The sequence below is a fragment of the Aquidulcibacter sp. genome (assembly GCF_020253525.1).
Lineage (GTDB): Bacteria > Pseudomonadota > Alphaproteobacteria > Caulobacterales > Aquidulcibacteraceae > Aquidulcibacter.
In genome coordinates this window covers 1-54,124 of the sequence record NZ_JADCBK010000035.1, presented here as the reverse complement: position 1 = coordinate 54,124, position 54,124 = coordinate 1, and the positions used below count along the sequence as shown (strand labels likewise).

Below are 54,124 nucleotides of genomic sequence, written 5' to 3'. Positions count from 1 at the left end.
TGCAAATTGCGGGCAATGGGTGGCTGGAACTTGTCGCCTTAGAGGGAGAGCCGCGCGAGATTTGTGCGCTGCGGCCAGATCGGGTTCGCATCATTCCGGGTGCTTCAGGCTGGCCTGCGGGTTGGGAACATGAGGCCAATGGGATCAAGAGACGATTGTGGCGCGACCCGGCAACCGGACGCTCGCCCATGTGCCACCTCAAGCTCTTTAATCCTGCCGACGACCTCTATGGCCAGTCGCCCTTGGAGGCGGCAGCGATTGCCGTGGACATTCACAATGCGGGTGGGGCTTGGAACAAGGCCTTGATCGACAATGCTGCCCGCCCATCTGGGGCCTTGGTTTACCGCGGCATTCCCGGCGCAGAACGCTTAAGCGAGGAACAATTTGAGCGTCTGAAGGCCGAACTCAGCCAAGCCCATACCGGTGCTGCCAATGCGGGCCGCCCCCTTCTTCTGGAAGGCGGACTTGAATGGACAAGCATGAGCTTAACGCCTGCCGAGATGGACTTTGTCGAGGCCCGGCGCGCGGCAGCCCGCGATATTGCTTTAGCTTTTGGTGTGCCGCCCATGTTGTTGGGCATTCCAGGTGATGCCACTTATTCCAATTACAAAGAGGCCAATACTGCCTTTTGGCGACAGACGATTGTGCCCCTCGTGACCAAGGCAGCAGCCGCGCTGACAGCTTGGCTGGGACCTTGGAGTGACGAGCCCCTCTTGATCCGGCCCGACTTGGATCATGTGCCCGCACTTTCGGCAGAACGCGAGGCATATTGGGCCCGACTTGAGGCGACTTCCTTCCTAACCGCGACCGAAAAACGCGCGCTGGCCGGACTTGGAGCCTTGGATATGCCATTGGCGGAAGGGCAGACGTCATGAGCGACGTGGCAGCACCCTCTAATCCGCGCCAAGCCCCAGACCTCCGGCTGACTTTGGCCATCCTCATCACTTTGGTGCTGCAGGCTGTGGCGGCTCTTCTCTGGGTCGGTGCGGCGGCCCAACGCCTCGATAATCTCGAGGCAGAGGTCAAATTGCAGCAGCCAATCGTGGAGCGCATGGCCCGGATTGAGGCGCAAGTCGCAGCCGTCCGCTCCAGCCTCGATCGAATTGAAAACCATATTGATCAGGAGGCAAACTGATGCAGCCTTTGATCATCTCGGGCTATGCTAGCCTGTTTGGTCTGCCCGATTTGGCAGGCGATGTGGTTGAGCGTGGGGCCTTTGAAACCTCGCTCCGCCGCTTACCAGCCGCCTCAATCCGTATGCTCTATCAGCATGATCCAGATCGGCCCATTGGCCGTTGGGTTGAGGCTGTAGAGGATCAGGCGGGTCTGTGGATGCGCGGCTTGGTTGAGCCCAATCACCCTGACACGCAAAAGATCGCAGCCCTTATCCAAGCCGGTCTCGCCGACGGTCTCTCCATTGGCTTTCGCACGCTGGAGGCCGCGCCCCGGCCTTCCGGCGGGCGCATCTTGAAGACGATTGATCTGCGCGAAGTCTCCATCGTCACCTTCCCCATGTTGCCGCGCGCCCGGTTCCGCGTGCGCGGCTCTTCCCCATCCACACGGCCGTCTGTGCCTGCGGATCTTACGCGTCGCGTTCAAAACCCTGCCGCGCCAGCGGCTTAACGGAGTAATCCATGGAAACTAAAATGACCCAATCGCCCGAAGTGCGGGCAACCCAAAACGAACTGATGTCGGCTTTTGAGGCCTTCCGGGCCGCCAATGACCAAAGGCTGGCTGAGATCGAACAGAAGTCTTCTGCCGATGTGCTTCTGGAAGAAAAAGTCGATCGCATCGATCGCAGCCTCACCCGCGCACAGGCAAGTTTAGACCGTCTGTCGCTGGCAGGTCTTCGCCCTGGCACCCAACCAGCCCCAGACCCAGACCGACAAGAGGCAAAGGCTGCTTGGGCAGGCTTTATGCGTCGCGGAGATGAAAGCGCTTTGGCTGCGATTGAAGCCAAGTCCTTGTCCGTCGGTGTGGCTTCTGATGGCGGTCATGTTGCCCCACCTGAAGTGCAAGCCACGATTGATCGGCGCATTATTGCGGCCTCGCCCATGCGTCGCTTGGCCTCTATACGCACCACGTCAGCCAATATCTTCCGTAAACCAATTGCCATTTCAGCGCCCGCTGTTGGCTGGGTTGCTGAAACGGGGACGCGCACGGAAACAGCCACACCATCTTTGGACCTCTTGTCCTTTCCAATGGGCGAAATCTACGCCATGGCTGCGGCAACCCAGACACTGCTCGACGATGCGCTTCTGGATATGGATCAATGGTTGGCTGGCGAGATTGCCGAAAGCTTCTCGAGCGCTGAAAGCATTGCCTTTATCTCTGGCGATGGCGTCAATAAGCCCAAGGGGCTTTTGGCCTATACCGCTGCACCTGACGCAAGTGCGACATGGGGGCAGATCGGTTATCTGGCTTCTGGCGTCGCGGGTGCTTTCCCCGCCGCCAATCCTGTCGATAAATTGGTTGACCTTACCTATGCGCCCAAGACGCCCTACCGGGCCAATGCCAGCTTCTTGATGAACCGACGTAGCGTTGGTTTGGTGCGTAAGTTCAAGGATTCAGCGGGTCAATACATTTGGCAACCCTCTTTGGTCGCAGGCCAGCCGGCCACGTTGTTGGGCTTCCCGGTGGTGGAGTGCGAGGACATGCCAGATGTCAGCGACAGTGGTCTTGCCATCGCTTTTGGTGATTTTGAAAAGGGCTATCTGATCGTCGACCGCGCTGACGTGCGCGTTCTGCGCGATCCCTACACCAACAAGCCGTTTGTCATGTTCTATGTCACCAAGCGCCTCGGCGGTGGTGTGCAGAATTTCGACGCGATCAAACTGCTCAAATTCACCGTCAGCTAAGGCAAAATCCCATGGCCCTGGAAACTCTGATCCCCCCGGAGGGGGAGCCCGTGTCACTGTCAGACGTGCGTGCCTATTTGCGAATTGGCACGCAAGGCGATGACGCTTTGCTTAGTTTGTTCATCGCCGCGGCACGCGAAGCGTTTGAGGCGCGGACCGGGCGTGCGCTCCTTTCGAGGCGTGTGCGTCAGAGTTTCCTTGGTGCCTTGTCCCCGGGCGTTTTGATCCCTGCGACAAGTCCTGTCACGGCGATCCATGCTGTCCGGGTGATGTTGCCTTCCGGCGCACTGGCAGATGCAGGTGGCGGCCTCCTCAATCTGGTCGGCGGCAAGTTCGTATTAAATCAGCCAATTAGCGATCTGAGTGTGGAGTATCAGGCTGGATATGCCACCAGCACGCTGGTGCCCCAAGTCTATCGCTTGGCCATTTTGGAAGCCGTCGCGGATGCGCTTGCGCGCCGCGATAGCGATGGCTCTACCCCTGTAGCGGGTGAGAAAGCGCTGTGGGATCAGAGTTTTGCAGGGGTCAAATTATGAGTGCGACCGCCTGTCAGCAGGCTTTGGACGCCGTGTTTCGAGCGGATCCGACCGTACAGGCTGCTTTGGGTAATCCTGTCCGATTGGTCGAAGCACCGGTTAAGCTGACGGCCTATCCCTTTGCGATCTGGCGGCGCTGGGAGACCAAGCCAATCGATTCCTCGCTTGTGCAGAGCGATGAGCATATTGCGACTTTGGAAGTGGTCTGCCGTCAAAACGGGGCAGAGGTGGCCCGCGAAGCTGTAGCCGCCCTTGCCAGCTGCGCGGCAGCGGCAAGGCCTAACGCGATTGGCGCGCGCATCGTGCTGATCCTGCCGCTTTTTTGCGATGTGCTGCGCAGTGCAGACGGCCGATCTTGGCTCGGCCTCGTGCGTTTAAAGATCATTGCTGATCGTAACTGAATAATTTTTCATTTAGGAGGCCATAATGGCGGGACAAGCAGGACGGGACGTTCTACTCAAAATATCGGACGGGGCAGCAACCCCCAATTTTGTGACGATTGCAGGTCTGCGGGCCAAAACCATCGCGCTCTCGGCAAAGTCGGTTGATGCCACTTCGGCAGAAAGCCCCAATGCCTGGCGAGAGCTCTTGGCCGGGGCAGGCTTGAAAGAAGCCAGCGTCACTGGCAGCGGCGTGTTTAAGGATGCTGCGTCTGACGCTTTGGTCCGAGCCAGCTTTTTTGCGCAAGATCGTCGCGTATGGCGGTTGATTATTCCAGACTTTGGCACTCTCGAAGGTCCGTTCCAGATAGCGGCACTGGAATATGGTGGTGCCCATGATGGCGAAGCGACCTTTTCCATGACGCTCATCAGCGCCGGCGAATTGGGATTTGTCGCGCTATGACCGGGCTCATCAACAAAGTCCGTGGTGAGGCGGTTTTGCATGTCGACGGCCGTCCCTTAATCCTGTGCTTGACGATGGGCGCTTTGGCACGTTTGGAAGCAGCCTTTGAAGTCACAAGTTTGGAAGCATTAGAGGCCCGGCTCGCCAATCTTTCCAGTCACGATGTCTTGCTGATCATCTCAGCCCTCCTATGCGGCGAGGCGCTGAGTCCAAAAGACCTCGCCCAGGCCCAAATCCACCCGGCAGAAGCGGTGGCAGCAATTACAAAGGCGTTTGAAGGGGCAGGTGCATGAGCATGCTGCCTTGGCCAAGCCTGCTGAAGCAGGCGGTGAGCCTCACGCTTAGCCCGTCTGCCTTTTGGCAGATCTCAGTCGCTGAATGGCGCGCTCTGCTTACCCCCGATCTGGCCAGCAGCGGGGGCATGAGCCGCGCCAATCTAACCCAGTTATCCCAACGCTTTCCCGATGAGGAGATGCCGTCTCATGAGTTCAATGAAAAATAATTCATTTGATGATGAATTGCAGAACGCAGCCGATAGTCTCGATGCATTTGCCACTGGCCCTGCGCAAGCTGCGGCTGATGCTTTGGGCGATGCTTTCGCTAAAGCCGGCAAGCGCGTGTCGGCTTCTTTGGCTGAGGCGGCGCGGAGCGGGGAGATCTCCGTGCGAGGACTGGCGGCCAGCTTGGTGCGCGACTTGTCCAATCTGGCGCTTGACCGCTTTGTTACGAAGCCTATCGAAGGGGCTTTCTTGCAGATTGTGAAAAGCCTCCCACAAGCTGGCGCGCGCGCAGATGGGGGTCCTGTAACCTCCGGCGGGGCCTATCTTGTGGGCGAGCGCGGGCCAGAAGTGTTTGTCCCTGCAAACTCAGGTCAAATCCTGCCGAATGGGGCAGCTCAGCCCATCTCGATTACGATCCACATGGCACCGGGCAGTAATCTGGCCGAGGTCAAGCGCTCGTCCACCCAGGTCGCTGCAGCTTTGGCGCGCGCCGTTCAACGTGGGGGCAGTTTGCTATGACCGCGTTTCATAACATCAGCTTTCCCCTCAAGCTGGCACGGGGTGCGGTTGGTGGACCCGAACGGGTGACCGAAGTGGTTGCCTTGGCCAATGGTCGCGAAGTCCGCAACAGCAGTCTTTCGCGCTCACGGCGGCGATGGGATGTGGGCTCAGCGATCCGAAATCTGGATGACTTGGCTGAAATCACAGCCTTTTTTGAGGCTCGATTAGGACGGCTGCATGGGTTTCGCTTTAGTGATCCGGCAGATCATAAAAGCTGTCGGCCCTCCCAAACACCGGGCCCTTTTGACCAACTTCTGGGCACAGGGACGGGCAGCCAAAAGATTTTCCAGCTTCAAAAGACCTATGGCGATGCAGCCGGTAGCAGCGTCCGGCCGATCCATTTGCCCGTTCAGGGCAGTGTTCGGGTTGGCATTGGCACCACAGAGCTTCCCACCTCGGCCTTCTCTGTCGATCACCAAACGGGCCTGCTTACTCTATCGTCGCCTCCGGCCGCTGGCCAAATGGTTCGGGCAGGCTTTAGCTTTGATACACCCGTCCGCTTTGATAGCGACCGGCTCGACATCGCCCATGATGCGTTTGAAGCTGGCCGCGTGGTTTCGCTCGCTTTGGTGGAGATCTTGTTATGAGGTCTCTTCCGCTGGCCTTGGCGGCAAAGTGGCACGCGGGGGTCACACATTTCGCGCGCGGCTGGCGTCTAATCCGGCACGATGGGGTAGTCTTGGCGGCCACCGAACATGATCGGGATCTCGTGGCGGCAGGAACCACATTTAAGGCAGCGCTCAGCCTGCATGAAAGCCCTGTCGAAGCTGAATTGTCGTTGAGCCCAGGCCATGCCGCGTTGTCGGGTGCCCTTGCACTTGCCGGCATGGATGAAGCCGATATCAAACTAGGCCTATGGGATCAGGCGCGGGTCGAGGCCTATTTGATCGATTGGCAAGAGCCAGAGCTTTTCTTGCCGCTATGGTCAGGCTTTGTTCAGCGCATTGTATGCCACGGCAGTCAGTTCGAACTGAGCATTGAGACCCTTGAGCCTGCGATGAACCAGACACTGGGTCGTGTTTATACGCGAACATGCGACGCCAATCTGGGCGACACGCGCTGTGGCGTTGATTTGAGTGATCCCCGTTTTCGTACCACCGTGACCATCCTTTCGGTTACCAGCGATCGCACCCTGACCGTAGCACCGGTCGAGGGCTTTGACCTGACTGCCTTTGGTGGCGGTCTGTTATGGATCATTTCGGGGCCGGCAGCGGGCTTAGTTCGACCGATCCAGCAGGTTGAAGCATTAGGTGGCACATGTGCCATCAAGCTGGCCCAACCCATGCCCCTTCTGCCCGCCCAAGGTGATCAGCTGAGCCTAAATCTTGGCTGTGACAAGCAGTTTGCGACCTGCCGCAGCCGCTTTGACAATGGCCTTAACTTTCGGGGTATGCCCACTCTGCCCGGCGACGCGACCGTGGTTAAGGGCCCCAGCCCCAGCGGCAACACAGGGGGCAAAAGATGAGGCTTGAGGCCTTAGGTTTGGCGCGGGCTTGGCTGGGTACGCCCTATGTCGAAGGGGCTAGCCTATGCGGCGTTGCGGCAGATTGTGTGGGATTGATTGAGGGTCTAGCCCGCGATTTGGGTCTGGCCTGTCCCTCGCGAACCTCATTGACGCGTGACCTCGTAGCAGCCGCACGTGTGCTGTTGGTGCCCTGTGAAGAAGCCCTGCCGGGCTGTGTGATCTTGTTTGCGCAAAGCCCCGGCCAAGCCCCGGTTCATGCTGGTCTGATGGGCGAGGGCAGACGCTTTATCCACGCGCATTGGACGGCGGGCATCGTCGAAAATCGTTATGGAAACTGGTTTCAAGCCCGCACGACCCACGTTTTCGATTGGCCCGCACGACCCAATTCTGGTCGCACAGGAGTTTGCTAATGGCCACCCTTATTCTTTCCAATGTCGGACAAGCCCTATTTGGACCCGTCGGTGGGGCGATTGGCGGCTTAGTCGGCAATTCCCTAGATCAAGCCCTGATTTCCAGCCTGACACCGGCGCGTATCCAGCCCTCTCGTCTGGCGAGCTTGAAGGCACAAGGCGGTGGTGAAGGGGCACCCATTCCGCTTGTTTTTGGCCATGCCCGCGTCACGGGCCAAGTGATCTGGGCGTCCCAATTTAAAGAGCACACCAAGAAACGCACCCTTGGTGGCAAGGGCGGACAGCGTGTGGTGGAGCGCTCATACGCCATCAGCTTTGCCATCGGTCTGTGCGAGGGACCGATCCAAGGCCTTGGCCGCATCTGGGTCAATGGCGAGGCCTTTGATTTGAGCCAAGTCACCTATCGGCTGTATAGGGGTGGCGAGGACCAAGAACCAGATCCTCTTGTCGAGGCGATCGAGGGCTTAGCAAACGCCCCGGCCTTTCGTGGTCTTGCTTATCTGGTGTTTGAAGACTTTGATGTTACCTCATTTGGTGATCGTATTCCCAACATCTCAGCAGAAGTGATGGCCGCAACGCCCGTAACGGCCAATCGCCCCCGTCTGCAAGATCTCGCACGCGGTGTTTGTCTAATCCCTGGTGCTGGGGAATTTGCTTATGCCACCACGCCAATCCAAACCAGTTGGAAGCCGGGGACGGCACAGTCTGAAAACCAACATGTGCAAAGCGCGCGCACCGACCTGTGTGTTTCTTTAGACAATTTAGCGCGCGATCTGCCCCATGTTGATCATGTCTCTCTCGTCGTGGCTTGGTTCGGCACGGATTTGCGGGCAGCCCATTGCCGGATTGAACCGCGCGTCGACCAGCGCTTTAAGCCAACCCGTCCACGCCTGTGGCAGGTGGCGGGCCTGAGTCGTGGAAACGCCAATTTGGTGTCCTCTGTCGATGGCAAGCCAGCCTATGGCGGTTCACCTGAAGATCGCGGCGTGATTGAAGCCATTATCGAGCTCAAGGCTCGCGGCCATCAAGTCACGCTGAACCCCTTTGTGATGATGGATATTCCGGCAGGCAACCAACTGCCTCATCCCCAAAGCGGGATCGGTCAGCCAGCCTATCCGTGGCGCGGTCGGATCACCTGCGCTTTGGGTTCTATGGCGGTGGAAGACCAAATTGCCGCCTTTTTTGGCTCAGCCTCGGCCAATCACTTCAGCCTGCGCGGGCAAGAGCCGATTTATGTAGGTCCAGATGAATGGTCTTATCGGCGTTTTGTTTTGCATCAGGCGATGCTGGCCAAGGCTGCAGGTGGGGTGGAAAGCTTCTTAATTGGCTCCGAGCTTGTTGGTCTGACGCACATTCGTTCTTCAACGGGGCAATTTCCCGCTGTGACGGCCCTCAAGGCCTTGGCAGCTCAAGTCCGTTTGATCCTTGGGCCACAGGTCAAAATTGGCTATGCTGCGGACTGGACTGAATATGGCGGCTATCAGCCGCCCGGCAGTCAGGACCTTTGCTTCCCGCTTGATCCTCTCTGGGCCGACCCAAATTTGGATTTCATTGGGCTTGATTGGTACCCGCCTTTAACCGACCGCCGTCTGGGCGAGCCCGACCCCGATTTAGCGGCCTTGCAAGCTGGAATTGAGGGCGGGGAGGGCTATGACTTTTATTATGCCAGTGAGGCTGATCGTAGTTCGCGGACCCGCACCCCTATTACCGATGGTGCCTATCAAGAGCCCTGGGTGTGGCGGGTCAAAGACATTCGAAGCTTTTGGAGCCAAAGCCACTATGAGCGGGTAGGCGGCCAACGCCTCTCCACCCCAACGCCTTGGGTGCCAGAATCTAAGCCTATTCGCTTGATGGAATTGGGCTTCCCAGCGGTCGATAAGGCGGCAAACCGGCCCAGCGTTTTTCCCGATCCGAAATCTGCGGAGGCAGGTCTGCCGCCCTTTTCAACCGGTGCCCGCGATGATGGCGAACAACGCCTCGCGCTTGAAGCCAGTTTGGCCTATTGGCGCGATCATAGCCCGATCTCTTCCCTAGACGGGCGGCCCATGATTGGGTTGGAGCATATTTTTCTCTGGACGTGGGATGCGAGGCCCTATCCCCACTTTCCGAACCTGCAAACGGTTTGGGGTGATGGTGCCCATGCGGCAACCGGGCATTGGCTAGCGGGTCGGGCAGGGATCTTGCCCGTGCGAGAGCTGTTGGATGCGATTGGCACCCGGGCCGGCCTAACGAGGCTCCATGCAGACGCTGTTTCAGGCTATGTGGAAGGCTATGTCGTGGAGACGCCTACAACGGCGCGGGCCTTGATTGAGTCCCTTCTATCGCCATTGGGCTTGGAAGCGCGGCCCCGATTTGACGGCTTGGAGATCGCCGATATCTCGCCCCCTGAACCTGTTTGCACCTTGGCAGCTTCTGAGTTTCAGATGAAAGAGGGTGCGGCTGATATCTCGCGGATTGTCCAACCTCAGGAGGTCCCGGCCCATGTTCAACTGACGACCTATGCCAGTGAGCGTGACTTTGAACCCGCTCAGTATCGGGCCGAGGGGCGAGGGCGGATGGGCCTAGGCCTTTCGGCGACCTTGCCCCTCGTGGTGGATGCACAAACGCGGCAAGCCATGGCTCAACAACTGGCCGCTGCCGCTCCCTTCGAGCGCTTGCAGGGCAAGCTAACCCCAGCCATCGCGGCGAGCCTGCAGATTGGCGATCGGTTTGCTTGGGAAGAAGGTACTGTTTGGCGCGTTGACCGCCTAGAGGGGCCTTGGGCGCAAGACCTGGTGGCCACCCCCGCGCCACACCAAAGGCAAGCCCCTTTGACCAGTCACGCCTTGCACGTTGAACCGCGGTTGCCGTGGCTTGCCGCGCCGCCAGACTTGGTTGTGCTGGATTTACCGGCACCCTTTACGCAGGTCCAAGCACCAAAGCCCGTATTCGGGGCCTTTGCTAGCCCATGGCCCGGGACAATTGAAATTCGGCTGGCAGAGCAAATTGTGGCGCGCTTGGACCGTCCGATGACCTATGGCCGCTTGAGCGAAGCTCTGCCTGCCACGCCTATTTCGCGTCGGCTGGCAAAAGGCTGTGTCGTTACTTTTGCCAACACGGAGCCGCCGCCCACTTCTGGCAAAGCGGCCCTGTATGACACGGGCGGGGTGGTCGACATTCTTACTTGGGCACGTGCGACGTGGGTGGCCAGCCAGACTTGGCGGCTGGAGGGCGTCGTGCGGGGCTATCATGGTGGCGCGACCGGTCCTGCCCTGCCAGTGGATACGGGATTTGTTGTCTTGGACGACGCACTGGTAGCAGCTGATTTGGACCCCAGCCTTATCGGTGTGCCTTTGGAATGGACCGCGGCCCCGCAGCCCAAGCCGACTTGGTAACCCGTCTTGAAGCGCGTTTTTCCCAAAACGCCGCCCTGCCATGGTCACCCTGCCACCTACGCGCGCGACGCACGCCAAATGGCATTCAGTTTTCGTGGGTCAGGCGGGCCAGCGGGGATGGCGATAGTTGGGCCTTGCCCGAGGTGCCGCGCGGGCTATCCGTTGAAACCTATGTGGTCTGCGTCAAGAGTTCGACCGGGGCTAGCCTCCGCATATTCGAGGTTGAGGGGCCATCCTGCCTCTATCCGGTCAGCGACGAGCTGGCCGATTTTGGAGCCCAACAGACCCAAATCACCATCTCCATTTGTCAGCGCGGCCCCGCCGGTCGCTTCGGCTATGCTCTGGAGGAACGGGTCGGCGTGCAACTCAATCGCTAACCCCCCTTTCGCCGCAAGTTGAGAGCGCCTAAGTCACCTGTTGAGAAAACGGACTGCCCCCATGAGCAGAATTGGGGCGGGGCGGTTAGATTTGCAGGAATTTAGGAGATCAAGGCGTGGCAGAAGAACCTTATGCAGTGCTTGGCGTTCAACGCGGAGCCCCATTTGCCGAGGTTCGAAAAGCCTATCGTAAGCTCGCCAAGGAATTGCATCCAGACGCTAATCCAAACAATAAGGCTGCAGAAGAGCGTTTTAAACGCGTCTCGGCTGCCTTTACTTTCCTTGATGATCCAGACCGCAAGGCAAGATATGATCGCGGCGAGATTGATGCCGATGGCAATCCAAAATTTGCGGGCTTTGGCGGTGGCGGTTCACGCGGCCCCTTTGGTGGTGGCGACCCGTTTGGTCCAGGCGGGCCCTTTGGTGGGGCTGGGCGTCGGGCAACCGGACCTGGGCAACCCGAATTTGAAGACATGTTTGGCGACTTGTTTGGTGCTGCCTTTGGCGCGCGCGGTGGCCCGCGCCCCGGCTTTCAAGCCGGAACCAAGGGGCAAGATATTCAGGCCACCATCAAGATTGACTTTGAAGATGCAATTGCTGGGACCAAACAACGGGTGAAGGTTGGCGATCGCACAATTGATGTGTCGATCCCTGCAGGGGTTGAAACAGGTCGAACCCTTCGGTTGCGGGGCCAAGGGGGCCCAGGCCAAGGTGGCATGCCGGCAGGCGATCTGATGGTGACCGTCACGGTCAAACCCCATCCCGTATTTCAACGCGACGGCGATGATGTGCGTATGGACCTGCCTGTTTCCTTGAGTGAAATTCTTGAAGGTGGACGAGTTGAAGCAACCATTCCCAATGGCACCGTCTCGCTTACCATCCCACCCAACGCGAATTCCGGTACGGTCTTGCGACTGAAAGGCAAGGGTGTGGCGCGACCTGGCGCACCGGGGGACTTGTTTATCCGCTTGATCTTGGGCCTGCCCGAGGGCGACAATGCGGAATTGAAGGCGCTTTTGGCCAATTGGTCTCGACGGGACGAGCCGCCAAAGCGTTAGCCTTGGGCGAAGGATGTAGGGCTATGGGACTGTTGGGAGATAAGCCAATCATCGGCATCATTTTGGACGAAAACACCAGCCAAGGCGGCGCGTCCTATGACACTGGCAAGGGCTATTTTAAGGCCATTGAGAAAGCCGGCGGTGTGGCTTTGGGGCTGCCCTATGCTGCGGACTCTCTCGAATTTGCGCGCCAGCATTGTGCGGGCCTGATGTCGACCGGCGCGCGCATCAAATTCCCTTCCGAATGGTATGTCCCTGGACAAGAAAGCTATGCGCCCCAATCCGACCGCTTTGCGATCGAGCGGGCACTGGTGGAAGCATTCTTGGCAGAAGATCGACCCTATTTTGGTATTTGTAATGGCATGCAAATGCTGGGGTGCCTATCGGGGTGTCGCATGAGCGGGGACGCAAAATCCTATACCGATGGCAGCATTGCCCATGATGACCGGACAACCCGCCATGGTGTAAAGGTCACCGGCGGAACCAAGCTTCATGCCATCACTGGCCTTGACCATCTTCAAGTGAATAGTTTCCACCGCGAAGCTTTGGTGGAGATGAGCGATCAAGTCGTTATCTCAGCCTATTCTGATGACGGTCTGGTGGAGGCCATTGAACGGCCAGATCGCCGCTTTGTGATGGGCGTACAATGGCATCCAGAGCGGCTGATTGAAGAGACTTCTGACGCCGCAGCGCTGTTTCAAGCATTTGTGACAGCTGCCTATGACTGGGCGAAAGCCGCCCGATTGCAGCCTTCAGCACTGTAATTGGGTGTTTTTCGCATGATTACCGGATTGTTACAGCCTTATGAGTGCGGGTAAAGTAGCTGGGATCGGCCTCCTCTATGAACGAAACGGATCGATCACGTTTAGTCCACGTTCAGAACCATGCGTGTAATCTTGGCCTTATGAAAAAGCTGATCGCCCTCTTGTTGAGCTCGTCTCTCTTAGCCAGTCTCAGTCTGGTTGGGCCTGCGCAAGCAGGACGGGTCTCTGCTGCACCTTCAAGCCCCACAGGCTTGGTGTTTCGCGAAGATGTGCGTCATGGTGGCCTCTTTCAACTGGCCAGCCAAATCGTCCCTCTAAGCCAGGTCTTGGAGATGATTAACGCCATTGAACCCGGCAATCAGCTTGATACGCAAATTGTGACCGAGAATGGACGTCCCTTTTACATCGTGCGTTGGCAGGCCTCGCGTGGCCGCATCATGATTTTCAAAGTCGATGCCCAATCTGGTCAGATTGTTGGTCGCCAAGGCTAGTTTATCAAACAACTGAAGTTCGCCGTCGCGGACCTTTGGGATGTGGTCAAGAGAGGGAGTGGAGCGGATGCGCTGTCTGGTAGTGGAAGATGATCCCGATTTGCGGCGTCAGCTTGAGCGCGCTTTGCAAGATTCCGGCTATGCCGTTGATGTTGCAGCCGATGGCGAGGAAGGTCATTTTCTAGGCGAAACCGAACCCTATGATGTTATCGTGCTTGATCTGGGTTTGCCACTGATTGACGGTGTGACCGTGCTGGAACGGTGGCGTAATGCCGGTAAAGTCGTCCCCGTGCTGATTTTGACCGCGCGCGATCGCTGGAGTGAAAAGGTCGCTGGCTTTGATGCCGGGGCAGACGACTATCTCACCAAGCCATTCCATATTGAGGAATTATTGGCGCGCCTGCGGGCCCTTGTCCGCCGTGCGGCTGGCCATGCTACCCCGGCGCTGGAATGTGGTGACCTTCGGTTAGACCCACGCGCCCAGCGGGCGACTGTGGCAGGCGATCCCGTAAAGCTAACCAGCCATGAGTTGCGCCTTTTGACCTATCTTATGCACCATGTGGGACGTGTTGTGCCGCGTTCTGAATTGATCGAACATATTTATGACCAAGACTTTGACCGCGATTCCAACACGATCGAAGTCTTTGTTGGCCGACTTCGTAAGAAGATTGGCCAAGATCGGATCGCGACAATCCGGGGTCTAGGCTATCAATTGCTGGATCCAGACGCCACCAACGCGTCAGGTAAGGGGTGAGGCCTCGCCGATCTCTTGCGGGGCGACTGGTTGCCGTTGCCGCCATCTGGTCAGCTTTGGTGCTGGTCGCAACCGGCTATGGCCTGTCGGCTTTGTTTCGCAATTCGGTCTTTGAGGCCTTTGATCGCGAACTGACGGTCTCCATTGATGCTTTGGCTGCGACCATAGAGACCGATGGTCAAGGGCAATTGCGGGTTCCGCGTCCGCCGACTGATCCGCGTTTTGTCCGCCCCCTGTCTGGCCATTATTGGCGGGTTGTCGATGTCACGGCAGGCCCGAAGTTACTGGGTCCAGGGGTTAGTTCGCGCTCTGTCTGGGATGAGCCGTTTGAGCCGCCTTTGCCCTTGGTTGAACAGGTTCTCGCCCAACCTGGTCTCACCCAAACGATTGAAATGAGCCGCGATAAAGAGCGCCTGCGGGTGGCTGCTCGACTGGTACAATTGCCGGGGCGGAGCAGTCAGACCCTGTTGATGGTTGGGGCCGACACGGGCGAAGCTGTGGCCGCAGGCGACCGGTTCAATCTGGCATTGTCGCTGGGTCTTTTGGCGCTGGCGCTCGGCCTATTGGGTGCGATTTTCCTCCAGGTACAATTGGGGCTCGAACCCCTGCGTCGCATGGGAAGAGAGCTGGCGATGATCCGCAATGGTGAGCGTGACCGTCTGGATGAAGATGCCCCAAAAGAGCTGGCACCTTTGGCCGGTGAACTCAATGCGCTGATTTCTCACAATCAAGAAGTGGTTGAGCGCGCCCGCACCCATGTCGGTAATTTGGCCCACGCCCTCAAGACCCCCTTGTCGGTTCTCCTGAATGAATCGCGACACCGGCAAGGCGAATTTGAAGATCTGGTGGCCCGCCAAGCACAAGCTATGACGCGCCAAGTTGAGCATTATTTGAAGCGGGCGTCGGCTGCTGCACGGGCAGAATCCTTAGGTGCGCGCACCCCTATTGGCCCCGTCATCGAGGATGTAAGCCGCACCCTCGGGCGTCTATTCAAAGCCGATGGGGTCAAGGTTTCAGCCCAGTTTGAGGACAATCTCGTTTTTCGTGGCGAAAAAGAAGATTTGGAGGACTTGATCGGCAATTTGTCGGAAAATGCCTGCAAATATGGGGGTGGGCTTGTGGAAATTACCGCACGCTTGGCCCCAAATGGGCAGATTGAAATCACGATTGAGGATGATGGCGACGGCTTAGAAGGCGATGCCTTAGTTGCGGCCTTGAAACGCGGCGCACGTTTGGATGAAACTTTGCCGGGTTCCGGGCTTGGTTTGTCGATCTGCGATGAATTGGCACGCGCTTATGGTGGCAGCCTAAGGCTAGATCGATCTGAATTGGGAGGATTGCGCGCGCAATTATTTCTACCTGCCGCGGAAACATCTGTTTAGATTTAAATTTTACTGTCTTTATCTCTGCAAACACCAAATTAACCCATTTTTGCTACGAAAGCTTGCTTGACGGCTACATAACATTTGGCCGCGAGTGAGTACCGACTTGAGTTTTCGCAGATGACAGTTCTAACCGACGACAAGATTGCCGCCCTAAAGGCCCTGTTGCTTTCGACCCCGCCTGCAACGGCTGGGAAGCTATGGGCGCTTCTGGAGCGCATGAAAGTTCAAGGTGTTCAATCGATCCCGACTGGGGAATTGCTCGATGCCATGCGCGAAGCGGGCATTCCTGCCACCTTTGCAACCGGCCAAGCCCACACCCGCGTCCTCAGTTTCGACCGCTTATTTTTTGAACCGTTTGAAAACCTATTCGAAAATGGTCCGCTGCATCGTCTCATGCCGGGTTCTTTGCCGCGCATTGGCTTAGGCCAGGTCTGGAAGCTCATTATTGGCCAGCTTGCGCCCGACGCATATGTTGACCTTGAGCCCTTGGGGACGGCCGCAAGCTTGCGCGGCGACATGACCCAAGCCCGTGATTATGCCCAGCAAATGCGGACCGAACTTTTGTCCAATATCCAGGACATCCCACCCGAGCGCTTAAGCGCTTTGTCGAAAATGCCTGAAGCAGCCCATGTTTTGGGCCGCTTAATCCCGCTCCTTGAAGCGGAAAAGGCTGGACGCGAGATTTGGACCGGTGTTCAAAGTTTGCGCGGCGACATGCATGAACAGTCGATCCTGCGCTTGGCAAATGCCGTCAAGGAAGCTGAAAACCGTAGTCCGCAAGCCGCAACTGAAATCTTGCTCCTGACGATGTCGGTTCTGCCCAAGCCATATCAAGCTCTGCGTGTGTTACAGCGCGTGTCGCGTGGCGTCGATGACCGCAAGATTGATACAACCCATTTCGCCGTCGTGGGGCGGCGGGTCATTGCCTTGTTGCGCCGCGAAGGTGCCGTGATTGAGCATGCCGCCCTGGGCGGAACATTTGATGTGGAAGCAGTTGCTGTGGCGATCGACCGCCACAACAAGCTGGTGCATGGCATGACGCGCGATACAATTCTTTCGCCAAATGGTCCATGGCGGCAAGAATTGACGGCCATTTGTAGCCAAGTTGGCTCTCGCTTGGAAATGATCTGCCATGCGGCAGTCAAAGCACTCGACCAAGCCTTGCCGATGGACATGGTTCGCAAAAAAAATGCTGGCATGCTCACGGAACCACGCTATGGCGCGGCAATCGATCCGAACAAGGTTGAAGTGGCGCGGTGCCATATGCAATTCTTGGTGGCCACCCGCCTTTTGGCACCTCTCGCTGGCTTTGGCGGCTTCCGTGACAATGCGAGCCGGACCTGTGCCGGTCAATTGGATGCGGTGTGCGAAGGTTTGGTTCGGGTTGCGCGGGAGGGGGAAACTTCCCCGCATTTCCAAGATTGGATCAATGCCGTTGTTACGTTGATCACCGCTCTCGACGGCCCCATGCCCGCTAAGAATTTTGAGCGGCGGATCTTGGCCTTCCTCAAAAAGGCGGCCTAAGCCGACGATTGATCGCGCAAGCTTGAAGCCTTTGCCTGCGACATTTTCACCCTTAAGCCTTGAACCGAAGGGTGGGAGCGTGCATGTCGCCCTTCATCATGACTCACCTCCCCCCTTTTCTCGTTGCTGGATTGTTTTGGCTTAGCTTGCTTGTTGCCCTCGTGGGGGCGGCGTGGTGGGTGTTGCGGGCAGGAGCGCGGGGAGGCGCGCTCGAAGGCGACCGGGCCGATCTGCAAGTCTATCAAGATCAAATCGCAGAGATTGACCGCGATTTGGCACAAGGCCGAATTTCAGAAGAGGCAGCACAAGCTGGAAGGCTGGAGATTGGACGTCGGCTGGTCCAAGCCCGTGACCGCACGTTGAGTGAAGGGCCCCGTTTGGGCAAATTGGCCTTGACCAGTGTGGCTGCCGCCATCGCATTGGGGGCAGGGGGGCTTTATCTTCTTTATGGGTCGCCACAAAAGACCGACCAACCCTTTGCCCAGCGCGAAGCAGAACTGTTGTCGCGCGCCCCTGAAACCTTGAGCGAAGATGAGATTATGCTCTTGCTGCAGGAACAGGCAAGGAAGGCACCCGACGATCCAATGCCCCACGCCTTGATGGCGCAAGTCCTCAGTAGCGCCGGGCGTGACCAAGATGCTTTGCGGGCCTTTCAAGCGGCGTTGCGCCGCGATCCAAAAAATGCCGAACTGATTGCAGAGACTGGCGCTGTTTTGATGCGTTTGAACAAGGGCGTAGTTGGGGCCGATGCCAAATCAGCTTTCGATGCAGCCCTGCAACTTAACCCGAACTCTGCGAGTGCGCGCTTCTTTCTGGGGCTTGCGGACTGGCAGGCAGGCAAAAAACAAGAAGCTTTGGCATCTTGGCGATCGGCCTATATTGCCAATGAAAAGGAACCTGACAGTCAACGCCAATTGGTCGCTCGTGTAGCTGAGGTCTTGTCACAATTGGATCGTGGTCCAGATGGAGATAGTCCGCCGCCAATGGCTGGGATGGCCCAGACAGATCCGGCAGCTCAAAAGGCCTTTATTGACACGATGATTGCCAAGCGGGTGGATCGTATCGCTGAAAGCCCAGCCGATCCGGCCTTGCGCTTGTCGGCGGCGCGGGTTCTTTTGATGACAGGCAGAATAAAAGAGGCACGCGATATTCTTGTGGTCGGACAAAGTCAGCAGACGCGCGATCCGCTTTTGTCTGCCGTATACAGCCTCGCTCTTGAAAGTGCGCCTAGCGCGGAAGCAAATGGTGCATCGGGCTCTGCTCCGATGCCGAAAAGGTGAGTGTGTGTGAGGGAAAGGTTTCTTTCCATTTGCGACGTGACGCAGTAGTTTGTGGGAAAGATTGAGTAAGAGCCATGCGCAGACGTGATCGCCGCCTTCTTCTGATTTCTGCAGCAGGAATTGTTCTGCTGGGTGCGACAGCGGTTGCAAGCGTGGCTTTGCGCCAAACGGCCTCTTTCTTTTATTCCCCGACTGACGCACAAGCCAAAAAACCTGAAGCTGGTACGCAAGCCCGTATCGGCGGTCTTGTCGCTAAAGGCACAGTGGTACGTAGCGACAACGGCAGCGTAAACTTCATCGTGACGGACATGAAAGCCGATGTCCGCGTGAGCTATCGCGGCGTGTTGCCCGATCTATTCCGGGAAGGGCAAGGTGTTGTGGCCGAAGGCAAGTTTACTGCCCCCGACACGTTTGAAGCCCGCACGATCCTGGCACGTCACGACGAAAACTATATGCCCAAGGAAGTGGCTGATGCGTTGAAGGCTTCTGGCCAATGGCGCGATGCGCCTTTACCGGTCAGCCAAAGCAACACCCAAACCAATTTGGGCACCGGTGCCGGGATGGTGAACCCAGCTCACACAGGTTCAAAGTAAACGTGAACTTGGCCATCGGCAAAACTTCGTTTTGAGCAGTGGAAACAGGTTGAACCCAACGGCCTGCGGGGTACATAGTCGGGTATGATCGCAGAACTCGGACACTTCCTTATCTTCCTCGCCCTTTTCGCCAGCTTTGCGCAGGCAGCTACTGGCTTGTGGGGTGGCCATGCCCGCGATGGCCGCTTTGCTGCCATGTCAAAAGCCGCATCCGACATTGCATTCTTTGCCATTGCGTTGGCCTTTTTCGCGCTGATGAGCGCGTTTATCCGCTCCGACTTTTCCGTCGAAAATGTGGCGAAGAACAGCCATACTCTGAAGCCGCTGCTCTACAAGATTGCAGGTACGTGGGGCAATCATGAAGGGTCCATGGTGCTTTGGTGTCTGATCTCGGCTGGCTTTGGCTGGATGCTGGCGCATTTTTCCAAGGGCTTACGGTGGGATTTGCGGGCGCGCGCGATTGGCGTGCAAGGCCTTTTGACGGCGGTCATGATGGCTTATCTGGCCTTTGCCTCAAACCCATTCGTTCGGTTGGACCCAGCCCCCCTACAAGGTGCTGACCTTAATCCCTTGCTGCAAGATCCTTCGTTGGCGGCCCATCCGCCCTTCCTCTACTTGGGCTATGTTGGTTCGTCCGTGGTCTTCTCCTTGGCGGTTGCAGCTTTGTTGGAAGGGCGCGTTGATGCGGCTTGGGCCCGATGGGTCCGGCCTTGGGCGCTGGCATCGTGGACGTTTTTGACGATCGGTATCGCGCTAGGCTCCTATTGGGCCTATTACGAGCTCGGTTGGGGTGGCTGGTGGTTCTGGGACCCCGTTGAGAACGCAAGCTTTATGCCTTGGCTATTGGGTGCTGCACTTCTGCATTCAGCCATTGTTACCGAAAAGCGCGGCGGTCTTGCCAGTTGGACGGTGTTGCTGGCGATCCTCACATTTTCGCTCTCGCTCTTGGGCACCTTCTTGGTCCGCTCTGGCGTGTTGACTTCGGTGCACGCGTTTGCCCTCGACCCTGAGCGTGGCTTTATTATTCTGATGATCCTTGCGGCCTTTACTGGCGGAGCCTTGGCTCTCTTTGCCTGGCGCGGTCCAAGTCTGGGTTCAGATCGGGGTTTGTTTGCCCCAATAAGCCGGGAAGGGGCTTTGGTTCTCAACAATCTCTTCCTGACCGTGGCAACAGCAACCGTTCTGGTGGGGACGCTCTATCCGCTTTTGGGCGAGGCCGTGTTTAAGCGGGCCTTGTCGGTCGGCCCGCCTTACTTCAACTTGACCTTCACCCCGCTGATGGCGCTGGTGCTCTTGGCTTTGCCCATCGCACCTTATCTGGCGTGGAAGCGCGGAGACATTATGGCCGTGCTGCAACGTCTGTGGGTTGCCGCAGCTTTGACCGCACTGGCCATCACCTTGAGCTGGGCCTTTATGGGCGGGAAGGCTCTGGCGGCGATTGGCATCGGTCTTGGCACGTGGCTTGTCTGTGGGGCGATTGCCGAAGTGCTTGACCGCGTCCGATTTGGCAAATTGCCAGCGCCCCAAGTCTGGGCGCGCGTAAAGGGTCTGCAACGTGCGGCGTGGGGCATGACCATCGCCCATCTGGGTATGGGCGTATTTGTCCTTGGTGCGGTTTCTGAGACGGCGTTCCGCATCGAACACACAGCCTCGCTCGGCTTGGGTGAATCGACAAGCTTTGCTGGCCGGACGGTGACCCTGAAGGCGGTCACGGCTGAAGAAGGCCCAAATTACTATGCCGACCGGGCGCAATTGATCGTGACCGATGGCAAGCGGGAACTTGTTCTGGCCCCAGAGCGCCGCTTTTATCCAGCCGCCCGTATGCCAACTACCGAAGTCGCTTTGCGGTCGTCTCTGGCTGGCGATGTTTACGCGGCTTTAGGGGACCCCGCTGAAATCAATGGTCGCATGGCCTGGACCGTGCGGCTCTATTGGAACCCGCTGGTGGTCGCCATTTTCGGAGGTGCCTTCTTGATGGCGCTCGGCGGGGCTGTGAGCTTGACCGACCGTCGCTTGCGCATTGGCGCGCCGCAACCGGCCAAGTCCAAACGCGGTGGGGCAAGCACGCCACCGGTTGATCCATCCAGCGTCGGGGTCGCTGCGGAATGAAGCAAAAGCTAATCAAATTTCTTTTGCTTGGCTGGCTTGTTTGCCTCGCAGCGCCCACGGGTGCCTATGCGGTAGAAGCACCCTTGAGTGACCCGGCCTTGGAAGCCCGGGCCCAAAGCCTCGCGCGCGAAATCCGTTGTGTGGTGTGCGAGAACGAGCCTGTTGCCTTATCGTCGGCCGAGATTGCCGTTGATATGCGCAAAGCCATTCGTGAGCGGGTTGCTGCAGGCGATAGCGACGCGCAAGTTCGTCGCTTTTTTGCCGACCGATATGGCGAGTTTGTTCTCCTTCGCCCGCGTATCGGCATGGATACCTTTGCGCTGTGGGGCGCGCCGCTGGCCCTGCTGTTACTTGGCGGCTTGGGCCTTTATATTGCTAGCCGGCGTGGCCAAGCTGCCCCAGCGGATATGCCTGCCATTGATGACGCCCAAGCCCTTGCGGCCCTTAAAGAGTTCGAGGCCAAGTCTAAAACAGACTGAAATCGCAATCTAACAGCAAGTTCATCCGATATCTGGTTTTATGACATCATTGTAATGTTTTGGCCATGGTCTGGCCATCTTTGCCCTGTCATAGTGTGGCTAACGCGCGGCTCGAATGGCGGGCTGTGGCACACTGCAGGATGAAGTTTCATGTCGTTGGATAAGCACGGTGAAGATCAGACTACCCATTCTGGCCACGTGGCTCAGAAGACCAAAGCACAGCGCTTTTTGCGTCGTCCCGTCCTAACCGGGGCAGCGGCACTTGCGCTCGGCTTGGCTGCCTTTGGCGCAGGTCAGATCCTTTCCCCAAGCCTTTCAACAGCCCAGCAGATCAAGACCCAAGCGCCAAAGGCTGCGGCGACGCTGCCAGGCTTTGCGGACCTCGTCGACCGGGTTTCCCCAGCTGTGGTTTCGCTTGAAGTCGTCGCAGTCGCGGATGAAGATCAACGCGGCCCTTCGGCGGATGATCTTGAGGGCATGCCACCACAATGGCGCCGTTTCTTTGAACAAATGCCAAACCAGCGCGGCAATGCGCGTCCTCGTGAACAGCGTGGCGGTGGCTCTGGCTTCTTCATCACCTCAACTGGCTACATTGTGACCAATAATCATGTGGTGGAAAAGGCAAAGGAAATCACGGCCACCTTGAAGGATGGCCGTGAATTGAAGGCTACGGTTGTCGGGCGTGATGAACGGACTGATTTGGCCGTTCTAAAGGTTGAAGGCGGCAGCTTCCCCTATGTGCAATTTGCGCCGGAGGCTCGTGTCCGTGTGGGGGATTGGGTCGTTGCAATTGGCAATCCATTTGGTTTGGGTGGCACCGCAACAGCGGGCATTGTTTCGGCTTTGGGGCGCGATATTCGTGGCGAAGGCAATAATATTGCCGACTTCATTCAGATTGATGCACCCATTAATCCCGGCAATTCTGGTGGCCCAACCTTTGATATGAGTGGTCGGGTTATTGGTGTGAACACCGCGATTTTCTCGCGTTCGGGTGGCAATGTTGGGATTGGCTTTGCCATCCCAGCTTCCTTGGCCGATCGCACCACCAAACAAATCATTGAGCAAGGTAAAGTTACCTATGGCTGGTTGGGCGTTCTTATCCAAGACACCAGCCGAGAAATGGCCGATAGTTTTGGCTTGGGCAGCGATGTAAAGGGCGCTGTGATTGCAAGTGTTACACCCGGTGCACCAGCGGCAAAGGCTGGCCTGATGCGCGGCGATGTTGTGGTTGCTTTCAATGGCCAGAAGATTGAGGGCTCTGCTGACTTGACCCGTCGGGTTGGGCAAACTCAAGTTGGTGAAGTGGTTCGTTTGGATATTGTTGGCGCGAAAGGTGTCCGTCGCACGGTGCCCGTTACCATCACAGCGCGTCCCTCCGAGCAGCAATTGAGCCAAAGCGATTCCGCTGGTGGGGGAAGTGCAGCACCCCCTGCGGTCCCCGCAACCAATGACCTTGGCTTGAGTGTTGGCCCCTTGTCGGCTCAAGCTCGCACCCGCCTGCGCCTTTCCCCGAATGAAGCTGGGGTCTTGGTCTTGGAAGTGGATCCAGATTCGCGGGCAGCCGAACGCGGTATTCGCCCGGGTGATGCAATTTTGACGGCCAATAATGAGGAAGTGCGCTCGGCCGAAGACTTGGATGCGGCAATCGCGGCCGCCCGTGCTGCGGGTCGTTCGTTCATCGGGCTCTTTGTGCAAAGCCAAAGTGGGGGTGGCGGGTTTGTGCCACTGCCTTTGGGCACCCCGTCTAAGCCTGGTTCCAAAAAGTAATCGACGCGTTAGGGGGGAATCCGATGCGTGTTCTCATTGTTGAAGATGCTGGAGAGACCGCACTCTACATGCGGCGTGCTCTGGAAGAGGCGGGCCATGTCGTCGACCTGGCCGCCGACGGTCCCACAGGCGAGATGATGGCACGCGGCGGCGCTTTTGATGTCCTCGTGTTCGACCGGATGCTGCCGAAAAAAGACGGCCTCAGTGTCGTTGCAGACTTGCGGACTGCGGGGATTGCAACGCCAGTCTTGTTCCTGTCGGCTTTGGGCGATGTCGAGCATCGCGTAGAGGGCCTCAAAGCCGGTGGCGATGATTATCTGGCTAAGCCTTATGCCGCCAGCGAGCTGATCGCCCGTGTCGAAGCCTTGGGCCGTCGCCACGAAGGGGGAGCCCCTTCAACCCACCTCAAAGTCGGTGAGTTAGAGATGGATTTGCTGGCCCGCGTGGTGCGCCGCGAGGGCCGGAAGATCGACATTCAACCGCGCGAGTTCCGCTTGCTGGAATATCTGATGCGAAATGCCAATCAGGTCGTCACCCGCACGATGTTGCTGGAAAAGGTGTGGGATTATCACTTTGATCCACAGACCAATGTGATCGACGTTCATGTGTCGCGCTTGCGGTCAAAGATTGATCGAGAGTTCGATAAGCCCATGTTGCACACGGTGCGTGGTGCCGGGTATCGGCTCGAAGCCTAGGGCCGATGATCAAAAAACTGCTCTTGCCATTGCGGTCGCTGATGCGCACCACGACGTTTCGCGTCGCCATGGCATTTGCAGGACTATTTGCAGGATTTGCGATCCTGCTTTTGGGCTTTCTCTATGCAACAACCGTTGGCAGGCTGGGCTTAGAGGCTGATCGGTTTGCGCGACAAGAATTGTCCGAATTGGCTGATATCTGGCAACGCCAGAATGTCGATGGTCTCAATATGGAGGTGATCCAACGCGCCGCCCGCGCCAGTGACTCGCTCTATGTTTTGGTACAGCCAGATGGCAAAGTGTTGTCTGGTAATATTGATGGCGCGCCAATCGACCTTTCCCAAATTGATAAGCCCGATCCCACTAGTGCGCTAGAGCCCGCGCGCGCCGTGTCATCCGGCTTTAGTTATGAGCGGCCCGACTTAGAAACCGGAAAAATTGAGCGTCGGCGGGCACGTGGTCTCTTTCTAGCAGGACCCGATGGCTTCGGCTTGTTTGTTGCACGTGATCTCGGGCCGGGCGTTCAGATTGCAGACCAAGTTGCGCGCGTGATTTGGATGGGTGGGGCAGGGGTGTTGGCCTTCGCGCTCGTCGGCGGCTTTATGGCGGCACGACAAGCCGCTGGGCGCGTGGACGAACTCACGCGCACGACACGGGCAGTGATGGCGGGCGACCTGAAACGGCGGGCAGCTGTGCGGACCATACGACCCGGTGATGGTGATGAGTTTGACGATCTAACCGAAGACCTCAATGCCATGTTGGAGCGTATTGATCGTCTGGTCGCGGCCGCGCGCACCACAGGCGATTCGATTGCCCACGATTTGCGGTCCCCTCTGACACGGCTACGTGCGCGTCTCGAAGGGGCTGCAGCCAAAGCCCAATCCAGCGAAGAATTGCGCGACGCAATTGAAGATGCCCTGATCCAATTGGATGGTGTGGTGGCAACCTTTAATGCCGTGTTGCGTTTGTCTCGGTTGGAAGCAGGGGAAGGCGGAAAGCTTGAGCCTTTGGATGTTAGCCTGTTGCTTGGCCAATTAGCCGATTTGTTTGAGCCCGTGATTGAAGAGGCAGGCCTTGTCTTTACGGCTGAAATAGAGCCTGAGCTGATGATTATGGCCGACCGGTCCATTCTGGCGCAATCCATCTCCAATCTTCTCGATAATGCGGTCAAATACACAAGCGAGGGCGAGGTGCATTTGTCGGCCAAACGCTTGCCAGCTAACCAAATGGCCATCAGCATCAAGGATAGTGGTACTGGCATTCCCGTCGATCAGCGCGACCGTGTGCTAGAGCGGTTTGTGCGGTTGGATAGTGCACGCTCTTTGCCGGGCTCTGGCATCGGTCTTTCCTTGGCCGTGGCGATTGCAGAATTACATGGCGGACGGCTGACCTTGGCCGATGGCTTGCCGCGCGGCGAGACGTGCGGCCTGGAGGCGCGGTTGATCCTGCCGCTTAAAGTCTGATGATTAAGATACGACCGCTTGGTTCCTTGTCAGATGCTTTGGACGCGGCACGACGTGTTGCGCCCTATCTTGATCGTTTGAGCCAGCGACGTGTGGAAACGACACACGCTATCCTTGGTCGACCCGCTTCGGAGGTCTTGGCTGCCAGTCTGGTACAGGCGGAGCAGGCACAAGATCTTGCCATGACCGATGCGATGGCCGCTCTACGCCACGCCAAAGCCGATACCCACCTTGCCTGTGCCCTTGGCGATTTGAGCGGCGGCTTGGAATTGGGCGATGTGACATTGGCCCTGTCTAATCTGGCGGACCGAGCCACGCAGACGGCCATGATCTTAGCGAGCCGCGCGGCTGCTAGCCGTGATGCTGCAAGCTTTTTGACCCCCGATCAAGTTCCAGGCTTTTTCATCATCGCTATGGGTAAACATGGCGCACAAGAACTCAATTATTCGAGCGATATAGATCTGGCAGCTTTTTTTGATCGCGACGCCTTCCGGGCCGATGATCAGGACGCAGCCAGTGGCGTCTGCGTCCGCCATGTGCAAACGGTATCGCGCATTCTCGAAGAAGTGACGCCTGAGGGCTATGTGTTTCGGGTTGATTGGCGGCTTCGCCCCGATCCTGCCTCAACACCTGTTGCTGTGTCGCTGCGCGCAGCAGAGGCCTATTATGAAAGTGTCGGCCAAAACTGGGAGCGGGCGGCCTTTATCAAAGCCCGCGCAATTGGTGGTGATTTTGATGCGGCCAAAAGTCTTCTGTCGCACTTAAAGCCGTTCATCTGGCGGAAGAATCTCGACTTTGCCGCAATTGATGATGTGCAATCCATCCTGCGACAAATTCATGCCGTTCGTCGTTCAACGGACTTAGATGACCCGGCGTTTGACGTGAAGCTTGGACGGGGAGGCATTCGCGAGATTGAGTTTTTTGCGCAAACCCAGCAACTGATTTTAGGCGGGCGCGACCCCAGTTTGCGCGTGCGGGGTACGTTGCAGGCTTTAGACGCTTTGGTGGCAGCTGGCCGGATTGATGCTGCTGCGCGGGATGATTTAGCCCAAGGCTATCGTTTCTTGCGGGCGATTGAGCACCGCATTCAAATGCTGGACGACGAGCAAACGCACAAATTGCCAGCCGATCCCAATCGGCGTGCCCGTGTTGCGGCTTTGTCTGGCCATGAAGACCTTGCCGCCCTTGACCACGACATACATGCTTGCCGCGAGATGGTGCGTACCCGCGTGCGTGAATTGTTTCCGGACAGCAAGCCGCTCTCCAGTCCAATGGGTTCTTTGGTGTTCACGGGCGTCGAAGATGACCCAGAGACGATTGAGACCATCGCTTCTCTGGGTTTTACCGAACCGAGCCAAATTGCCAGAACCATTCGTGGTTGGCACCATGGCCACATACCGGCAACCCGGACAGCGCGCGCACGCGAGCTTTTGACCGCCCTAACCCCAGACTTGTTACAAGCCATTGCAGCAACTGGAGAGGCCGACACAGGTTTCGTGCGCTTCCAAGACTTCTTTGCCGCTTTGCCCGCCGGGGTGCAGGTCTTGTCTTTGTTCAAGGCAGAGCCGCTGATCTTGAAAGAAACCTGTGCCACTTTGGCCTTGGCCCCGCGTTTAGGGGCTGTGCTCGCCCAACGTCCAGCCATTCTCGACGCCATGTTATCGCCGCGCTTCACCGCGCCCCTATCCGTGGATGAACCTCAGACCCGGCTAGAGGTATTGAAGGCTGGGATGGCCCAGGCCCAAGGGTTTGAAGAGAGCCTTGATGCGGTGCGTCGCGCCCATCGCGAGGAAATGTTCCGCATTGGTTTTCAAGTGCTCCATGGTCGCGCGAAAGCCGACGAAGCTGGAATTGCTTATTCCAACCTAGCAGAGGCCAGCATATCGGCACTCTTGCCGGTCGCCTATGAGGCGATGAAGGAAGTCCATGGCCTAATTCCAGGGCGGGTAGCGGTCTGCGCTTGGGGCAAGCTCGGCGGGCAGGAATTGGCGGCCGATTCTGATCTCGATTTGATGATTGTTTATGATGTCGCTGATCCAGACTGCGAGTCCGACGGCAGACGGCCCATTAGTGCTGAACAATGGCACACAAGGCTAACGCAGCGCTTGGTATCTGTCTTGTCCGTCCAAACAGCCGAAGGCAGCCTTTATGAAGTCGATATGCAGTTGCGGCCTTCCGGCCGAGCGGGTCCTGTTGCTGTACGTTTGTCTGCATTAGAGCGCTATTATGATAGCCAAGCTTGGACGTGGGAGTTTCAGGCGCTCACCCGATTGCGGCCCGTGGCAGGCGACCCAAGCTTGATGGACGAGATCGCAGCTCTAGCGCAAAAAGTGCTGCAAAAGCCGCGATCAACTCAGACCTTAGCCAGTGAAATCGTGGCGATGCGCGACAAGATGGTTGCCGCCCATCCGGTGCGTGGCGGCTGGGACGTTAAGCGCCAACGCGGTGGACTGATTGATTTGGAATTTTTTGCCCAGTATCATCAGTTATTGGTCGCAAGTTCAGGCAAGCCCGTCGTGCATGCCAATACGCTAGAATCTATCCAAGCCCTTGCCCATTATGGATTTTTGGATGGGGAAGAAGCGGGCCGATTGGTACAAGCCGGATGTGTACTTCAAAATGTGCGCCAACTGCTCGCGGTTGCAGCCGGGTCTGACTTTGAGCCCAGCCGCGCGGCAGCTGGGCTCAAGCAGGCTGTCGCAAACTGTCTTGATGCACCAGACTTCAACACCGCAATTGCCATGTATGAAGACGCGCGCGCCCTTATTCGACATCATTTTAATCAGATTGCAGCTGTTGCGACGGAATAGTTATTCCTACGCGTTTTACGAGCAGATCACCAATGAGCTCGGCCTTCTCCCTAAGGTCGGCTGCACGAAGGAGCCTGATCATGCGTTTGAAGACTGTTCTCGCCACCGCCGGCTTTATGATGCTGGCAAGCCCCGTTTTGGCCCAACAGGGTCCACCCCCACCTCCAGGCGAAGGTCCGGGCTTTTTTGAGCGGGCTGACCTGAATAAGGATGGTGCCATCACAATGGAGGAAGTGCGCACCGCGCGTGTCGCCATGTTTGATCGGGCTGACAAGAACAAGGACGGATTTGTCACCGAGGAAGAAATGCGTGCGGCCCGCCCGCCCCGTCCAGAGGGCATGCCAGGCCGCCCCCCTCGTGAACCGCGCGAAGGCCGTGACATGATGGCGGTAGCAGATGCCAATAAGGATGGTGCGGTTACGCGCGCTGAATTTGACGCGGCAATGAACGCGCGGGCGCAAGAAAAGCAAACCAAGATGCAACAGCGATCGGCAGAAATGTTCACGCGTTTGGATGCCAATAAGGATGGTCGCATCACGCGTGATGAGCTCGACGCAATGCGCGGCAAAATGGGCGACAAGATGGGCGACAAAATGAAAGCGCGCCGCGACGGTCCTCCACCACCGCCCCCCTTGGGTACGTTTGATACCAATAAAGACGGAAAGATCAGCCGCGAAGAGTGGGTGTCGCGTCCTGATCCGATGTTTGAGCGTGCTGACGCCAATAAGGATGGGCGCTTGACCCGTGAAGAAGCTGCTGCTGCTGCCCGTCAAGGCCGTGAAGGTGGTCCGCGTCGCGGCCCCGGTCGTCCTTGGTAAGTCAGGATAAGGTCGCCTCGCGTGTCAAACCCGATTGTCTTTGATCCCCATGCGGGTTTGATCGCCAAAGCTGGCCGCGGTGATCGCGCTGCGGCCGCTGCCTTGGTCAGGGCTGTTTCGCCAAAGCTGTGGCGGATCAGCTGGCGTCTCTTGCGCGACGCCGCCGAAGCTGAAGATGTCACGCAAGAGGCCCTGATCCGCTTGTGGAAGGTCCTGCCAAATTGGCAGACGGGTAGGGCTCGGGTAGAGACGTGGTTACACCAAGTGACCACCAACCTCTGCTTTGACCGCTTACGCAAGGCCGGGCGCTTTGTTGACGAAGATCAAGCGCCGGAGCCGCTCGACCCTGGGCCCATGCCCGATACGAGGCTGCATCAATCCGCTCTGCGCGATAGTGTGGATGCTGCCTTGGCGAGCCTACCCGACCGTCAGCGCGCCGCCATTGTGCTCACCCATTATGAGGAATTGGCTGCCAAAGAGGTCGGCGAGATATTGGGCATTAGTGTGGATGCCGTGGAATCCTTATTGGCACGCGGGCGCCGCGCCTTGCGCCTAGCCCTTGCGCCCGAGAAGGCCGATTTGTTAAAAGCGTCCGTGGAAGGACATGCAGCATGAGTATCATTGATCATCATCCGCTGAATAAAGCTCTGGCTGACGTGCTTAATCACGCGAGCCCTGTGCCCGACATGCCCGCTGCCCGCATTGAGGCCGCTGCCATGGCTGCCTTTGGCGCGCAGAATGCCCCCCGTCATGCGTGGGTAAAGACCTTCGGGGCTTTAGCTGCAACGCTGGTTTTGGGTGTTGGTGGCTTCATCTATTACCAGTCGTGGCTGAATGAGCAAAAGGCGCTGACGGCTGATGCCGATGCGTTTGCCGAGCAATTGTTGAGCAGTGAATTGGACTCAGCCCTGTAGGTCTTAGCCCTTGGCCACATGAGGCGACATATTTCTAAAATGGACGCACTGAAGCTTTTGTGCGCAATTGACTTCGCATCGAGTCAAACCCGCTTTAGAAGTAATCCATGAGCTCAAATCTTGATGCAGCCGTTGATCGGCTCCTGTCCCGCGCAAAATCCCTTGGTGCTGAAGCGGCCGATGCAGCCTGTGTGGACCGCAAAAGCCTGTCGGTTTCGGTGCGACTTGGCAATCTGGAATCTGTTGAAAGCGAAGAAAGCCGCTCGGCCGGTTTGCGGGTTTTGATCGGCAAGAAGCAAGCTGGGGCATCGACCTCCGATTTCAGCTTAGCGGCACTGGATGCATTGGCAGAGCGGGTTGTTGCGATGGCAAAGGCGGCTGCCGAAGATCCATGGTGTGGCCTGCCCGAGGCAAGTGAACTGGCCAAAAACCTGACTGACTTAGAGCTTTGGGACGACACCGAAGCCGATATTGCCGATCTAGAAGCCCGTGCTTTGGAGAGCGAAGCTGCGGCATTGGATATTGCAGGCATTACCAACTCTGGCGGCTCGGGCGCGGAATGGGGTGCAAGCCATGTCTATTACGGGGCCAGCAACGGCTTTCGGGGTGGGTATCGCGGCACTTCGTGGGGGCTCGGCTTATCGGCCATTGCCGAGCGCGGCGATCATAAGGAGCGCGACTGGGACAGCGATTCCAGCCGCTTTCTGAAAGATTTGAAGGCTTCTGAAGAGATTGGCCGCAGTGCCGGCCAGCGTACTCTCGCGCGTTTGGGGGCAACTAAGCTTGAAAGCTGTGTGGCACCAGTCATTTTCGAAAATCGAGTTGCCAGTCGCCTGATCAGTTTCTTCTTGGGGGCGATCTCGGGCGCTTCGGTCGCGCGCGGTGTTTCGTTTCTGCGGGACAAATTGGGTCAGCAAGTTTTTGCGCCAAATATCCGCATAACTGACAATCCTCTGGAAAAAGGCGGATGGTCGTCGCATCCGTTTGATGGTGAGGGACTACCTGTCGCGGCGCGAGATCTGGTGACAGATGGCGTCTTGCAGACCTGGCTTTTGAATAGCGCAAGCGCCAAGCAATTGGGCTTGAAATCAACGGGCCACGCTAGCCTGAATCCCGGCGGGGCACCGGGGATTGGCTCTAGCAATGTGATGGTCATGCCCGGCACGTATGACCTTGCGGGCTTGCAGGCTCATGCGGGCACCGGGCTTTTGGTAATCGAAACTCTATCTCCCAGTTTCAATCAGAATACCGGCGATTATTCGGTCGGCGTTTCTGGTCTTTGGTTTGAAAATGGGAAGATCGTGCGTCCGGTGAATGAAATCACTGTCGCGGGAAATATGCTCGACATGTATAGCAAGCTCATCCCCGGCAATGATTACGAAGGACGCGCCTCTCTTCAATGCCCCAGCCTCTTGATCCCCGCAATGACGATTGCTGGTGCCTAAGGGATGGATCTGGCGGCTGATCTTGCGCTCGCTTTGGAAGCCGCCACAGAGGCCGGTGCCGTTGCCATGCGCTATTTTGGCACCCAGATGGATGTGCGCGACAAATCTCCCAATAATCCTGTCAGCGATGCAGATTTGGCCATCGATGCCCTGCTCAAAGAGCGTTTATTGGCACAGCGCCCGGATTATGGCTGGCTGTCCGAAGAGACCGTCGATGATCAATCGCGCCAAACCGCTCGTTTTTGTTGGGTGGTTGACCCGATTGATGGCACCCGCGCCTTTATCAAGGCCAAACCACATTTTACCGTTTGCATCGGTCTGTTGGTCGATAGCCAACCCGTCGTGGGTGTGGTGTTTAATCCCGCAACAGGGGAAATGTTTGACGCCATTCAAGGCGGTGGGGCCCGTCTAAACGGCGTAGCAATTCAGCCAAGCCAAGTCGATCAGCTTGAAGGCTGCGCCATGTTGGGTGATCCCGGCATGTTTCGACATCCGGCTTGGCCAAAGCCCTGGCCTGAAATGGATGTGGTTTCGCGCAATTCGATCGCCTACCGGATGTGCCTTGTTGCTGCAGGCCATTATGATGGGGCGATCGCCTTATCGGCCAAGAGCGACTGGGATTTGGCTGCCGCACATGTGATCGTTGAGGAAGCAGGTGCGCTTGCGACCACACATGAAGGTGCAGCCTTTGTTTACAATAAGCTTGTACCTCTCCAAAAAAGCTTGGTGGTTGCAGGCAAGCCTCTGCATCCCTTACTCATTGAACGTGTCCACCATGTAAAACTGTCGTGAGGAACGAATGGAACGTAAAGCCGCCCCAAAGAGACAATTGCTTCACCTCGTAATTGGTGGAGAAGTTCAGGACTTAGAGGATGTTGAGTTTCGCGATCTCAAGGCCATGGATTTCGTTGGGGCTTTTCCCAATTACGCCGAAGCACGCGACGCTTGGAAAAGTGCGTCCCAGCGCACGGTGGACAACGCCCATATGCGCTATTTCGTGATCCATGCTCACCGTTTGATCGATCCAAACGGGCCAACGCCGGATGAAGACGATCACTAAGGCTCCTGCCACACAATCGGGGTCAAGCACCGATTTGATCAAGCGGTTTTGGTCTGGCTGGCTAACACCGCATGCAGGTGTGTTGTTTTTGGCAACCCTTTTGATGGCGGTTGTCGCCGCAGCTTCGGCTTCTTATCCGTGGCTCTTTGGTCAAGTCATCGATGCTCTGGCCAAGCTCAGTGCTGGCCAAGAAGCCCGTCCAGAGGGTGCCCCTGCCTGGATGGCACCAGCTGCTATGGCCATGGTTGGGCCTTTAGCCATTATAGCGGCGACCATGATCAAGGGCGTCGCTCTATATGCCTCTACCGTCTTGACCAATCGGGTTGCTTTGGCGGCAACGACGAAGCTTCAGCAAGATCTATTCGCCAAGCTTTTGACCCTGGATTTCGCCCGCCTAAGCGCGGAACCCTCTGGCGCCTTTTCTGCCCGCTTTTTGAACGACATTAATGCGGTACGTGAGGCCGTCCTACGGGCTGCGAACAGTCTTGTGCGCGATATTCTGACCTTGATTGGCGTGATTGGCGTCATGATCTTGGGCGACTGGCAATTGGCTTTGGTGTGTCTGGTGATCCTACCCTTGGCGATTGGCCCAGTTTCAATGATTGGCGCAAGGCTGCGCAAGACTGCAGCGCGCGCTCAGCATCAAGCGGCAGATTTGGCTGGGGTGGTTGAAGAGAGTTTGGGCGGCATTCGCTTGGTGAAAACCTATGGCTTAGAAAAGGCCGAGAGCTCCCGTGTTGGGACTGCCTTGTCGACCCGCATGTCGCTTCTTCTCAAAATGGCCGAGCAAAAGGGCAGGGTAGATCCCATCCTCGAAGTATTAGGCGGGCTAGCCATTGCAGGTGTCTTTGCCTTTGCGGGCTTTCGCATTACCCAAGGGGCAGCAAGTGTTGGCACATTGACCGCCTTCATCGCCTCGCTTTTGCTAGCGGCTCAATCGATCCGCAGTTTGGGGGGCTTAAACAGCGTCTTGCAAGAAGGCCTCTCGGCTTTAGAGCGCTTCTTTTCTGTTTTGGACGAGACCCCCAGCATCGCGGATCGCCCAGGTGCGAAAGAACTGACGCGTGGTCCCGGTCGGATCGAGTTTCAAAATGTTGGCTTTAACTGGCCCAATGGCACAATCGGTCTGAATGCGGTCAATTTCACTGCCGAACCGGGACAAACTTTAGCCCTAGTGGGACCGTCAGGCTCCGGTAAGTCGACGATCCTTAATCTCATACCCCGCCTGTTTGATCCGACCACAGGCAGGGTCTTGATCGATGGGCAGGATATTGGGCAGGTCACCTTGGCCAGTTTGCGCCAGCACATCGCCCTTGTCAGTCAAGATGCCACATTATTTGATGCCTCGATTGCCGAAAATGTCGCGATGGGTTTGCCCGCTGCAGACGAGGCTGCCATTCGCTCTGCCTTATCTGCGGCAGCTTGTGATTTTGTGGACCGATTGGCCGATGGGATGGCAACCCAAGTGGGGCCTCGCGGCTCGCGCCTGTCAGGCGGGGAGCGTCAACGTCTATCCTTGGCGCGCGCCATTGTGCGCGATAGTCCCATTTTGCTGCTGGATGAGCCAACAAGTGCTCTGGATTCAGACTCAGAAGCCCGTGTTCAAGAAGCGCTTGATCGCTTTGCTGCCAATCGAACCACGATTGTGGTCGCACATCGTTTGTCGACAGTTCGTCGGGCCAATCTGATTTTGGTGCTCAACCAAGGCCAAATTGTTGAAGCCGGGACCCACGATCAATTGATTGCGCGCGGTGGCCTTTATGCGGAGCTGGCAGCCCTACAGTTTCAAACCACCTCGCAGCCAGAAGTTTAAGGTCAGCTAGTCGCGGCTAACCACGAGGCGTAGGCCTTGGCGTACCGGCATTTCTGGTGTTGGCGGCAAGAGAGCGGTCAGTGAGAAGCGCAGAACGGGCTTAGAGACAGAGGGTGACTGCTTGAGGGGCTGAAACAGGCCCAAAACACGATCCGCGCCAGCCTTATCCGTCAAAGGCAAGAACACCCACTCAACTTCTGTTCTTTGGCCAAAGGCCGCTCCAAAGGCAGCTGCACGGGCCAAAGCTGGCCCCGGACCGGCGATGGCAGATTCTAGTAGAGCGCGGATTAAATTCCGATCCGTACCGTGAAATAGGCTGCTGACGTCATGATCGCGTAAATCTCGACCTGTCCAAAGCTTCAAATCGGCTCCAACGGTCTTGAATGTGAAGACACCCTCGCTGGCGCGCTGCGCCAAAAAGATACGGCCGATCATGGAAGTGGCGTCTTTTGACAGCGCAGAGCCTGTCTCAGATTGGTCTGCAAGCCCATTTAGGGCCTGCCAAGAGCTCAAAAAAGCCCGGCTCTCTGGATGAAGTGCGCCGTAATGCATGTCTATTTCCTCGATTTAAGCCGCCTTCTGGCCGCTTTCCGAGGAGTAGCGCAGGACTCATGCCAACCCAGTTCGGTGACTTAGGGGGCCGATACTCTCCACACGGGCGAAATTGGCGCCGGACTTGCTGGATGGGTTTAGAAAATTTGGGGAGTCCCACCATGAGTGTTTCAGTTCGATACATCGCCGCAGCCACACTTCTCGCGGCCTTTATGGCATCATCCGCACAAGCGGGTGGCTGCAATAGCTGTGGCACAGGCGGTAACGGCACAACCAATATCCCGGTTGTTCAAGGCCCTTCCGGCGGCTGCTGCGGCTCTGCCACAGGCCATATCATTGGTGTTCCAAATGTTCATGTGCCTGGCCCGAATGTGAACGTCAGCGTTGGCGGCAGCTATTTCGGCGGCACCAATGTTGTGGTGGGCGGTAATACGTATGTTGGTGGCAGCACCACCGTGATTGGCGGCGGCGGCGGTGGCGGCGGCGTCTATATTGGCGGCGGCGGCGGTGGCTTTTCAGCCCCAATGCCCGTAACTGCTGGCCTGATTGATGGCTTGCAAGTCTCAGGCGGCCAAGCCGCAACGGTGATGGAACAATTCCAAGACACCCGCACCATCACAGAAACAGTCGCTATTCGCGCTGTATGTATGGATGACCGCGACACCCCACATCCTGCATCGCGCACCAATGGCGATGCACAGGTCGGTTCTGAGTTTGAGGGCGAAGTCTTCCGCTGTATGGCTGGCACGCGCATGCTGGTCACGCTTGGCAAAGTCGTCAATGGCGAAGCCAATTTCGATGGTGGCCGCACCATTTCGTGCCAAAAGGGCCAAGCTTTGGCCTATCGGGGCGATAAGGGTGCCGTCGGTACTGCCACGCTCCAGTGCGTCGCGCAAAAGGCTGAAGCGGATTGTAACGAGCGCTCGTTGCTGCGTCGGTTTGGCCCAGGCATCAAATATGCAACCATCACCCGCACCGAGACCTTTACCAACACCCGTCAGTCGGCAAGCCAACAAACCGCAACTTTCCGCTCATCGATGTTTGTCGATGGTGGGGTTGGCCAAGGCGTATTCTAAGTTAAGCGCGTCCTTGTAGACGCGTTTGGGGGCTGAAGGGTCGCTGCTTTTGGGCAGCGACCCTTTGTCGTTTGGGTGTGCAACGTTTCTAAAAGGCCGCCCAAACACAGGCTACGCCGATCCATAGCAAAGCTATGAGCGACAATAACATGCCGACCATGCGCCCAAATGAAGCACCCTCGACCCGGCTTAAGCCGTAAGCATGTAAAACCCGTCCGACCGTTAGGCTCAATCCACCGACATGGATCGCCCAAACGGGTGCACTGGCCATCGCCATTGCAATAAGACCGACCAACGCAATGGGGGTAACTTCGGTTGCATTCGCATGGGCGCGAATAGCTCGAATCAAGCCGGGATGCCCGCCGTCACCTAGGCTTATCTTTTCGCGACGGCGATAGCCGATCACCTGCCAGATCAATGCCAAAATGAGTAGTACATTCAGTCCTGTATACAAAGCGACTGCGGCAGAAGCTGACATGTTGTATCCCCTCAAAAAGCCAAACTTGGATGTTCATCAGGCAGATAACATTAAATCGTCATCGAAACAGCCTTTAAGAATGAATGAAAAGGCGCATCATAAACGTGAGGTGTAAGTTTATCGGATTTCAGCACTCGGGTGGTAGCCTGAGAGAAAATGGTGGGGAGGCACGCAGATGCCAGTTATCATTGCAAGTCTAATTTTGGTTTCCTTGGGCAGTTTGGCTCTTTTTCTTGGGCTCAAATTGGCGCGCGTCATGCGTGAGCAGTTTGAAGAGCTCATGCCCCAGCGCATGGTAGATTATTCAGGCTTTGTCGACGTCCCACGCGGGCGCGACTAATCCCTCTTCGGTCTCGGTCTGGTGCTGAGACAGGCTTTCAGCCATAAAGCGGCATGACTCGCCTATTTGTCGACGCCGATGCCTGCCCTGTTAAAGATGAGGTCTATAAAGTCGCACTCCGTTACGGCTTAAAGACCTTTGTTGTTGCCAATAGCTTCATTCAAATTCCAACCCATCCGCTGATCGAGAGGCTGATTGTCGATGCTGGCCCTGATGCGGCTGATGATTGGATCGCCGAGCGATGCCAGACTGGCGATATTGTCATTACTCAAGACATTCCCTTGGCGGACCGGGCACTGAAGGCCGGGGCGCAGGCGATTGGCAATCAAGGCAAGCCTTTTACGCGCGATTCCATTGGCTCAGCTTTAGCCGGCCGTGAAATCGGCGAACATCTTCGCGCTATGGGGGTCGCAACTTCAGGACCAAGACCCTTCGCCACGTCCGACAGATCCCGCTTTCTGCAAGAATTAGACGCTGCCGTCCATCGCGCCAAACGCGCGCTCGCCTTAGAGGCTGCTAAGCGACGTTAACCAAACAGAAACCATAAATTTGACTTGAAATCAGAAGGCTTTTCTTTTTGTAACCAATGACTTGTTTGTGACGTACTTGCATCTGAAGCCTGTCTTAGAGGGGAAGTCGTTATGGAAATTGTCAATGGCTATATGTGTCGCGATTGTACGGACGTATCTTATGCCAAGAAAAATATAGATCCTGCCCACCCTAAGGATGGCCCGCAACCAAATGAGGCGTCGAGAACGGCAGATCGGTATGCTGATGCTGTTCAGTTTGGCGGCGCGCTCACCGATCTGAACGCACGCCGCCTAGACAATCCTCAAGCAGACCTTGTGGCCGACAAGCCTCGTCTTGATTTGCGCGTTTGAGCGCACCAGACCGAACTATTTCCAGATTGGCTTGCCGTCTCCCGGCAGACCCAAGCGGCCCCATTTCTCGGTCACAGCATCAATGACCTTTTTATCCATCCGGATTTCTTCGCCCCATTCGCGGTGGGTTTCAGGATGAATTTTGTTGGTCGCATCGAGACCGATCTTAGAGCCAAGACCGCTCTCTGGGCTTGCAAAGTCCAGATAGTCGATTGGCGTGCGGTCAACGAGGGTGATATCGCGCGCCGGATCCATGCGGGTTGAGACCGCCCACATCACATCCTTCCAGTCGCGTGCATTAATATCGTCATCGACCACAATGATCCATTTGGTATACATGAATTGGCGCAAGAAGGACCAAGCGCCCATCATCACCCGCTTGGCATGGCCCGGATAGGCCTTCTTCATCGAGATGACGGCAATGCGGTAAGAGCAGCCCTCGGGTGGTAACCAAAAGTCTGTGATTTCAGGAAATTGCTGTTGGAGGAGGGGGATGAACACCTCGTTCAAGGCCTCGCCCAAGACAGAAGGCTCGTCAGGCGGACGACCTGTAAAGGTCGATAAATAGATCGGATCCTTGCGCATGGTGATGCACGAGACTTGGAAAATCGGGAACTTCTCGACCGAATTATAATAGCCGGTGTGGTCGCCATAGGGGCCTTCATCGGCGAATTCATCCAAGAGCACATGGCCTTCAATGATGATTTCAGCTTCTGCCGGCACTTCAATCGGGATGGTCTTGCAGGGGACTAGGTCGAGCTTACGGCCGCGCATCAGGCCCGCGAACTGATATTCGCTCAAAGTGTCGGGTACGGGGGTGACCGCAGCGAGAATCGTGCCGGGGTCTGCGCCAATGACGACGGCCGCAGGCAAAGGTTCGGGCTTGGTATCCTTCCAGCGCTTATAATGTTGTGCGCCACCACGATGGGCGAGCCAGCGCATGATGGCGCGATCCTTGCCCAATTGCTGCATACGATAAATGCCGAGGTTATAATTATCTTGCCGCTTGTCGCTTGGACCCTTGGTGACGATGAGGGGCCAAGTGATCAAAGGTGCGGGTTCACCTGGCCAGCAGCTTTGAATGGGCAGCCGTGACAGATCTATGTCTGCCCCTTCCCAAACGACTTCTTGGCAAGGTGCTTTCGCAAAGACTCCGCCCGAAATGGTGTTTGGCCGCATTTGCATGACTGTCTTTGCAAGCGGCAACAGATCAAAGGCTTCTTTCAGGCCCCGTGGCGGCTCTGGCTGGCGCAGGAAGGCCAAAAGTTCGCCCACTTCGCGCAGGTCCTGCGCGGTGCGGCGGTCTTTACCGTCCATGGTGACGCCCATCGCAACCCGCTCCACCGTACCAAACAAATTGGTGAGCACTGGCATGCTCGATTTCGACCCATCGGCCATGATAGCATGCTCATACAGGGTTGCTGGCCCACCGGTAGCGAGGAGGCGCGTCTGAATCTCCGTCATCTCCAAGACCGTCGAGACCGGCTCGCGCACGCGCACCAGTTTTTGCTCGCTCTCCAACCGCACCATGAACTCGCGCATGCTTTTATAGGCCATGTGTCCTCCGTCTGACCTCATGTAGTCCGAGGCAGGGGTCAGGTCATCCCTGTTTTCAGTCACGTGACAGTGCACAGGATGTGACTGGTGTTTTATTTTATCCGGGTGATATTGACCTGGGATAATTTTATCCGGATAATAATAACTCACCGGAGCTAAATATGACCTATCAAGAGGATTTACCCGCTATTGCCTTTGCAGGCCCGCAGCTATTGGCCTTTGGTGCGCTGCGTGAGGTGGCGGCAAGCGTCAAACAAAAGTTGGATCAGGATCCAACTCTTTCCATCTTGGTGTTTCATCGCGACACCAGCCAGCCGATTGAACTCGATTTGCGCGGCAGCCTCGCTGATGTCGTTGCGCGTCTGCAACCGGCTGAATTTGCTTCAGGGCGAAAGGTAGGGCGACCCAAATTGGGGGTTGCTGCGCGCGAAGTAACACTTTTGCCGCGTCATTGGGACTGGCTGGCCCGGCAGCCGGGCGGGGCAAGTGTGACGTTGCGAAAATTGGTTGAGGCGGCTCGTCGCGAGACAGAAGGGGCGAATGCGCTGAACGAAGGACGCGAGGCGCTCTATCGGTTTATGGCCGCAGTGGCGGGGAATGAACCAAATTATGATGAAGTGTCGCGGGCTTTATTTGCCGGCCAAAAAGTACGCTTTTTGTCCTTGATTGCGTGCTGGCCACATGATGTACAGGCCCATCTTCACCACCTCAGCCATCAGGCATTTCTAAACGAGGAGTAGGCATCGTGGCAGAGGCAGCATTTCATTTGATCTGCGGTTCGACTGGGGCAGGCAAGTCGACCTATGCGCAGACCTTAGCGCATGATCTTGGTGGTCTCCACTTTGCTATTGATCAGTGGATGGTGACCTTGTTTTGGCAGGATAGCCCACAGCCCATTGAGTTTGATTGGACGATGGCGCGCATTGATCGATGTGAGGCCATGATTTTTGAAACAGCAAAACAGGCTGTCTCGATTGGCGTTCCCGTTATCCTAGACTTAGGGTTCACCAAAGCAGCGCATCGGCAAAAATTTGCCGATCTCGCCAAGCAAGCGAATGCTCCTGTGATCCTGCATGTTCTGGACGTGCCGGTTGATACCCGTTGGGCGCGGGTTCAAGCCCGCAATGCCACGAAGGGTGAAACCTATGCGATGGAGGTTGATCGTTCCATGTTCGACTTTGTTGAGACGATGTGGGAGTTGCCCGATCCAGCTGAGATGGCGGCGCTAAATGGTCGGTTTGTGGGTGCCTGACTACGTCGCCACCAATCCTTGCCATTCTGGGTGGCGATCTATCCAACGTGCCACATAAGAACAGTGCGGCAGGATGCGGACCTGATCTTTTCTCGCAAGCTTAAGGGCTGCCTCCGTCAGGATGGCAGCCAAGCCTTGCCCATTGAGTGCGGGTGGAACAAAGGTGTGGTCCAATACCCGTGTGCCATCGGGGCGGTGATACCAAGTAATTTCGCACAAGTGAGCGCCAGCAGCCGTGTCGCCAACAAGGGTAAGGCGGCCCCGGCCTAAACCCAAGTCTTCAAAAACCGGCTCGGAAATCTGCGTCATGCGCTTTAGGCCTCCGCCGCATAGGATTTGAGGGTTTCTAGCGGCACAACAACTAAAGCCTCTTCATGTGTCGCTTCCAGTATGATCGGTGGTGCACAGCCCGCATCCAGCGCATCTTTCCAACGGGTGAGGCAGACGCACCAGTGATCGCCGGGTTTAAGACCCGCAAACCTGTATTCCGGGCGCGGTGTTATTAGATCATTTCCTTCGCGCAATTGATGGGCCAAAAAGGCCTTGGTCACGACGGCGCAGACGACATGGGTGCCATGGTCTAAGCCTTCGGTCTCACAACAGCCATTCCTGAACCAGCCAGTTAGCGGGTTCATCGAGCAGACTTCAAGTGGTCCGCCCAAGACATTGCGGGCAGAAGGATCAAAGCGCCGCATTAGCTTTTGACCTGACTGGCGCAGCCGGGATAGCCAGCGGCCTTTTGGTCTTGGATGAAATTCACCGTGTCGGCCAAAGTTGGGGCGCTGCGCCGTACCACTGGCGAAATTGCGCCAAGAATATAGAGGTGTTCGACCCCGGGATAGAGCTTCACATAAGCCAGATTTTTATGCTCCGCCAAGGCAGCCGCCAATTGCTCGCTGCGCTTTGGGTCCACTGTTTTGTCTTTGGTGCCATGGAGCAATAACATGGGCGGGGCTTTCGTGGCGGCATAAGTGATAGGCTTAGTGCTGGGTAGAATTTCGGCTGGGAAAATACGTTTAAAGACCGGTTCGACAGGGGTGAAATCGTAAGGCCCGGCAATGCCAATCACGCCCTTGGCCGCATCACAAATCGTGGTTCCCTCGGCTGCGAGAAATTGAGGATCCAGCGCGATCATCGCGGCAATATGGGCACCAGCGGAGTGGCCAGCAATGAACACCGGCCGCCCCTTCGCAATCGACTTTTGCGTAAAGGCAAGTGCCTTGGCACCATCTTCGACAAAGGCCGGGAAAATCACTTCTGGATGCAAGCGATAATTGACGACGACGGTTTGGATGCCGCGCGCCGCAAAGGCAGATCCTAAGAACTTATAGTCATCCTTTGAACCATATTGCCAAGACCCGCCGTGATAAAACACCAGAACCGGGGTGTCGGCCTGCATGACCTTTGGCGAATAAATATCCAACATATGGCGCGGCAGTGGGCCATAGCTGATATCTTGCTGAACGGGCCCCGGCGTTTGTGCCACGAGGTTGAGCACCTGTGGCCCAGAGCAGGCGCTTAGGCTGCAAAGTGCCAGAATGGCAGCAAACCAATGTCTCATGTCACGTCCTTCTTAGTGGTTTCGCGCTTTGGATGTTTTGACCATCACATAGGCTGAATTTGGACCTCTTCAATCGAACAATCGGGCGTGGGTCAAGCAAGACCCCAAACGCGAGTCACTTTGATGTCTTGGTCTTCCAATTCGCGTGAGACTTCGATTTGGTAGCAGGCGAGCTCTTGGAGCTTATCCTTAGGCAAATAGGTTCGACCGGGATCACCGATCAGGACAAGAACACCTCTTTCTTGGCACTGCTGAAGCCACGCAAATAATGGCTCGGCGATCTCGCGCTCATAAAAAAGGTCGCCGACCAGCAATACGTCTGCCTGCAGATCTTGGCCTATTATATTGCCCTGATGGGTTGCAAGTTCGACGCCGTTACTGGCGGCATTGAGGGTGATGGCAGCAATGGCAAAAGGATCAATATCAACCGCGACTACTTGGTCTGCGCCCGCCAATTTCGCCGCAATGCCGACAAGACCAGAGCCAGATGCCAAATCATAGACTGACTTGCCAGCAACGATCGCTGAATTGTCCAGAAGATAGCGGGCTAACGCCTGCCCACCCGCCCAAGCAAAGGCCCAAAATGGCAAAGGCAGGCCTTGTTGATCCAACTCATCTGCGGTCAATTGCCATAAAGCAACGGCTTTATCAGCCAAATGTAGGGTTATCTCTGGGCAATGTGGTGGCTTTAATTGGCGCGTATTGTCGACAATAAAAGACGTATAGCTATCCAATTTCATGACCATTTATCTTTTTGTTTAAGCTGCGACCACAGGCAATCTTTACTAATGATAACAATCTGCACCTGCCGTGATTGACAAGGGTGAGCCGGTGTTTAGCTTGAGCCTCATATCGTAAGTTGTGTTGAATAAGCAAAACTAAATGGGATTGGGGGCTTGCGATAGATTTTCAAACCAGATTTTTCCTGTTTTGCTTGATTTTTTGGGGGAAAGTATGAAGTTAAAATTAGTTGCTGCTGTTGCAATTTCCGCAATGGCGCTGTCTGGCTGCGCGACAATAACGCGGGGTACGAACACCACATTCACCATCGAAACCATGCCGTCTGGTGCAACGGTTTCGACCACCAATGGCTATGGCTGCTTGGCCACGCCTTGCACATTTAAAATGCCACGCAAATCTGAGTTTACGGTTACGGTTACAAAGCCTGGTTACAAGACCTACACGGGTTCGGTGGTTACAAAAGTTGCCGGTGCTGGTGGGGCGGCAATGGCGGGCAATGTTCTTGTCGGCGGCCTGATTGGGGCAGGCGTGGACGCCAGTTCAGGAGCCATGCTGGATTTGGTACCTAATCCCATGAAAGTAACCTTGGAGCCAGAAGGCGCGCCGGCGCCTGCGAGCCAGCCCAACAGCTAACTGTATTTAAAAGATCGCAGATGAAGGCCTGTTTCACTCTCAGAAATGGGCCTTTTTCTTTTGATTCAGCCCTGAAAAATTTAAGTTGATACTTGACAAGTCTAGGTCTTTGCCTAGCCTTCTGTGGGTGGCTTAAGTTGTGCTGGTCGAACATGGCGGCGGGATATAGGCTTTTTTTGGGTTCGTTGGTTTAAGGTCATGGGGGAAGTTATGAAGCTTAATTTGGTTGCCCTAACCGCTTTTTCGCTCTTAGCCCTTTCTGGCTGCGCCACCAGCACCGTATCTTCGGCGGATATGGCCGACAATGCAGCAATCGACCGCCACATGCCCAGCACTGCCCAATCGCCTTACGGCGCGATGCCGGCTTTGGAAGCCAACCCAGTCCCCGTCCGTTTGGAGCCGTAAGTCAAAGGGCTTGCTTCGCTGTTGCAAGCTCTAAAATCTGGCGATAGCCTTGTTTAACCTCCATCTTTTCGGTCAAGCCTTTCTGTTTCAAAAGGCTATGTGTGGCTTCCAGCCGATAGCAGGGGATGTACATCCATAAATGATGCTCGGCATGAAAATGGACCCAATAGGGCGCAATCAGCAAACGCTCTAAAGGATTGGCATAAGTGGTGCGGGCCAGCCGCCACGGGTCGCTTGGGTCTGGTGTGGCACAGGCATGCTCGCCAATATTGCGCAAGCGCGTGACAGCAGGATACCAGCTTGCTTGGGCAACCATCCAAATGGCGAAGAAAGCAAAAGCTTGGCCAGCAGCGGCAAAAATTACAAAGATAGCGGCCTGTGCGCCCAAGAATGTTAAGGCTGCTGAGCGGGCTTCTGGGCTTGCTTGACCCGGTGCACGCAGAAACCCCCAGAGAGGTCTGAGTGTTTGTTTGAAAAAGGTTTGCCCGGTTAAATCCCGGATGAGTTTACGCTGATAGCTTTTCTTGCTGATCGGGAAATGGGCAGCAAGGCCCAGGTCCGGATCGTCGCTTTGCTGGGTATTGCGGTGGTGCGACAGGTGATAAGGCCGATAGCGATGCAGAGATGCACCAACGGGTGCACCACATAAAAAGTGACCAACAAAGTCATTCAGTTTTTGATTGGTGCTGAGGCCACCATGGGCGGCCTCATGCATCAGGATGGCAAGCCCCAATTGGCGCGCGCCCACAACCATAACCGCGATCAGCCAAGTCAGCGGGTTTGGAGCCCAAGCAAATAGCGCAACAGCCAACCCAATTACCACCCATGCATGAGCCACCAAGCCAAGGCCAATCCAGTCATTGCGCTGGCGCAGCTTGGCCCATTCCTCTGGTGTAAAGATGGTTTTGGGGTCGATTGTTGGGGCTGGCATGGCTTAGCCAAATACACTGACGCCGATCAGCACTTTGTGCAGACCCGCAATAAAGCCCACCCAGATTGCCGCACCACCCCCGATGGCAATCCAGTCGCCCGTCCCCATCGGCAAGCTCACACGCTCGGCCTTGCCAAGGCGGATACGGGCAAACAAGGCCCAAGCAAAGAAGCTGCCAAATAGCAGCATAGAGCCTAAATCCCCATTGGCCAAAAGGTGGGACAAAGCCCAGATTTTGACCGCGGCGAGCATGGGGTGCACGACGGCGGCCTTAATCTTGCCGGGCGAGTAGGCCGAAACCAAAAGGATCATAACCGGCAACATGAGGAGGAGGGTGATGTGGCTGAGGAAAGTCGGCGGCGTCCAGACCGGGATCATACCAGCCGCGCGATATTGGCCATAGCCATAAATCAACAGCACAAAGCCCGCCAAACTAATCAGCGAAAACACGCCGCGATAGGGCTGGGCACCTAATTTGGTGGCCATTTGATCTCGCGGTCCGCGAAACCGCACAAAGGCATGCGCGCCCAAGAAGATGATGAGTCCTAAGATCAGCAGGGTCATGAGGCAGGTCCTTTTTTGGTGAATTGATAAGCGGGGCCACCGGGCACTTTAAACGCATAAGCACCCGATTCCAGCAGTCCGTGTTCTTGATAGCTAAAACGCTCGCCATCCAAGGTCAGCACGGCAGACAAGGTCATCTTCCGGCCCGAGCGCGCCGTGATGGAACAGCTAGCAGGGATGGATGCCGTCCAGCCCGTCGCGGTTTTGATGACCGGCAAGCTGCAGGCGGGCCCATACGCGGTCAAATCGTCCAAGGTCACATTTTGGAAAGCAGCCGTGCCGGGTTGCGCGTTTGCGAAGGCTTCTGGGGTTTTGAAAGCGTAAAAGTCCATCACCATTCTGCCGCCTTCTTGCGGGCGAAACACCCATAAACGCTGCCGACTAATGGGACCGGTGGCATCGCCACTGCGCCAAACGAGATAGATCGCCTGATCTTTCGGCCCGGCAATCTTTGGAGCCTTCACCTCAAAGAAATGCGCGCTTTGCGCATCCACCCACGGATAGGGGTTTCCGGCTGCTGGTGGGCGCAAGAGTTCGGCTGGCGCGGCTTTGATTTGGGCTTGATTATTCCAAGTGCCGATAAGGGCCTCTGCGGGTGTGCGGGGTTGCATGCCGCCCACACTCGCGCATGCACTGAGGCAGAGGCAAAGCGTGGCGATAAGCCAGCCCTTACGCATCGGGTGTCACCGTATCGACGGCGCGCCAGCAATACCAGGCGGCTTGGGTGCGGTAGGGGCGCAAGTGGTCCGCCATCGATTTGAACGGCTTTGGCTTGGGCATTTCGGGAAGGCCATAAGCCATCATCCAACCCTTGCGCACGCCCAAATCATCGACGGGCCATACATCAGGTCGACCCAAAGTGAACATCAAATACATCTCCACCGTCCACTGACCGACGCCGCGTACAGCTGTTAGGCGGGTGATGATCTCCTCATCCGGCAGATGATCGATTTCGGCGCTGTCAGGCACAATGCCGTCCAGTCGCTTTTGGGAAAGATCGCGCAAGGCGGCAAGCTTCTGTCGTGATAGGCCACAAGCACGCAAAGCCTCGTCTGAATGACTGAGGAAATGGGCAGGATCTGGTGCCGCTTCTGGATCGCCACACAGGGTCAGCACGCGGCCTAAAATCGTGCCGGCCGCCTTGCCAGACAATTGCTGATACACAATGGCGCGAAACAGGCTTTGATAGGCGCTCTGGCTCTCGCGCGTTGGGATCGGGCACGGGCCATGGGTCGCAACCAAGCGTGCCATAACCGGGTCCAAGGCCGCCAAAGCTTCGCTCATCCCAATCCCCCCAAGGACAGCGCCCAGCCGACAAGCGCCTGCACCATCAAACCGACTACCAAGATCAAGCCTGCGGTCTTGTTGGATTTAAACAGGGCTAAAGGCTCTTTGGCTAGCCCATCTGCCGGTATTTGCCTGACCTGTCCGAGAAGATGCAGACCAAATGCCAACACACCACACAGGCCGACGATCAGGCTGGCGAGAGGTTGATCGCGCAAAAGGCAGGCGCCTGCGGCCAAAAGGGTTGTCGCCAGATAAAAACCACCAACCCAGCGCTTAGCGTAATCGCCAAACAAACGCGCCGTCGATTTTACCCCGACGAGCGCGTCATCTTCGACGTCTTGCTGGGCATAGATGGTGTCATAGCCGATCGTCCACGCAACGCAGGCGGCATAAAGGGCAAGAGCGGATGTATCGAGACTGCCCATGACTGCCACATAGCCGACCAGCACGCCCCAATTGAAGGTGAGGCCCAGCCAAACTTGCGGCCACCAAGTAATGCGCTTCATGAAGGGATAGGCTGCCACCATCGGGATCGCGCACAGCGCCATGATTTGGGCCGGCGTCGGCAAGGCAAGTAAGACCAAAAGGCCCACAAAACACTGCGCCAACGTCCAGATCAGGGCTTGTTTGGCGCTGATCAAGCCTGCGGGCAGGGGCCTGCCCGCCGTGCGCTCTACTTTGGCGTCAATGTCGCGGTCGACAAGGTCGTTAAAGCTACAGCCCGCCCCGCGCATGGCGATAGAGCCAATCACCCAGAGGGCTAAGAGCAGAGCGTCCAGCGTGGAAAAGCCAATCCCGGCGCGGCCCAAGAACTGCCCCATGAAGCAGGGCAAGGCCAACAACCAAAACCCAATCGGCCGATCAAAGCGGGACAGACGCAAATAGGGCTGCCACGCGAGGGGTGCGCGTTCCACAAAGGTGCGAGGTTGGGCGTCAAGAGGTATGGTCACGGGGTCAGGTTTAACGAGGTGTTGGCGTCCCGACTAGGCCTTTGCACCGCACCTGCCGCAGGCAGCATGGGCTCAAGGCTTTTTGTCACCATGGCCCATCGCACCATGATCCATGGAGCCGTGATCCATCTTACTGTGGTCCATTTTGCTATGATCCATCTCCTCCATTCCGCTTCCGGCACGTGGGATTTCATCGAGGACAACGAAGTTTGCTTCCATTGGGCCTAGTTGCGCGAAAGTCAGCGTCATTTTTACGCTATCGCCATTCTTAAGCTGTTTGGTGGGTTCAAACAGCATAAGATGTTTGCCGCCGGGGGTGAATTCGAGCGTTGAGCCTGCGGCAATGTCGACGCCATCAAGCTTCACCATCTTTTTCATTCCACCTTCAGAGAGCGTATCGTGCATTTCCACGCGAGCAAAATCTGGTGAGGAGATGGAGACGAGGCGGTCTGCTTTGGGCCCCGAATTCTCAATCGAAAGATAACCAGCGCTGGGACGGCCCGCCATGGGCGTACGTAATTTTGCGTTGATAATGCCAAAGCTTGCGAGCGGCATTTGCTCGGTCGTTATGGCATTGGTTGCCGTCGAAGCCTTAGGTGTTTCTGCTGTAGTTGGGGCGCTTTGACCGCAACCCGACACCAATCCAACACTCGCCAAAAGGCCAAGCGCCACAGCGGAACGCAAAGTCTGCGCTATTGATTTCATCGACCCACTCCAATTCATCTTCCTTGAGACATAGGACGCTACCGACTGAACTTCTACCCTGAATGGCACGCCGTGAAATGGGATCAAAGATAACGCGGGCAGGGGGGCATGGGGATAGATCACCAAAAAGGGCGGCAAAGCCTAAGCTCCACCGCCCTTTAAATTTCCAGATAAAGCTGTCTAGTTTAGTCCGCTGTCGGTGTTGGAACAGGGGCCGCCAAGAAGGCGGGCAATTCCCCGCCAAAACCTGAATCCTCACCTTTGGCTTCCCGTGGTGGGCGTGGGGCACGGGGTGGACGTGGGCGACGTTCGCGCGCAGGCGCGGCTTCCGAAGCGGCGACGATTTCTTGGGGTTCGCTAAAGCTTGTGGGCTCAGCAAATTCACTCGGCGGTGCGCTCAACGGACGGGCATAGCCTTCACCTGAACCGTTAAAGCCCTGCTCTCCACCCGTGTCGCCGCGATTATCCTGCCGTGGTGGGCGCGAATTTTCGCCTTGACCTTCTTCCCCACTGCCATTGGCTTGATAGGGCATCTCATTGCCGAAGCGATCTCTACGGCGGCGGCGGCGGCGGCCAAAACGGTCTTCGTCACCTTCACCGCGGGGTTCATTGCGACCCTCGCCACGGTTTTGGTCAAAGCGGTTTTCGCGAGGTTGACGGTTCTGATTAAACTCTGGCTGAGGCGCGCCTTCGCTGCCTTCAACGCCTTCGCCTTCAGCGCCTTCCATGGCTTCATTGGTATCGTCACCATCGTCAGACTCATCTTCATAGCCTGCGATCATCATTTCGGTGCGCGGCACAAAAGTCGGCTGCATGGCGCGCAAGACGCGGAAATAATGTTCCGCATGTTGCAAATAATTTTCGCCTAGGACGCGGTCGCCGGAAGAATTGGCATCGCGGGCGAGCTGTTGGTATTTTTCAAACACCGTCTGCGCCGAACCCCGGACTTTAATGTCGGGTCCGTTCGACTCATAGGCGCGATTTGGATTGTTATTCTGTGGTTTTTGGCCTGGATTACGTCCCCGACCGCGTTGCCGCTTCATCATGCAAGCCCTATTTGTTTCCTGGCTGTGGTTTGGCCAATTAGTGCCATGAGCAAGCCTGCAAGCCGGCTTCATGGTTTTTGCGTGACTGCTTCCAAAAGACGTCTGACACGCAAAGATTTAAAAAAGAGAGCGTGGTTTTCGTGCAATTGATCCGTGACCTTGCACAACCGGCTCCAAAAACAGCTATCGCTAACACCTAATCCCGAAATGGATTTCAACGTCTCACGGACAGACTGCATTCACACGATCATTTCCTTGATTCCACAAGCCTCAAATTGCATGTCACTGAAATCAAGACCCAGGGCCAAGATCAGAGCGAAAGCGGATTAAAGGTTTGGGCTAGAGTTGATGGTGTGTCGTTTCCATATACAGGCCCCCCTTTGGGCTGCATCACGGACGAATGATCTCTTAGCTTGATTAGCTTGCGTTGAAAAGACCTAATTCTGTTGGTTTCAGTTAAAACTCCTTGGGGCGCAATGCAAACGGCCCGACCAGGATAAGGTCGGGCCGCTGCTAGGTCGGAAAGCTTAAAGCTTACTTCGGGCCACCAAAGGCTTTCTTCAGGCCAATCTTATAGGTCCGGCCCAAGGGGTTGCCCGTGAATGGATCGTAATTGAGTTCCAAGCGCGCAAAGCTTGGATCCTTGTCGAGGATGTTCTCAATACCGAAGGTGAAGGTCAGATCATTGTCCATCGCCCAGCGATAGGTCAGGTCAAACGACTGCCAAGCTTCAATCGTTTTGCCTGTGGTGATGGAGGCGGGCGTTCCGGCCACCGCGCTGTAGTTTAAGCTGGGCGCGAACGGTGCCGTGCGCTGGTCTTCATACTCATCGATGAAGTTCATCGCCAAGCGGAGCGAATGACCCCCAGTTTCATAAAGGCCGTAGAGCGTGCCCTTATACTGCGGCAGCGGATAGGCGGTGGTTTGGAAGTTCAACTTACCCAAGGCATCCAAAGCTGGTGCCACCGGCACACCCCCGATCGAGAGTGGGTCGACATCATAGCTCATGGTGTAGGTGGCATCGAGCCCCAGCTTCAAATCGCCGCCCAAGAGGTCCCTGAAGGTGTAATCCACGCTGATGTCTACCCCGTCAGTCAAGACGGCAGAGCCATTGATCACCGTGGTGTTGAGACGCGAGATATTGGCCGAGTTACAAACGCCGCCGCTGAAGGTGAATTTGGCCTGGATCGCGGCAAAAGTTGGATTGCCGCAATTGCCGACCCCAGTTGTTGGGAACAAGGTTGAGACAAGGCCAGCGATTGGCTCGTTCACGATTGGATTGTCAAAGTCAAAGCGCCAATAGTCAATTGATGCTTTGAAATTGCCCGTATCCAACAAGGCACCCAAATTATAGGTGGTTGCGGTTTCTGGTTCCAAGTTTGGATTGCCGAAGATATCAACGGCCCGGAACGTCCCCAAAATGCTCTGCAACGTTGTCACAGAGGTTGGCTGGATGTTGGACACTGACGGAGCCCGGAATGTGGTGCTGGTAGAACCACGCACCGCGAACGCGTCGGTGACTTGCCACTTCGCCGAAAGTTTCGGATTGAAGGTTGAGCCGACGGCTCCACCGAAGTCCTCATAGCGTCCAGCAATTTGGGCTTCAAAATTGCTGGTAAATGGCAAGCGGAGCTCGAAGAAGGCTGCATTGACGTCTGCACTAACATTGGCAGGGAATGAGCCGGACAAGAACACTGTTGGGCCAGTTACGGCTGCGCAGGTGTTGTTGTTAAAGTCTGGCGAGGAGACGCAAGGCTGTTGGGTTAGATCTGAAAACTTAGAGAAATCAGAACGGAAGCTATTCTTCCGATACTGATAGCCCAAAGCCCAGCCAATAGGTCCATCGCCTAGCTTGAAGCTGGTTTCGCCATTGATGACGGCATCAAACACGACCAAGCTGGAGGTCTGTTTGGTGCGCACTTCTGGATAGAACCAATCGACCAAAGCGGCATTAGCTGCCCCCAAGGCGGCATTATACTGCGGGTTAGCAACGCCCGTGATGGAATTACCGGGAATGGCGGTGCCAAATGGGCTGAACCACTGACAGCCATTGGCCCCCGGCGTATTGGCAGCCACATTACAATTGGGGCCACCTAAGCCCCGCAGCGCAAGCTGGAAGCGGTTGACCAAGACGTCATAGCCCGTGCGGATACCGGTATCATCCATGGCCGCAAGATTAACGTCATAATTGACCGTGTTGGTCAGTTTCCCTTTCAGTCCGACAGACACGCGCACAGCTTCAAAGCTGCGCTCCCCTTGCGAGCCACCACGTGGGTCATCTGGGGTGAATTTCGGATTGCCGCCATAGCTGAATGGCCGATAGGCCAACATGTTCACGCCAATCGTGCTGGCAGGGAACAGGCCGGGATTCTTGGCCAAAAGGTCAATATAGCCGGGGTTGGTGACGGGTACGAAGAAGCGCCCGGGCAGACCTGAAATCGCAGGTAGGGCTTGAGCGGACGGTGCCTGCAAGAAGGCGTAGCTCGGCGAGGTCTTCCATTCCGGTGTATTGGTATTGGAGATCAGAAGTTCCGCATGCAGCGTATGGTCTTCATTGATGTCTACATCTGCGCTCGCAAACAGCTGTGACCGCTCTTCCTTTTCAACAATGTTGTCATAGGGCGTGAAGTGGAAGAAGCAGACAGGTGTGGTCGCGCTAAAGCCCGCAAAGCCACCCAAGCCTGTACAATTTGGTTCCCGCGTAATTGCTGAAACCGGTGCACCCGTCGGGCCGATTGCGATATAAGTGCCGGGGTTGCCTGCTGCCGACCAACCTCCTTCTGGGTTCGAGAGATAGTCTCGATTGGCCCAATCACGTTCGATCAGCGGCAATTCACTTTTCATCTGAACGCCGAGCGAGACAAAGAGTTTTGCTCGATCTGTTTGATGGCCCCAAGAGGCGGCGAGCGTGTAATTGCCGTCAGAGCCGTCGATGGCCTTATAGTCGCCACCGACTTCAAAGCCTTCAAGATTGGTGCGTGTGATGAAGTTGACCACGCCGGCCACCGCGTCAGAACCGTAAGTCGCCGCAGCACCGTCTTTGAGCACTTCAACCCGGCCAATTGCGGCCGACGGAATCAAATTGGTGTCGACGACCGTGCCGACCAACCCGAATGGGTTGTAGGCCATCCGGCGACCATTCAGAAGCACGAGCGTCCGCTCTGGACCAATGCCGCGCAAATTGACCGAGCCTGCCCCTTCATTGCCTTGCGCGCGGGCATCAAACTGGTTGGTGTCGCCTTGGACCCCGCTTGAGACGTTGAGGAGTTTGATCAACTCAACCGTGCTGGGGGTGCCCGCCTTTTCCAGATCAGCCGAGCTGATCACATTCACGGGTAATGAAGCGCTTTCTGAAGTCCCCCGAATGAAGGAACCGGTTACCACAATAACTTCGACTTCTTTCTTTGGAGCTTCCTCTGTCGTGGTGGATTGTGCGAATGCCTGCGTCGCGCCTGTCGTGATCATAACAGCCAACAGGGCACTTGCCCCGTTGAGCAATGCTTTTCTAGCCATATTGTCCTCCCTTGCCTGTGCAGTCCTTTTTTTGGGTGGATCCGCTTCAGACCAGGAAAGTGTGCGAATGGAATTTATATCTGTAAAGGCTTTTTTAGCCCAGAATTTGGCCGATTTCGGTCAATCGACCTGAGGGAAGGCTTTCTCACTCGGCACGCGTCCCAAAAATGACACGATCTATGTCAGATAAGTCCTTGATCACGCGTAAATTAATCAGTCCAGGGACAGTTTCGGCCAGCGCCAAGACAGCGTCGGCTTGCCCAATCCCGAACTCAAAAGCAAATACACCTGAGGGTTTGAGAACTTGCGGCAAGGCAGCAAACAAAATCCGATACGGATCAAGTCCATCTTCGCCACCATCAAGCGCCAAGCGGGGATCATGCAGACGCACTTCGTCTTGCAGCGAGTCGATCACTTTCGATGGGATGTAAGGGGGATTTGAGACGACAATATCAAATTTTTCGTCCACGCCCTGATGCCAATCGCCCAGCCGCAAGTCGACACGGTCCGACAGGCCATGCAAAGCGGCATTTTCAGCAGCAAGGGCCAAGGCCTCTTCAGAGCGGTCAATGCCAACGCCGGTCCAGCTTTTGCGCTCGGCCAAAAGCGCCAACAGAATGGCCCCAGAACCTGTTCCAAGGTCTAGCACCCGGTTGGGCACATCCACTGCATGCGCTTTTAGGACCAAATCGACAATAACTTCTGTCTCGGGTCGCGGCACAAGACCGCGACGGTCGCTGATGAGGTCGAGCGTCCAAAATCCTTTCTTGCCAACAATATGGGCGGCAGGCTCGCGCTGTTCACGGCGTTGCACAAAGGTCTCAAAGCGCGCGGCCGCTTCCGGGGTCAAAAGCCGGTGCGGGTCGCCAATCAACGTGGCACGATCTGTTTCGGCGGCAGCCAGCAACAAAATCCTTGCATCGATCACAGGTGTGTCGATCTGTGCCGCCTCTAAACGCTTGCGCGCTGCGGTCCATGCTTTGACGAGGGTGAGGGGTGTATCGGTCATGGCGAGCAGATAGGAAGTTTGAGGTCGGATGTCATCGTATGGGCAAGGTTTGGCTACAGTAGGGGCGGGCAGGGCACGGGTCCAAGATTTCGATTGACGTTTTTGAATTCCAGATAATAACGTTTTTGTGATTGCAGGGGCGGTGTCTCAGAGTACACCAATTTTATGTGGGGGGGATAATGACGACACGACGGAAATTGATGACAGGAATTGGTGCAAGCGCTGGCGTAGGGCTTATCGGTTTAAAGCCAGCTTATGCCGCAATCAGGCCACCTGTCGCTCGGGCGGAGCCGGTTGTCATGACCCGTTTTGGCATCACAACTATCGATCCTTATCGCTGGATGGAGAATCCAAAGGACCCCGACTGGGTACCTTATGCGAAAGCCCAAGGGGCCTATGCGCGGCATGTACTGGACCGCTTGCCAGGCCGCGCAGCACTTGAGAAGCGGATCGCAGCCCTGTCCGGGGGAACCGAAGCCGTTCGTGACCTTCAAAGG

General features: G+C 56.5%; 60 protein-coding genes and 1 pseudogene. 45 read left to right on the top strand and 16 right to left on the bottom strand.

Features of this window, described 5'->3' with window-relative positions; all coding sequences use genetic code 11:
- From IOB61_RS04895 to IOB61_RS04720, 36 genes are all read left to right on the top strand, one after another.
- The coding region (locus IOB61_RS04895; RefSeq protein ID WP_290813038.1) for a phage portal protein at positions 1 to 875 on the top strand (875 nt) is incomplete at its 5' end.
- A complete protein-coding gene (locus tag IOB61_RS04890; protein ID WP_290813035.1) occupies positions 872 to 1,135 on the top strand; it encodes a hypothetical protein in 264 nt (87 codons plus the stop codon). The genes IOB61_RS04895 and IOB61_RS04890, both read left to right, overlap by 4 nt.
- Positions 1,135 to 1,623, top strand: coding sequence for an HK97 family phage prohead protease (locus tag IOB61_RS04885; protein WP_290813032.1), 489 nt, complete (start codon positions 1,135 to 1,137; stop codon positions 1,621 to 1,623). Before IOB61_RS04890 ends, IOB61_RS04885 begins: the two co-directional genes overlap by 1 nt.
- A 23-nt stretch (positions 1,624 to 1,646) precedes the next feature.
- The gene (locus IOB61_RS04880; protein WP_290813029.1) at positions 1,647 to 2,858 is read left to right on the top strand and encodes a phage major capsid protein; all 1,212 of its coding nucleotides are present in this window, start codon (positions 1,647 to 1,649) and stop codon (positions 2,856 to 2,858) included.
- Positions 2,859 to 2,869: 11 nt separating this feature from the next.
- Entirely contained in the window at positions 2,870 to 3,394 is a 525-nt protein-coding gene (locus IOB61_RS04875) for a phage head-tail connector protein (RefSeq protein WP_290813026.1), read from the top strand.
- Complete coding sequence (locus IOB61_RS04870; protein ID WP_290813023.1) at positions 3,391 to 3,795, top strand: DUF3168 domain-containing protein; 405 nt, start codon at positions 3,391 to 3,393, stop codon at positions 3,793 to 3,795. The genes IOB61_RS04875 and IOB61_RS04870 overlap by 4 nt, the downstream gene beginning before the upstream one ends.
- Positions 3,796 to 3,820: 25 nt before the next feature.
- Entirely contained in the window at positions 3,821 to 4,237 is a 417-nt protein-coding gene (locus IOB61_RS04865) for a phage major tail protein, TP901-1 family (protein WP_290813020.1), read from the top strand.
- Positions 4,234 to 4,530 carry a GTA-gp10 family protein gene (locus IOB61_RS04860; RefSeq protein ID WP_290813017.1) on the top strand — a complete coding sequence of 99 codons (297 nt, stop codon included), beginning with the start codon at positions 4,234 to 4,236 and terminating at the stop codon, positions 4,528 to 4,530. Before IOB61_RS04865 ends, IOB61_RS04860 begins: the two co-directional genes overlap by 4 nt.
- Positions 4,527 to 4,739 (top strand): phage tail assembly chaperone, encoded by a 213-nt coding sequence (locus IOB61_RS04855; RefSeq protein ID WP_290813014.1) that lies wholly within the window; start codon positions 4,527 to 4,529, stop codon positions 4,737 to 4,739. The genes IOB61_RS04860 and IOB61_RS04855 overlap by 4 nt, the downstream gene beginning before the upstream one ends.
- Entirely contained in the window at positions 4,720 to 5,256 is a 537-nt protein-coding gene (locus tag IOB61_RS04850; RefSeq protein WP_290813011.1) for a phage tail tape measure C-terminal domain-containing protein, read from the top strand. Before IOB61_RS04855 ends, IOB61_RS04850 begins: the two co-directional genes overlap by 20 nt.
- Entirely contained in the window at positions 5,253 to 5,885 is a 633-nt protein-coding gene (locus IOB61_RS04845) for a DUF2460 domain-containing protein (RefSeq protein WP_290813009.1), read from the top strand. Before IOB61_RS04850 ends, IOB61_RS04845 begins: the two co-directional genes overlap by 4 nt.
- The gene (locus IOB61_RS04840) at positions 5,882 to 6,763 is read left to right on the top strand and encodes a DUF2163 domain-containing protein (RefSeq protein WP_290813006.1); all 882 of its coding nucleotides are present in this window, start codon (positions 5,882 to 5,884) and stop codon (positions 6,761 to 6,763) included. Before IOB61_RS04845 ends, IOB61_RS04840 begins: the two co-directional genes overlap by 4 nt.
- Positions 6,760 to 7,173, top strand: a complete 414-nt coding sequence (locus IOB61_RS04835; protein WP_290813003.1) for an NlpC/P60 family protein — start codon at positions 6,760 to 6,762, stop codon at positions 7,171 to 7,173. The genes IOB61_RS04840 and IOB61_RS04835 overlap by 4 nt, the downstream gene beginning before the upstream one ends.
- A complete protein-coding gene (locus tag IOB61_RS04830) occupies positions 7,173 to 10,547 on the top strand; it encodes a glycoside hydrolase TIM-barrel-like domain-containing protein (protein ID WP_290813000.1) in 3,375 nt (1,124 codons plus the stop codon). Before IOB61_RS04835 ends, IOB61_RS04830 begins: the two co-directional genes overlap by 1 nt.
- A complete protein-coding gene (locus tag IOB61_RS04825) occupies positions 10,511 to 10,924 on the top strand; it encodes a hypothetical protein (RefSeq protein ID WP_290812997.1) in 414 nt (137 codons plus the stop codon). Before IOB61_RS04830 ends, IOB61_RS04825 begins: the two co-directional genes overlap by 37 nt.
- A 116-nt stretch (positions 10,925 to 11,040) precedes the next feature.
- Positions 11,041 to 11,982, top strand: coding sequence for a DnaJ C-terminal domain-containing protein (locus tag IOB61_RS04820; RefSeq protein ID WP_290812994.1), 942 nt, complete (start codon positions 11,041 to 11,043; stop codon positions 11,980 to 11,982).
- Between the two features lie 23 nt (positions 11,983 to 12,005).
- Positions 12,006 to 12,746 carry a gamma-glutamyl-gamma-aminobutyrate hydrolase family protein gene (locus tag IOB61_RS04815; RefSeq protein WP_290812991.1) on the top strand — a complete coding sequence of 247 codons (741 nt, stop codon included), beginning with the start codon at positions 12,006 to 12,008 and terminating at the stop codon, positions 12,744 to 12,746.
- 77 nt (positions 12,747 to 12,823) lie between these two features.
- Positions 12,824 to 13,237: a hypothetical protein gene (locus IOB61_RS04810; RefSeq protein ID WP_290812988.1), complete on the top strand. Its 414-nt coding sequence runs from the start codon at positions 12,824 to 12,826 to the stop codon at positions 13,235 to 13,237.
- 67 nt (positions 13,238 to 13,304) lie between these two features.
- Positions 13,305 to 13,991 carry a response regulator transcription factor gene (locus IOB61_RS04805; protein WP_290812985.1) on the top strand — a complete coding sequence of 229 codons (687 nt, stop codon included), beginning with the start codon at positions 13,305 to 13,307 and terminating at the stop codon, positions 13,989 to 13,991.
- The gene (locus IOB61_RS04800; RefSeq protein WP_290812982.1) at positions 13,988 to 15,373 is read left to right on the top strand and encodes a sensor histidine kinase; all 1,386 of its coding nucleotides are present in this window, start codon (positions 13,988 to 13,990) and stop codon (positions 15,371 to 15,373) included. Before IOB61_RS04805 ends, IOB61_RS04800 begins: the two co-directional genes overlap by 4 nt.
- Before the next feature lie 120 nt (positions 15,374 to 15,493).
- Complete coding sequence (locus IOB61_RS04795) at positions 15,494 to 16,900, top strand: hypothetical protein (protein WP_290812979.1); 1,407 nt, start codon at positions 15,494 to 15,496, stop codon at positions 16,898 to 16,900.
- A gap of 146 nt (positions 16,901 to 17,046) precedes the next feature.
- A complete protein-coding gene (ccmI, locus tag IOB61_RS04790) occupies positions 17,047 to 18,180 on the top strand; it encodes a c-type cytochrome biogenesis protein CcmI (protein WP_290812976.1) in 1,134 nt (377 codons plus the stop codon).
- Between the two features lie 74 nt (positions 18,181 to 18,254).
- On the top strand, positions 18,255 to 18,773 hold the full coding sequence (gene ccmE / locus IOB61_RS04785) for a cytochrome c maturation protein CcmE (protein ID WP_290812973.1): 519 nt from the start codon (positions 18,255 to 18,257) through the stop codon (positions 18,771 to 18,773).
- A gap of 84 nt (positions 18,774 to 18,857) precedes the next feature.
- Positions 18,858 to 20,882, top strand: a complete 2,025-nt coding sequence (locus tag IOB61_RS04780) for a heme lyase CcmF/NrfE family subunit (RefSeq protein WP_290812970.1) — start codon at positions 18,858 to 18,860, stop codon at positions 20,880 to 20,882.
- A complete protein-coding gene (locus IOB61_RS04775; RefSeq protein WP_290812967.1) occupies positions 20,879 to 21,361 on the top strand; it encodes a cytochrome c-type biogenesis protein in 483 nt (160 codons plus the stop codon). Before IOB61_RS04780 ends, IOB61_RS04775 begins: the two co-directional genes overlap by 4 nt.
- Before the next feature lie 150 nt (positions 21,362 to 21,511).
- A complete protein-coding gene (locus IOB61_RS04770) occupies positions 21,512 to 23,128 on the top strand; it encodes a Do family serine endopeptidase (RefSeq protein ID WP_290812964.1) in 1,617 nt (538 codons plus the stop codon).
- A 23-nt stretch (positions 23,129 to 23,151) separates the two neighbouring features.
- Positions 23,152 to 23,823, top strand: coding sequence for a response regulator transcription factor (locus IOB61_RS04765; protein WP_085339406.1), 672 nt, complete (start codon positions 23,152 to 23,154; stop codon positions 23,821 to 23,823).
- Positions 23,824 to 23,828: 5 nt separating this feature from the next.
- Entirely contained in the window at positions 23,829 to 25,286 is a 1,458-nt protein-coding gene (locus IOB61_RS04760; protein ID WP_290812960.1) for a HAMP domain-containing sensor histidine kinase, read from the top strand.
- A complete protein-coding gene (locus IOB61_RS04755) occupies positions 25,286 to 28,096 on the top strand; it encodes a bifunctional [glutamine synthetase] adenylyltransferase/[glutamine synthetase]-adenylyl-L-tyrosine phosphorylase (RefSeq protein ID WP_290812958.1) in 2,811 nt (936 codons plus the stop codon). Before IOB61_RS04760 ends, IOB61_RS04755 begins: the two co-directional genes overlap by 1 nt.
- Positions 28,097 to 28,176: 80 nt before the next feature.
- Positions 28,177 to 28,914, top strand: coding sequence for an EF-hand domain-containing protein (locus IOB61_RS04750; protein ID WP_290812954.1), 738 nt, complete (start codon positions 28,177 to 28,179; stop codon positions 28,912 to 28,914).
- A 21-nt stretch (positions 28,915 to 28,935) separates the two neighbouring features.
- Positions 28,936 to 29,529, top strand: coding sequence for a sigma-70 family RNA polymerase sigma factor (locus tag IOB61_RS04745; RefSeq protein WP_290812951.1), 594 nt, complete (start codon positions 28,936 to 28,938; stop codon positions 29,527 to 29,529).
- Positions 29,526 to 29,828 carry a hypothetical protein gene (locus IOB61_RS04740; protein WP_290812948.1) on the top strand — a complete coding sequence of 101 codons (303 nt, stop codon included), beginning with the start codon at positions 29,526 to 29,528 and terminating at the stop codon, positions 29,826 to 29,828. Before IOB61_RS04745 ends, IOB61_RS04740 begins: the two co-directional genes overlap by 4 nt.
- A 107-nt stretch (positions 29,829 to 29,935) precedes the next feature.
- Positions 29,936 to 31,273: a metallopeptidase TldD-related protein gene (locus IOB61_RS04735; RefSeq protein ID WP_290812945.1), complete on the top strand. Its 1,338-nt coding sequence runs from the start codon at positions 29,936 to 29,938 to the stop codon at positions 31,271 to 31,273.
- Positions 31,274 to 31,276: 3 nt separating this feature from the next.
- Positions 31,277 to 32,065 carry a 3'(2'),5'-bisphosphate nucleotidase CysQ gene (locus tag IOB61_RS04730; RefSeq protein ID WP_290812942.1) on the top strand — a complete coding sequence of 263 codons (789 nt, stop codon included), beginning with the start codon at positions 31,277 to 31,279 and terminating at the stop codon, positions 32,063 to 32,065.
- Positions 32,066 to 32,072: 7 nt separating this feature from the next.
- Positions 32,073 to 32,333: a DUF4170 domain-containing protein gene (locus IOB61_RS04725; protein WP_290812939.1), complete on the top strand. Its 261-nt coding sequence runs from the start codon at positions 32,073 to 32,075 to the stop codon at positions 32,331 to 32,333.
- Positions 32,317 to 34,146 carry an ABC transporter ATP-binding protein gene (locus tag IOB61_RS04720; protein WP_290812936.1) on the top strand — a complete coding sequence of 610 codons (1,830 nt, stop codon included), beginning with the start codon at positions 32,317 to 32,319 and terminating at the stop codon, positions 34,144 to 34,146. Before IOB61_RS04725 ends, IOB61_RS04720 begins: the two co-directional genes overlap by 17 nt.
- 6 nt (positions 34,147 to 34,152) lie before the next feature.
- On the opposite strand, the gene IOB61_RS04715 is transcribed toward IOB61_RS04720, so the two are convergent.
- Positions 34,153 to 34,698, bottom strand: a complete 546-nt coding sequence (locus tag IOB61_RS04715) for a PAS domain-containing protein (RefSeq protein ID WP_085339396.1) — start codon at positions 34,696 to 34,698, stop codon at positions 34,153 to 34,155.
- A 161-nt stretch (positions 34,699 to 34,859) separates the two neighbouring features.
- Here IOB61_RS04715 and IOB61_RS04710 point away from each other — a divergent pair, with 161 nt between their 5' ends.
- Positions 34,860 to 35,774 carry a hypothetical protein gene (locus tag IOB61_RS04710; protein WP_290812931.1) on the top strand — a complete coding sequence of 305 codons (915 nt, stop codon included), beginning with the start codon at positions 34,860 to 34,862 and terminating at the stop codon, positions 35,772 to 35,774.
- Between the two features lie 88 nt (positions 35,775 to 35,862).
- On the opposite strand, the gene IOB61_RS04705 is transcribed toward IOB61_RS04710, so the two are convergent.
- Positions 35,863 to 36,252, bottom strand: coding sequence for an MAPEG family protein (locus tag IOB61_RS04705; protein WP_290812928.1), 390 nt, complete (start codon positions 36,250 to 36,252; stop codon positions 35,863 to 35,865).
- Positions 36,253 to 36,427: 175 nt separating this feature from the next.
- Between IOB61_RS04705 and IOB61_RS04700 the strand changes: the two genes are divergently transcribed.
- The 3 genes from IOB61_RS04700 to IOB61_RS04690 all read left to right on the top strand — a co-directional run bounded on the left by IOB61_RS04700 (position 36,428) and on the right by IOB61_RS04690 (position 37,473).
- Positions 36,428 to 36,592, top strand: a complete 165-nt coding sequence (locus tag IOB61_RS04700) for a hypothetical protein (protein WP_157893562.1) — start codon at positions 36,428 to 36,430, stop codon at positions 36,590 to 36,592.
- Positions 36,593 to 36,645: 53 nt separating this feature from the next.
- Entirely contained in the window at positions 36,646 to 37,122 is a 477-nt protein-coding gene (locus tag IOB61_RS04695) for a YaiI/YqxD family protein (protein ID WP_290812925.1), read from the top strand.
- A gap of 111 nt (positions 37,123 to 37,233) precedes the next feature.
- Positions 37,234 to 37,473 carry a hypothetical protein gene (locus IOB61_RS04690; RefSeq protein ID WP_290812922.1) on the top strand — a complete coding sequence of 80 codons (240 nt, stop codon included), beginning with the start codon at positions 37,234 to 37,236 and terminating at the stop codon, positions 37,471 to 37,473.
- A 15-nt stretch (positions 37,474 to 37,488) separates the two neighbouring features.
- Here the strand turns inward: IOB61_RS04690 and IOB61_RS04685 are convergent, their stop codons facing one another.
- Entirely contained in the window at positions 37,489 to 39,030 is a 1,542-nt protein-coding gene (locus IOB61_RS04685) for a UbiD family decarboxylase (protein ID WP_290812920.1), read from the bottom strand.
- A gap of 161 nt (positions 39,031 to 39,191) precedes the next feature.
- Here IOB61_RS04685 and IOB61_RS04680 point away from each other — a divergent pair, with 161 nt between their 5' ends.
- Both IOB61_RS04680 and IOB61_RS04675 read left to right on the top strand, forming a co-directional pair.
- On the top strand, positions 39,192 to 39,770 hold the full coding sequence (locus tag IOB61_RS04680; RefSeq protein ID WP_290812916.1) for a DUF2239 family protein: 579 nt from the start codon (positions 39,192 to 39,194) through the stop codon (positions 39,768 to 39,770).
- A 5-nt stretch (positions 39,771 to 39,775) separates the two neighbouring features.
- Positions 39,776 to 40,282, top strand: coding sequence for an ATP-binding protein (locus IOB61_RS04675; protein ID WP_290812913.1), 507 nt, complete (start codon positions 39,776 to 39,778; stop codon positions 40,280 to 40,282).
- Here IOB61_RS04675 and IOB61_RS04670 read toward each other — a convergent pair whose 3' ends face one another.
- The 4 genes from IOB61_RS04670 to IOB61_RS04655 all read right to left on the bottom strand — a co-directional run bounded on the left by IOB61_RS04670 (position 40,283) and on the right by IOB61_RS04655 (position 42,583).
- On the bottom strand, positions 40,283 to 40,591 hold the full coding sequence (locus IOB61_RS04670) for a GNAT family N-acetyltransferase (RefSeq protein WP_290812910.1): 309 nt from the start codon (positions 40,589 to 40,591) through the stop codon (positions 40,283 to 40,285). It abuts the gene before it with no gap.
- Positions 40,592 to 40,596: 5 nt separating this feature from the next.
- The gene (locus IOB61_RS04665) at positions 40,597 to 40,977 is read right to left on the bottom strand and encodes a DUF2237 domain-containing protein (protein ID WP_290812907.1); all 381 of its coding nucleotides are present in this window, start codon (positions 40,975 to 40,977) and stop codon (positions 40,597 to 40,599) included.
- A complete protein-coding gene (locus IOB61_RS04660; protein WP_290812903.1) occupies positions 40,977 to 41,843 on the bottom strand; it encodes an alpha/beta hydrolase in 867 nt (288 codons plus the stop codon). Before IOB61_RS04660 ends, IOB61_RS04665 begins: the two co-directional genes overlap by 1 nt.
- Before the next feature lie 92 nt (positions 41,844 to 41,935).
- A complete protein-coding gene (locus IOB61_RS04655) occupies positions 41,936 to 42,583 on the bottom strand; it encodes a methyltransferase (RefSeq protein ID WP_290812900.1) in 648 nt (215 codons plus the stop codon).
- Between the two features lie 214 nt (positions 42,584 to 42,797).
- Between IOB61_RS04655 and IOB61_RS04650 the strand changes: the two genes are divergently transcribed.
- Both IOB61_RS04650 and IOB61_RS04645 read left to right on the top strand, forming a co-directional pair.
- On the top strand, positions 42,798 to 43,217 hold the full coding sequence (locus IOB61_RS04650) for a PEGA domain-containing protein (protein ID WP_290812895.1): 420 nt from the start codon (positions 42,798 to 42,800) through the stop codon (positions 43,215 to 43,217).
- 210 nt (positions 43,218 to 43,427) lie between these two features.
- Complete coding sequence (locus IOB61_RS04645; protein ID WP_290812892.1) at positions 43,428 to 43,622, top strand: hypothetical protein; 195 nt, start codon at positions 43,428 to 43,430, stop codon at positions 43,620 to 43,622.
- Between the two features lies 1 nt (position 43,623).
- Here the strand turns inward: IOB61_RS04645 and IOB61_RS04640 are convergent, their stop codons facing one another.
- The 9 genes from IOB61_RS04640 to prmC form a co-directional block, all read right to left on the bottom strand.
- Positions 43,624 to 44,553, bottom strand: a complete 930-nt coding sequence (locus IOB61_RS04640) for a fatty acid desaturase family protein (protein WP_290812889.1) — start codon at positions 44,551 to 44,553, stop codon at positions 43,624 to 43,626.
- Between the two features lie 3 nt (positions 44,554 to 44,556).
- Positions 44,557 to 45,117, bottom strand: coding sequence for an NnrU family protein (locus IOB61_RS04635; protein ID WP_290812887.1), 561 nt, complete (start codon positions 45,115 to 45,117; stop codon positions 44,557 to 44,559).
- Positions 45,114 to 45,728, bottom strand: a complete 615-nt coding sequence (locus tag IOB61_RS04630; RefSeq protein ID WP_290812884.1) for a CpcT/CpeT family chromophore lyase — start codon at positions 45,726 to 45,728, stop codon at positions 45,114 to 45,116. Before IOB61_RS04630 ends, IOB61_RS04635 begins: the two co-directional genes overlap by 4 nt.
- Positions 45,729 to 45,786: 58 nt before the next feature.
- Entirely contained in the window at positions 45,787 to 46,401 is a 615-nt protein-coding gene (locus tag IOB61_RS04625; protein WP_290812881.1) for a hypothetical protein, read from the bottom strand.
- Positions 46,398 to 47,354: a 4-hydroxybenzoate octaprenyltransferase gene (gene ubiA / locus IOB61_RS04620; RefSeq protein WP_290812878.1), complete on the bottom strand. Its 957-nt coding sequence runs from the start codon at positions 47,352 to 47,354 to the stop codon at positions 46,398 to 46,400. Before ubiA ends, IOB61_RS04625 begins: the two co-directional genes overlap by 4 nt.
- Before the next feature lie 72 nt (positions 47,355 to 47,426).
- On the bottom strand, positions 47,427 to 48,059 hold the full coding sequence (locus IOB61_RS04615; RefSeq protein WP_290812875.1) for a copper chaperone PCu(A)C: 633 nt from the start codon (positions 48,057 to 48,059) through the stop codon (positions 47,427 to 47,429).
- Between the two features lie 185 nt (positions 48,060 to 48,244).
- Positions 48,245 to 49,105, bottom strand: coding sequence for a DUF4167 domain-containing protein (locus IOB61_RS04610; protein ID WP_290812872.1), 861 nt, complete (start codon positions 49,103 to 49,105; stop codon positions 48,245 to 48,247).
- A gap of 534 nt (positions 49,106 to 49,639) precedes the next feature.
- On the bottom strand, positions 49,640 to 52,618 hold the full coding sequence (locus IOB61_RS04605) for a TonB-dependent receptor (protein ID WP_290812869.1): 2,979 nt from the start codon (positions 52,616 to 52,618) through the stop codon (positions 49,640 to 49,642).
- A 145-nt stretch (positions 52,619 to 52,763) separates the two neighbouring features.
- Positions 52,764 to 53,627 carry a peptide chain release factor N(5)-glutamine methyltransferase gene (gene prmC / locus IOB61_RS04600; RefSeq protein WP_290812866.1) on the bottom strand — a complete coding sequence of 288 codons (864 nt, stop codon included), beginning with the start codon at positions 53,625 to 53,627 and terminating at the stop codon, positions 52,764 to 52,766.
- 179 nt (positions 53,628 to 53,806) lie between these two features.
- Between prmC and IOB61_RS04595 the strand changes: the two are divergent.
- A pseudogene (locus IOB61_RS04595) lies at positions 53,807 to 54,124 on the top strand (hypothetical protein); the annotation flags it as partial.

Coding starts and splice junctions, on each gene's coding strand:
- IOB61_RS04890 (WP_290813035.1), top strand. CDS start 872: ATGAGCGACGTGGCAGCACCCTCTAATCCGCGCCAAGCCCCAGACCTC.
- IOB61_RS04885 (WP_290813032.1), top strand. CDS start 1,135: ATGCAGCCTTTGATCATCTCGGGCTATGCTAGCCTGTTTGGTCTGCCC.
- IOB61_RS04880 (WP_290813029.1), top strand. CDS start 1,647: ATGACCCAATCGCCCGAAGTGCGGGCAACCCAAAACGAACTGATGTCG.
- IOB61_RS04875 (WP_290813026.1), top strand. CDS start 2,870: ATGGCCCTGGAAACTCTGATCCCCCCGGAGGGGGAGCCCGTGTCACTG.
- IOB61_RS04870 (WP_290813023.1), top strand. CDS start 3,391: ATGAGTGCGACCGCCTGTCAGCAGGCTTTGGACGCCGTGTTTCGAGCG.
- IOB61_RS04865 (WP_290813020.1), top strand. CDS start 3,821: ATGGCGGGACAAGCAGGACGGGACGTTCTACTCAAAATATCGGACGGG.
- IOB61_RS04860 (WP_290813017.1), top strand. CDS start 4,234: ATGACCGGGCTCATCAACAAAGTCCGTGGTGAGGCGGTTTTGCATGTC.
- IOB61_RS04855 (WP_290813014.1), top strand. CDS start 4,527: ATGAGCATGCTGCCTTGGCCAAGCCTGCTGAAGCAGGCGGTGAGCCTC.
- IOB61_RS04850 (WP_290813011.1), top strand. CDS start 4,720: ATGAGTTCAATGAAAAATAATTCATTTGATGATGAATTGCAGAACGCA.
- IOB61_RS04845 (WP_290813009.1), top strand. CDS start 5,253: ATGACCGCGTTTCATAACATCAGCTTTCCCCTCAAGCTGGCACGGGGT.
- IOB61_RS04840 (WP_290813006.1), top strand. CDS start 5,882: ATGAGGTCTCTTCCGCTGGCCTTGGCGGCAAAGTGGCACGCGGGGGTC.
- IOB61_RS04835 (WP_290813003.1), top strand. CDS start 6,760: ATGAGGCTTGAGGCCTTAGGTTTGGCGCGGGCTTGGCTGGGTACGCCC.
- IOB61_RS04830 (WP_290813000.1), top strand. CDS start 7,173: ATGGCCACCCTTATTCTTTCCAATGTCGGACAAGCCCTATTTGGACCC.
- IOB61_RS04825 (WP_290812997.1), top strand. CDS start 10,511: ATGGACCGCGGCCCCGCAGCCCAAGCCGACTTGGTAACCCGTCTTGAA.
- IOB61_RS04815 (WP_290812991.1), top strand. CDS start 12,006: ATGGGACTGTTGGGAGATAAGCCAATCATCGGCATCATTTTGGACGAA.
- IOB61_RS04810 (WP_290812988.1), top strand. CDS start 12,824: ATGAACGAAACGGATCGATCACGTTTAGTCCACGTTCAGAACCATGCG.
- IOB61_RS04805 (WP_290812985.1), top strand. CDS start 13,305: ATGCGCTGTCTGGTAGTGGAAGATGATCCCGATTTGCGGCGTCAGCTT.
- IOB61_RS04795 (WP_290812979.1), top strand. CDS start 15,494: ATGACAGTTCTAACCGACGACAAGATTGCCGCCCTAAAGGCCCTGTTG.
- ccmE (WP_290812973.1), top strand. CDS start 18,255: ATGCGCAGACGTGATCGCCGCCTTCTTCTGATTTCTGCAGCAGGAATT.
- IOB61_RS04780 (WP_290812970.1), top strand. CDS start 18,858: ATGATCGCAGAACTCGGACACTTCCTTATCTTCCTCGCCCTTTTCGCC.
- IOB61_RS04775 (WP_290812967.1), top strand. CDS start 20,879: ATGAAGCAAAAGCTAATCAAATTTCTTTTGCTTGGCTGGCTTGTTTGC.
- IOB61_RS04770 (WP_290812964.1), top strand. CDS start 21,512: ATGTCGTTGGATAAGCACGGTGAAGATCAGACTACCCATTCTGGCCAC.
- IOB61_RS04765 (WP_085339406.1), top strand. CDS start 23,152: ATGCGTGTTCTCATTGTTGAAGATGCTGGAGAGACCGCACTCTACATG.
- IOB61_RS04760 (WP_290812960.1), top strand. CDS start 23,829: ATGATCAAAAAACTGCTCTTGCCATTGCGGTCGCTGATGCGCACCACG.
- IOB61_RS04755 (WP_290812958.1), top strand. CDS start 25,286: ATGATTAAGATACGACCGCTTGGTTCCTTGTCAGATGCTTTGGACGCG.
- IOB61_RS04750 (WP_290812954.1), top strand. CDS start 28,177: ATGCGTTTGAAGACTGTTCTCGCCACCGCCGGCTTTATGATGCTGGCA.
- IOB61_RS04740 (WP_290812948.1), top strand. CDS start 29,526: ATGAGTATCATTGATCATCATCCGCTGAATAAAGCTCTGGCTGACGTG.
- IOB61_RS04735 (WP_290812945.1), top strand. CDS start 29,936: ATGAGCTCAAATCTTGATGCAGCCGTTGATCGGCTCCTGTCCCGCGCA.
- IOB61_RS04730 (WP_290812942.1), top strand. CDS start 31,277: ATGGATCTGGCGGCTGATCTTGCGCTCGCTTTGGAAGCCGCCACAGAG.
- IOB61_RS04725 (WP_290812939.1), top strand. CDS start 32,073: ATGGAACGTAAAGCCGCCCCAAAGAGACAATTGCTTCACCTCGTAATT.
- IOB61_RS04720 (WP_290812936.1), top strand. CDS start 32,317: ATGAAGACGATCACTAAGGCTCCTGCCACACAATCGGGGTCAAGCACC.
- IOB61_RS04715 (WP_085339396.1), bottom strand. CDS start 34,698: ATGCATTACGGCGCACTTCATCCAGAGAGCCGGGCTTTTTTGAGCTCT.
- IOB61_RS04710 (WP_290812931.1), top strand. CDS start 34,860: ATGAGTGTTTCAGTTCGATACATCGCCGCAGCCACACTTCTCGCGGCC.
- IOB61_RS04705 (WP_290812928.1), bottom strand. CDS start 36,252: ATGTCAGCTTCTGCCGCAGTCGCTTTGTATACAGGACTGAATGTACTA.
- IOB61_RS04700 (WP_157893562.1), top strand. CDS start 36,428: ATGCCAGTTATCATTGCAAGTCTAATTTTGGTTTCCTTGGGCAGTTTG.
- IOB61_RS04695 (WP_290812925.1), top strand. CDS start 36,646: ATGACTCGCCTATTTGTCGACGCCGATGCCTGCCCTGTTAAAGATGAG.
- IOB61_RS04690 (WP_290812922.1), top strand. CDS start 37,234: ATGGAAATTGTCAATGGCTATATGTGTCGCGATTGTACGGACGTATCT.
- IOB61_RS04685 (WP_290812920.1), bottom strand. CDS start 39,030: ATGGCCTATAAAAGCATGCGCGAGTTCATGGTGCGGTTGGAGAGCGAG.
- IOB61_RS04680 (WP_290812916.1), top strand. CDS start 39,192: ATGACCTATCAAGAGGATTTACCCGCTATTGCCTTTGCAGGCCCGCAG.
- IOB61_RS04670 (WP_290812910.1), bottom strand. CDS start 40,591: ATGACGCAGATTTCCGAGCCGGTTTTTGAAGACTTGGGTTTAGGCCGG.
- IOB61_RS04665 (WP_290812907.1), bottom strand. CDS start 40,977: ATGCGGCGCTTTGATCCTTCTGCCCGCAATGTCTTGGGCGGACCACTT.
- IOB61_RS04660 (WP_290812903.1), bottom strand. CDS start 41,843: ATGAGACATTGGTTTGCTGCCATTCTGGCACTTTGCAGCCTAAGCGCC.
- IOB61_RS04655 (WP_290812900.1), bottom strand. CDS start 42,583: ATGAAATTGGATAGCTATACGTCTTTTATTGTCGACAATACGCGCCAA.
- IOB61_RS04650 (WP_290812895.1), top strand. CDS start 42,798: ATGAAGTTAAAATTAGTTGCTGCTGTTGCAATTTCCGCAATGGCGCTG.
- IOB61_RS04645 (WP_290812892.1), top strand. CDS start 43,428: ATGAAGCTTAATTTGGTTGCCCTAACCGCTTTTTCGCTCTTAGCCCTT.
- IOB61_RS04640 (WP_290812889.1), bottom strand. CDS start 44,553: ATGCCAGCCCCAACAATCGACCCCAAAACCATCTTTACACCAGAGGAA.
- IOB61_RS04635 (WP_290812887.1), bottom strand. CDS start 45,117: ATGACCCTGCTGATCTTAGGACTCATCATCTTCTTGGGCGCGCATGCC.
- IOB61_RS04630 (WP_290812884.1), bottom strand. CDS start 45,728: ATGCAACCCCGCACACCCGCAGAGGCCCTTATCGGCACTTGGAATAAT.
- IOB61_RS04625 (WP_290812881.1), bottom strand. CDS start 46,401: ATGAGCGAAGCTTTGGCGGCCTTGGACCCGGTTATGGCACGCTTGGTT.
- IOB61_RS04615 (WP_290812875.1), bottom strand. CDS start 48,059: ATGAAATCAATAGCGCAGACTTTGCGTTCCGCTGTGGCGCTTGGCCTT.
- IOB61_RS04610 (WP_290812872.1), bottom strand. CDS start 49,105: ATGATGAAGCGGCAACGCGGTCGGGGACGTAATCCAGGCCAAAAACCA.
- IOB61_RS04605 (WP_290812869.1), bottom strand. CDS start 52,618: ATGGCTAGAAAAGCATTGCTCAACGGGGCAAGTGCCCTGTTGGCTGTT.
- prmC (WP_290812866.1), bottom strand. CDS start 53,627: ATGACCGATACACCCCTCACCCTCGTCAAAGCATGGACCGCAGCGCGC.